This is a genomic window from Arcobacter acticola (assembly GCF_013177675.1).
Taxonomy (GTDB): Bacteria; Campylobacterota; Campylobacteria; order Campylobacterales; family Arcobacteraceae; genus Aliarcobacter; species Aliarcobacter acticola.
The window spans coordinates 1-57,671 of record NZ_CP042652.1; the positions used below are offsets into that span (position 1 = coordinate 1).

At 28.4% G+C, this 57,671-nt stretch carries 65 protein-coding genes and 1 other RNA gene (1 of these 66 running past the window's edge); 25 read left to right on the top strand and 41 right to left on the bottom strand.

Features of this window, described 5'->3' with window-relative positions:
• The 3 genes from dnaA to gyrB all read left to right on the top strand — a co-directional run bounded on the left by dnaA (position 1) and on the right by gyrB (position 4,916).
• Positions 1–1,317: a chromosomal replication initiator protein DnaA gene (gene dnaA, locus AACT_RS00005; protein WP_172123757.1), complete on the top strand. Its 1,317-nt coding sequence runs from the start codon at positions 1–3 to the stop codon at positions 1,315–1,317.
• 170 nt (positions 1,318–1,487) lie between these two features.
• A complete protein-coding gene (gene dnaN / locus AACT_RS00010; RefSeq protein WP_172123759.1) occupies positions 1,488–2,558 on the top strand; it encodes a DNA polymerase III subunit beta in 1,071 nt (356 codons plus the stop codon).
• A 36-nt stretch (positions 2,559–2,594) separates the two neighbouring features.
• A complete protein-coding gene (gene gyrB, locus AACT_RS00015; RefSeq protein ID WP_172123761.1) occupies positions 2,595–4,916 on the top strand; it encodes a DNA topoisomerase (ATP-hydrolyzing) subunit B in 2,322 nt (773 codons plus the stop codon).
• Between the two features lie 45 nt (positions 4,917–4,961).
• Here the strand turns inward: gyrB and AACT_RS00020 are convergent, their stop codons facing one another.
• A complete protein-coding gene (locus AACT_RS00020) occupies positions 4,962–5,969 on the bottom strand; it encodes an NAD(P)-binding domain-containing protein (protein WP_172123763.1) in 1,008 nt (335 codons plus the stop codon).
• A 154-nt stretch (positions 5,970–6,123) separates the two neighbouring features.
• On the opposite strand from AACT_RS00020, the gene queF reads away from it, so the two are divergent.
• Together queF and AACT_RS00030 are read left to right on the top strand one after the other, a co-directional pair.
• Complete coding sequence (queF, locus tag AACT_RS00025; protein ID WP_172128455.1) at positions 6,124–6,501, top strand: preQ(1) synthase; 378 nt, start codon at positions 6,124–6,126, stop codon at positions 6,499–6,501.
• 11 nt (positions 6,502–6,512) lie between these two features.
• The gene (locus tag AACT_RS00030) at positions 6,513–7,127 is read left to right on the top strand and encodes a DNA-binding protein (RefSeq protein WP_172123765.1); all 615 of its coding nucleotides are present in this window, start codon (positions 6,513–6,515) and stop codon (positions 7,125–7,127) included.
• 34 nt (positions 7,128–7,161) lie between these two features.
• Here AACT_RS00030 and ffs read toward each other — a convergent pair.
• An RNA gene (ffs, locus tag AACT_RS00035) (signal recognition particle sRNA small type) lies at positions 7,162–7,258 on the bottom strand.
• A 147-nt stretch (positions 7,259–7,405) separates the two neighbouring features.
• Between ffs and AACT_RS00040 the strand changes: the two genes are divergently transcribed.
• Positions 7,406–8,305, top strand: coding sequence for a DMT family transporter (locus AACT_RS00040; RefSeq protein ID WP_228720503.1), 900 nt, complete (start codon positions 7,406–7,408; stop codon positions 8,303–8,305).
• Positions 8,302–8,712: a YqaA family protein gene (locus AACT_RS00045; protein ID WP_172123767.1), complete on the top strand. Its 411-nt coding sequence runs from the start codon at positions 8,302–8,304 to the stop codon at positions 8,710–8,712. The genes AACT_RS00040 and AACT_RS00045 overlap by 4 nt, the downstream gene beginning before the upstream one ends.
• Positions 8,713–8,745: 33 nt before the next feature.
• Here the strand turns inward: AACT_RS00045 and AACT_RS00050 are convergent, their stop codons facing one another.
• From AACT_RS00050 to AACT_RS00205, 32 genes are all read right to left on the bottom strand, one after another.
• Complete coding sequence (locus AACT_RS00050; RefSeq protein WP_172123769.1) at positions 8,746–9,132, bottom strand: 4Fe-4S dicluster domain-containing protein; 387 nt, start codon at positions 9,130–9,132, stop codon at positions 8,746–8,748.
• 58 nt (positions 9,133–9,190) lie between these two features.
• A complete protein-coding gene (clpX, locus tag AACT_RS00055; RefSeq protein WP_172123771.1) occupies positions 9,191–10,444 on the bottom strand; it encodes an ATP-dependent Clp protease ATP-binding subunit ClpX in 1,254 nt (417 codons plus the stop codon).
• Positions 10,437–11,261 carry an SIR2 family protein gene (locus AACT_RS00060; RefSeq protein WP_172123773.1) on the bottom strand — a complete coding sequence of 275 codons (825 nt, stop codon included), beginning with the start codon at positions 11,259–11,261 and terminating at the stop codon, positions 10,437–10,439. The genes clpX and AACT_RS00060 overlap by 8 nt, the downstream gene beginning before the upstream one ends.
• Positions 11,254–11,778 (bottom strand): thioredoxin domain-containing protein, encoded by a 525-nt coding sequence (locus AACT_RS00065; RefSeq protein WP_172123775.1) that lies wholly within the window; start codon positions 11,776–11,778, stop codon positions 11,254–11,256. The genes AACT_RS00060 and AACT_RS00065 overlap by 8 nt, the downstream gene beginning before the upstream one ends.
• Positions 11,768–13,297 carry a sigma-54-dependent Fis family transcriptional regulator gene (locus tag AACT_RS00070; protein ID WP_172123777.1) on the bottom strand — a complete coding sequence of 510 codons (1,530 nt, stop codon included), beginning with the start codon at positions 13,295–13,297 and terminating at the stop codon, positions 11,768–11,770. The genes AACT_RS00065 and AACT_RS00070 overlap by 11 nt, the downstream gene beginning before the upstream one ends.
• 96 nt (positions 13,298–13,393) lie before the next feature.
• Entirely contained in the window at positions 13,394–13,603 is a 210-nt protein-coding gene (gene nifT / locus AACT_RS00075; RefSeq protein ID WP_172123779.1) for a putative nitrogen fixation protein NifT, read from the bottom strand.
• Between the two features lie 3 nt (positions 13,604–13,606).
• Positions 13,607–15,253 (bottom strand): L-aspartate oxidase, encoded by a 1,647-nt coding sequence (locus tag AACT_RS00080; RefSeq protein ID WP_172123781.1) that lies wholly within the window; start codon positions 15,251–15,253, stop codon positions 13,607–13,609.
• Between the two features lies 1 nt (position 15,254).
• A complete protein-coding gene (locus AACT_RS00085; RefSeq protein WP_172123783.1) occupies positions 15,255–16,364 on the bottom strand; it encodes an aldo/keto reductase in 1,110 nt (369 codons plus the stop codon).
• Between the two features lie 199 nt (positions 16,365–16,563).
• A complete protein-coding gene (locus AACT_RS00090) occupies positions 16,564–17,415 on the bottom strand; it encodes an ABC transporter ATP-binding protein (RefSeq protein ID WP_172123785.1) in 852 nt (283 codons plus the stop codon).
• 3 nt (positions 17,416–17,418) lie between these two features.
• Positions 17,419–17,970 (bottom strand): hypothetical protein, encoded by a 552-nt coding sequence (locus AACT_RS00095; RefSeq protein ID WP_172123787.1) that lies wholly within the window; start codon positions 17,968–17,970, stop codon positions 17,419–17,421.
• A gap of 1 nt (position 17,971) precedes the next feature.
• Complete coding sequence (gene modB, locus AACT_RS00100) at positions 17,972–18,667, bottom strand: molybdate ABC transporter permease subunit (RefSeq protein WP_172123789.1); 696 nt, start codon at positions 18,665–18,667, stop codon at positions 17,972–17,974.
• Positions 18,660–19,061, bottom strand: coding sequence for a TOBE domain-containing protein (locus AACT_RS00105; RefSeq protein WP_172123791.1), 402 nt, complete (start codon positions 19,059–19,061; stop codon positions 18,660–18,662). Before AACT_RS00105 ends, modB begins: the two co-directional genes overlap by 8 nt.
• Positions 19,058–19,834: a molybdate ABC transporter substrate-binding protein gene (gene modA, locus AACT_RS00110; protein ID WP_228720504.1), complete on the bottom strand. Its 777-nt coding sequence runs from the start codon at positions 19,832–19,834 to the stop codon at positions 19,058–19,060. Before modA ends, AACT_RS00105 begins: the two co-directional genes overlap by 4 nt.
• An 8-nt stretch (positions 19,835–19,842) precedes the next feature.
• A complete protein-coding gene (locus AACT_RS00115; protein WP_172123793.1) occupies positions 19,843–20,625 on the bottom strand; it encodes a TOBE domain-containing protein in 783 nt (260 codons plus the stop codon).
• 120 nt (positions 20,626–20,745) lie between these two features.
• Positions 20,746–22,290, bottom strand: a complete 1,545-nt coding sequence (nifK, locus tag AACT_RS00120; RefSeq protein ID WP_172123795.1) for a nitrogenase molybdenum-iron protein subunit beta — start codon at positions 22,288–22,290, stop codon at positions 20,746–20,748.
• A 10-nt stretch (positions 22,291–22,300) separates the two neighbouring features.
• On the bottom strand, positions 22,301–23,758 hold the full coding sequence (gene nifD, locus AACT_RS00125; RefSeq protein WP_172123797.1) for a nitrogenase molybdenum-iron protein alpha chain: 1,458 nt from the start codon (positions 23,756–23,758) through the stop codon (positions 22,301–22,303).
• Positions 23,759–23,787: 29 nt separating this feature from the next.
• Complete coding sequence (locus AACT_RS00130) at positions 23,788–24,150, bottom strand: hypothetical protein (protein WP_172123799.1); 363 nt, start codon at positions 24,148–24,150, stop codon at positions 23,788–23,790.
• 31 nt (positions 24,151–24,181) lie between these two features.
• The gene (gene nifH, locus AACT_RS00135; RefSeq protein ID WP_172123801.1) at positions 24,182–25,096 is read right to left on the bottom strand and encodes a nitrogenase iron protein; all 915 of its coding nucleotides are present in this window, start codon (positions 25,094–25,096) and stop codon (positions 24,182–24,184) included.
• A gap of 448 nt (positions 25,097–25,544) precedes the next feature.
• The gene (locus AACT_RS00140; protein ID WP_172123803.1) at positions 25,545–26,792 is read right to left on the bottom strand and encodes an RNA polymerase factor sigma-54; all 1,248 of its coding nucleotides are present in this window, start codon (positions 26,790–26,792) and stop codon (positions 25,545–25,547) included.
• 54 nt (positions 26,793–26,846) lie between these two features.
• Positions 26,847–27,143 (bottom strand): 2Fe-2S iron-sulfur cluster-binding protein, encoded by a 297-nt coding sequence (locus AACT_RS00145; RefSeq protein ID WP_172123805.1) that lies wholly within the window; start codon positions 27,141–27,143, stop codon positions 26,847–26,849.
• A 9-nt stretch (positions 27,144–27,152) separates the two neighbouring features.
• Positions 27,153–27,497, bottom strand: coding sequence for a hypothetical protein (locus tag AACT_RS00150; protein WP_172123807.1), 345 nt, complete (start codon positions 27,495–27,497; stop codon positions 27,153–27,155).
• A 97-nt stretch (positions 27,498–27,594) separates the two neighbouring features.
• Positions 27,595–27,987 (bottom strand): nitrogen fixation protein NifZ, encoded by a 393-nt coding sequence (locus tag AACT_RS00155; protein ID WP_228720505.1) that lies wholly within the window; start codon positions 27,985–27,987, stop codon positions 27,595–27,597.
• Positions 27,977–28,318, bottom strand: a complete 342-nt coding sequence (locus AACT_RS00160) for a nitrogenase-stabilizing/protective protein NifW (protein ID WP_172123811.1) — start codon at positions 28,316–28,318, stop codon at positions 27,977–27,979. The genes AACT_RS00155 and AACT_RS00160 overlap by 11 nt, the downstream gene beginning before the upstream one ends.
• Positions 28,319–28,330: 12 nt before the next feature.
• A complete protein-coding gene (locus AACT_RS00165) occupies positions 28,331–28,846 on the bottom strand; it encodes a flavodoxin domain-containing protein (RefSeq protein ID WP_172123813.1) in 516 nt (171 codons plus the stop codon).
• 12 nt (positions 28,847–28,858) lie between these two features.
• Positions 28,859–29,290, bottom strand: a complete 432-nt coding sequence (locus AACT_RS00170; RefSeq protein ID WP_172123815.1) for a NifX-associated nitrogen fixation protein — start codon at positions 29,288–29,290, stop codon at positions 28,859–28,861.
• Entirely contained in the window at positions 29,290–29,685 is a 396-nt protein-coding gene (gene nifX, locus AACT_RS00175; protein WP_172123817.1) for a nitrogen fixation protein NifX, read from the bottom strand. Before nifX ends, AACT_RS00170 begins: the two co-directional genes overlap by 1 nt.
• 63 nt (positions 29,686–29,748) lie before the next feature.
• A complete protein-coding gene (locus AACT_RS00180; protein WP_172123819.1) occupies positions 29,749–31,002 on the bottom strand; it encodes a SagB family peptide dehydrogenase in 1,254 nt (417 codons plus the stop codon).
• The gene (locus AACT_RS00185) at positions 30,986–31,429 is read right to left on the bottom strand and encodes an ankyrin repeat domain-containing protein (protein WP_172123821.1); all 444 of its coding nucleotides are present in this window, start codon (positions 31,427–31,429) and stop codon (positions 30,986–30,988) included. The genes AACT_RS00180 and AACT_RS00185 overlap by 17 nt, the downstream gene beginning before the upstream one ends.
• 2 nt (positions 31,430–31,431) lie before the next feature.
• Complete coding sequence (locus AACT_RS00190) at positions 31,432–31,953, bottom strand: thioredoxin domain-containing protein (RefSeq protein ID WP_172123823.1); 522 nt, start codon at positions 31,951–31,953, stop codon at positions 31,432–31,434.
• Positions 31,954–32,331: a hypothetical protein gene (locus AACT_RS00195; RefSeq protein WP_172123825.1), complete on the bottom strand. Its 378-nt coding sequence runs from the start codon at positions 32,329–32,331 to the stop codon at positions 31,954–31,956.
• The gene (gene nifN, locus AACT_RS00200; RefSeq protein WP_172123827.1) at positions 32,321–33,616 is read right to left on the bottom strand and encodes a nitrogenase iron-molybdenum cofactor biosynthesis protein NifN; all 1,296 of its coding nucleotides are present in this window, start codon (positions 33,614–33,616) and stop codon (positions 32,321–32,323) included. The genes AACT_RS00195 and nifN overlap by 11 nt, the downstream gene beginning before the upstream one ends.
• 106 nt (positions 33,617–33,722) lie before the next feature.
• A complete protein-coding gene (locus tag AACT_RS00205; RefSeq protein ID WP_172123829.1) occupies positions 33,723–34,544 on the bottom strand; it encodes a LysR family transcriptional regulator in 822 nt (273 codons plus the stop codon).
• Between the two features lie 86 nt (positions 34,545–34,630).
• Between AACT_RS00205 and AACT_RS00210 the strand changes: the two genes are divergently transcribed.
• The gene (locus AACT_RS00210) at positions 34,631–35,560 is read left to right on the top strand and encodes an AEC family transporter (RefSeq protein ID WP_172123831.1); all 930 of its coding nucleotides are present in this window, start codon (positions 34,631–34,633) and stop codon (positions 35,558–35,560) included.
• On the opposite strand, the gene AACT_RS00215 is transcribed toward AACT_RS00210, so the two are convergent.
• The 4 genes from AACT_RS00215 to AACT_RS00230 are packed head-to-tail and all read right to left on the bottom strand — an operon-like array spanning position 35,549 to position 39,611.
• Positions 35,549–36,127 carry a nucleotidyltransferase family protein gene (locus AACT_RS00215; RefSeq protein ID WP_172123833.1) on the bottom strand — a complete coding sequence of 193 codons (579 nt, stop codon included), beginning with the start codon at positions 36,125–36,127 and terminating at the stop codon, positions 35,549–35,551. The two genes, AACT_RS00210 and AACT_RS00215, sit on opposite strands and share 12 nt — an antisense overlap.
• A complete protein-coding gene (locus AACT_RS00220; RefSeq protein ID WP_172123835.1) occupies positions 36,114–37,004 on the bottom strand; it encodes an XdhC family protein in 891 nt (296 codons plus the stop codon). The genes AACT_RS00215 and AACT_RS00220 overlap by 14 nt, the downstream gene beginning before the upstream one ends.
• Positions 37,005–37,007: 3 nt before the next feature.
• A complete protein-coding gene (locus AACT_RS00225; protein WP_172123837.1) occupies positions 37,008–39,155 on the bottom strand; it encodes a xanthine dehydrogenase family protein molybdopterin-binding subunit in 2,148 nt (715 codons plus the stop codon).
• Between the two features lie 3 nt (positions 39,156–39,158).
• A complete protein-coding gene (locus AACT_RS00230) occupies positions 39,159–39,611 on the bottom strand; it encodes a (2Fe-2S)-binding protein (RefSeq protein ID WP_172123839.1) in 453 nt (150 codons plus the stop codon).
• Positions 39,612–39,742: 131 nt separating this feature from the next.
• On the opposite strand from AACT_RS00230, the gene AACT_RS00235 reads away from it, so the two are divergent.
• Complete coding sequence (locus tag AACT_RS00235) at positions 39,743–40,627, top strand: AraC family transcriptional regulator (protein WP_172123841.1); 885 nt, start codon at positions 39,743–39,745, stop codon at positions 40,625–40,627.
• Here the strand turns inward: AACT_RS00235 and AACT_RS00240 are convergent, their stop codons facing one another.
• Complete coding sequence (locus tag AACT_RS00240) at positions 40,628–42,007, bottom strand: nitrogenase component 1 (RefSeq protein WP_228720506.1); 1,380 nt, start codon at positions 42,005–42,007, stop codon at positions 40,628–40,630. It abuts the gene before it with no gap.
• A gap of 90 nt (positions 42,008–42,097) precedes the next feature.
• Between AACT_RS00240 and AACT_RS00245 the strand changes: the two genes are divergently transcribed.
• The 4 genes from AACT_RS00245 to AACT_RS00260 are packed head-to-tail and all read left to right on the top strand — an operon-like array spanning position 42,098 to position 45,061.
• On the top strand, positions 42,098–42,484 hold the full coding sequence (locus tag AACT_RS00245; protein ID WP_172123843.1) for a NifB/NifX family molybdenum-iron cluster-binding protein: 387 nt from the start codon (positions 42,098–42,100) through the stop codon (positions 42,482–42,484).
• 15 nt (positions 42,485–42,499) lie between these two features.
• Complete coding sequence (locus AACT_RS00250) at positions 42,500–43,471, top strand: NifU family protein (RefSeq protein WP_172123845.1); 972 nt, start codon at positions 42,500–42,502, stop codon at positions 43,469–43,471.
• Complete coding sequence (locus AACT_RS00255; RefSeq protein WP_172123847.1) at positions 43,468–43,833, top strand: NifB/NifX family molybdenum-iron cluster-binding protein; 366 nt, start codon at positions 43,468–43,470, stop codon at positions 43,831–43,833. The genes AACT_RS00250 and AACT_RS00255 overlap by 4 nt, the downstream gene beginning before the upstream one ends.
• On the top strand, positions 43,823–45,061 hold the full coding sequence (locus AACT_RS00260; protein WP_172123849.1) for an FprA family A-type flavoprotein: 1,239 nt from the start codon (positions 43,823–43,825) through the stop codon (positions 45,059–45,061). Before AACT_RS00255 ends, AACT_RS00260 begins: the two co-directional genes overlap by 11 nt.
• Positions 45,062–45,126: 65 nt before the next feature.
• Here AACT_RS00260 and AACT_RS00265 read toward each other — a convergent pair whose 3' ends face one another.
• A complete protein-coding gene (locus tag AACT_RS00265; RefSeq protein WP_172123851.1) occupies positions 45,127–45,960 on the bottom strand; it encodes a LysR family transcriptional regulator in 834 nt (277 codons plus the stop codon).
• A 98-nt stretch (positions 45,961–46,058) separates the two neighbouring features.
• Between AACT_RS00265 and AACT_RS00270 the strand changes: the two genes are divergently transcribed.
• Positions 46,059–47,237 (top strand): YbfB/YjiJ family MFS transporter, encoded by a 1,179-nt coding sequence (locus tag AACT_RS00270; protein ID WP_172123853.1) that lies wholly within the window; start codon positions 46,059–46,061, stop codon positions 47,235–47,237.
• 8 nt (positions 47,238–47,245) lie between these two features.
• Here the strand turns inward: AACT_RS00270 and AACT_RS00275 are convergent, their stop codons facing one another.
• A complete protein-coding gene (locus AACT_RS00275) occupies positions 47,246–47,431 on the bottom strand; it encodes a hypothetical protein (RefSeq protein WP_172123855.1) in 186 nt (61 codons plus the stop codon).
• 107 nt (positions 47,432–47,538) lie between these two features.
• On the opposite strand from AACT_RS00275, the gene nifB reads away from it, so the two are divergent.
• From nifB to AACT_RS00330, 11 genes are all read left to right on the top strand, one after another.
• Entirely contained in the window at positions 47,539–48,987 is a 1,449-nt protein-coding gene (gene nifB, locus AACT_RS00280; RefSeq protein ID WP_172123857.1) for a nitrogenase cofactor biosynthesis protein NifB, read from the top strand.
• Between the two features lie 169 nt (positions 48,988–49,156).
• Positions 49,157–49,378 (top strand): addiction module protein, encoded by a 222-nt coding sequence (locus AACT_RS00285; protein ID WP_172123859.1) that lies wholly within the window; start codon positions 49,157–49,159, stop codon positions 49,376–49,378.
• Between the two features lies 1 nt (position 49,379).
• Complete coding sequence (locus AACT_RS00290) at positions 49,380–49,676, top strand: type II toxin-antitoxin system RelE/ParE family toxin (RefSeq protein ID WP_172123861.1); 297 nt, start codon at positions 49,380–49,382, stop codon at positions 49,674–49,676.
• 390 nt (positions 49,677–50,066) lie between these two features.
• Positions 50,067–51,179, top strand: a complete 1,113-nt coding sequence (nifV, locus tag AACT_RS00295; protein WP_172123863.1) for a homocitrate synthase — start codon at positions 50,067–50,069, stop codon at positions 51,177–51,179.
• Positions 51,161–51,922: a hypothetical protein gene (locus AACT_RS00300; RefSeq protein WP_172123865.1), complete on the top strand. Its 762-nt coding sequence runs from the start codon at positions 51,161–51,163 to the stop codon at positions 51,920–51,922. The genes nifV and AACT_RS00300 overlap by 19 nt, the downstream gene beginning before the upstream one ends.
• A 55-nt stretch (positions 51,923–51,977) precedes the next feature.
• A complete protein-coding gene (locus AACT_RS00305) occupies positions 51,978–52,184 on the top strand; it encodes a CCE_0567 family metalloprotein (protein WP_172123867.1) in 207 nt (68 codons plus the stop codon).
• A gap of 6 nt (positions 52,185–52,190) precedes the next feature.
• A complete protein-coding gene (locus tag AACT_RS00310; RefSeq protein ID WP_172123869.1) occupies positions 52,191–52,439 on the top strand; it encodes a hypothetical protein in 249 nt (82 codons plus the stop codon).
• A gap of 11 nt (positions 52,440–52,450) precedes the next feature.
• A complete protein-coding gene (locus AACT_RS00315; protein ID WP_172123871.1) occupies positions 52,451–53,446 on the top strand; it encodes a leucine-rich repeat domain-containing protein in 996 nt (331 codons plus the stop codon).
• A 9-nt stretch (positions 53,447–53,455) separates the two neighbouring features.
• Positions 53,456–53,797 carry a nitrogen fixation protein NifQ gene (locus AACT_RS00320; protein ID WP_172123873.1) on the top strand — a complete coding sequence of 114 codons (342 nt, stop codon included), beginning with the start codon at positions 53,456–53,458 and terminating at the stop codon, positions 53,795–53,797.
• 229 nt (positions 53,798–54,026) lie between these two features.
• Entirely contained in the window at positions 54,027–56,474 is a 2,448-nt protein-coding gene (locus AACT_RS00325) for a hydrogenase small subunit (protein ID WP_172123875.1), read from the top strand.
• Positions 56,455–57,671, top strand: the 5' portion of a protein-coding gene (locus AACT_RS00330) for a nickel-dependent hydrogenase large subunit (RefSeq protein WP_172123877.1). 445 nt of this gene lie beyond the right edge of the window; the window shows 1,217 of its 1,662 coding nt (coding positions 1–1,217); it begins with the start codon at positions 56,455–56,457; its stop codon lies off the right edge, out of view. Before AACT_RS00325 ends, AACT_RS00330 begins: the two co-directional genes overlap by 20 nt.

The following is a 57,671-nucleotide window of genomic DNA, read 5'->3' on the forward strand; positions in this document are numbered from 1 at the left end:
ATGACAACCAAAGATTTCCAAACAATAATTCAAAAAGAAGCAACAAAAACCGACTTTGAAAGATACTTAAAGCAATTAGTTTATAAGAAAATATCTTCTGATGAAAAAATTGCTATTTTTGAAGTGAATAATAAATATATTGCTTCATGGATAAAAAGTAAATTCACAGGATTAATACAACATTGTTTTGAAATTTTTGATGGTTCTAAACCTTCGATTGAAATAAAACTTGCAGGTGAAAAAAAATCTAAAAAAGAGATTTTAAAAGAGCAAATTCAAAATCAAACAGCTGAAAGCACAATACTAAATCCTTCATATACTTTTGATTCATTTGTAGTGGGCCCTTCTAATCAAATGGCCTATAATGCCTCACTTGCAGTTTCAAATAAACCTGGAATTCAATATAATCCATTGTTTATTTATGGTGGAACTGGTCTTGGAAAAACTCACCTTTTACAAGCAGTTGGAAATCATGCAATTGAAAAAGGAAATACTGTTATTTATGTAACTATTGAGCAGTTTATGAATGACTTTACTTTTTCAATCAAAAATAAAAATATGGAACATTTTAGAAATAAATATAGAAAGTGTGACGTTTTATTAATCGATGATATTCAATTTTTATCTGGAAAAGAACAAACTCAAGAGGAGTTTTTCCATACATTTAATGAGCTTCATAATGCAAAAAAACAAATTGTTATGACTTCAGATAGACTTCCATCTCAAATTGCTGGACTTGTTGATAGATTGAAATCTAGATTTGAATGGGGATTAACAGCAGATGTTCAAATTCCAGGGCTTGAAACAAAAATTGCAATTATTGAAAAGAAATCTGATTTAAATGGAATCTCTTTAAGTAGAGAGATAGTGAATTTCATTGCAACAACACTTGATAATTCAATTAGAGAAATTGAAGGTGTTTTAATAAGAATAAATGCAAGTGCATCACTTTTAAATCAAGAAATTACTCTTTCAATGGTTCAAAACCTATTAAAAGAACAAATTAAAGAGACAAAAGAGAATATAAAATTACCTGATGTTATAAATATTGTTGCAAATCAGTTAAATATTAAACCAAGTGATATTAAATCTAAGAAAAGAACAGCAACAGTTGCAAATGCTAGAAGAATTGTTATTTATCTTACAAGAGAATTAACACACAACTCTATGCCAGATATTGCAAAGTTCTTAGGAATGAAAGATCATAGTTCAATTTCTCATAATATTAAAAAAGCAAATGAGTTAATTGAAAAAGACGAAAACTTTAAATTAATTATAGAAAATTTGAAGAATAAAATCATAAATAAGGAGTGGTAAAAGCTTTAGAACAAAATAAGTTTTAAAGACTTATGTGAAAAGATGTGAATACAAGTACAATTTTAATCACTATATGAACCTTCGCTTCAGCAGTGTTTTAAAAGGTATTTTCATCTTTTCACATAGACTACTACTTCCACTAAATTAAATAAAAATATAGGAGAAATAAAATGAGGTTTGTAATTACTAAAAATGTAATTGAAAATGTAATAGCTTCAATGCAACCTTTTTTAGAAAAAAAAGATTCTAGTTCAATTACATCACATATATATTTAGAAATCAATAATGCTAAATTAATCATAAAAGCTACAGATTATGAAATTGGTTTAGAATCACATATTGATAATATAACAGATATGGTAGATGGAAAAATTACTGTTAATGGTTCAAATTTATTAGGTATTATTAAAAGATTAAAAAATGAAGAAATTTTATTTGAAGTTACAAACAATAATTTAGTAATAAAACAAAATAAATCAACATTTAAATTACCAACTTATGATGCTAATGAATACCCATCATTAAATAGATCTGAAAATTTAAAAGAACTATCAATTTCAACAATTAATTTTATTAATTCAATTAGAAAAATTACACCTGCAATTGATAACAATAATCCAAAATTTGAATTAAATGGTGCATTATTAGATATCAAAAATCAAAAAATTAATTTCGTATCAACTGATACTAGAAGATTAGCAGTTTCATATTTACAAAATATTACAAATGAAGAACATCAATTTATCATTCCTAAAAAAGCTATAATTGAAATTCAAAAACTTTTCTTAGATGATGCAAAAATATATTTTGATGATACAAACTTAGTTATATCAAACAATAACAATAAATTTTTTACAAAACTAATTAATGGAAAATTTCCTGATTATGAAAGAATTATACCTGGAACATTAAAATACAATTTTCCACTTCCAAAAAATATATTAGTTGAATCAATTAAATTAGTAACTTCTTTATTTTCAAATATTAAAATTACTTTTAGTTCAACATCAATTATATTTAAATCATTAGATGAAGATACAGAATCTAAAACTCAAATTGATATTGATTTAAATATTGAAAAAGAGTTTTATTTAGCAGTAAATGCTAAATATTTATTAGATTTTTTATCTATGTCACATAATGAAAAAATCAAAATTGGATTTAACGAATCAAACTTACCATTTTATTTAGAAGATGATAAGTTTTTTACTATTGTAATGCCAATAGTTTTAGAAAAATAATATAAAAATTTAAACAATATAACAAGGAAATCTATAATGAGTGAACAAGAATACGGCGCTAGTAACATAAAAGTTTTAAAAGGTCTTGAAGCTGTAAGAAAAAGACCAGGTATGTATATTGGTGATACAAGTACAAATGGTTTGCACCACTTAGTTTATGAAGTAGTAGATAACTCTATTGATGAAGCAATGGCTGGTTATTGTAAAAATATTAAAATTACAATGTCAAAAGATCATTGGATTAAAGTAGAAGATGACGGAAGAGGAATTCCAACTGCTATTCACGAAGGTGAAGGAATAAGTGCAGCAACTGTTGTTTTAACAGTACTTCATGCAGGTGGTAAATTTGATAAAGACACATATAAAGTTTCTGGTGGATTACATGGTGTTGGGGTTTCTGTAGTAAATGCCTTATCAAAACATTTAAAAATGACAATTTATAGAGAAGGAAAAATTCATTATCAAGAGTTCAAATGTGGTATTCCTCAAGGACCTTTAGAAGTAATTGGTGATAGTCCTAGAAAAACAGGAACCACAATTGAATTTTTATCTGATGACTCTATTTTTGAAGTAAGTAAATACGAATTTGCTATTCTTGCTAAAAGATTTAAAGAAGTTGCTTATTTAAATTCATTTATTTCTATTACACTTGATAATGAAATTACAAAAACAAAAGAAGTTTACCATTTTGAAGGTGGTTTAAAACAATTTGTTGAAGATATGAATAAAGATACAGCTGTTTGTGATGCAGTTGCTTTTAATGATACTATTGATGGTGTTGAAGCTGATATCGCTGTTATGTATAACGATACTTATGTTGAAAAAACTTTATCATTTGTAAATAATATTAGAACTATTGATGGTGGAACTCATGAAGCTGGTTTTAAAGCTGGACTTACAAGATCTATTGTTAAATATTTAAATGAAAACGCAGCAGCACGTGAAAAAGATGTAAAAATTACAGGAGATGACGTAAGAGAAGGTTTAATTGCCGTTATTTCTGTAAAAGTTCCAGAACCTCAATTTGAAGGTCAAACTAAAGGTAAATTGGGATCTTCTTATGTTAAAGCGATTACTCAAAAATTAACAGGTGATGCTTTAGATAAATATTTTGAAGAAAATCCACAACAAGCAAAAGCTATTATGGAAAAATCTTTAATGGCAGCAAGAGGTAGAGAAGCAGCTAAAAAAGCTAGGGATTTAACTAGAAAAAAAGACTCTATGTCTGTGGGAACACTTCCAGGAAAACTAGCTGAATGTCAATCTAAAGACCCAGCAATTAGAGAATTATACCTGGTGGAAGGGGACTCAGCAGGAGGTTCTGCAAAACAAGGCAGAGATAGAGTTTTTCAAGCAATTTTACCACTTAAAGGTAAGATTTTAAATGTTGAAAAATCAAGACTTGATAAAATTTTAAAATCAGATGAAATTAGAAATATGATTACGGCACTAGGTTGTGGAATTGGTGAAGATTTCGATAATGAAAAAATTAGATATCACAAAGTTATAATTATGACAGATGCCGATGTTGATGGATCTCATATTCAAACACTTTTATTAACATTTTTCTTTAGATTCTTAAGACCTGTTATTGAGAATGGTTACTTATATATTGCTCAACCACCTCTTTATAGATATAAAAAAGGTAAAAATGAAATATATTTAAAAGATGATATTGCATTATCTGCATTTTTAATTGAAAATGGTTTAGAATCATTTGCTTTTGAAGGTTTAGGATATAACGATTTATTAGATTTATTTAAAATTGTTTCAAGATATAGAGGAATGTTAGCTCAATTAGGAAAAAGATATTCATTACTTGAAGTGTTAAAACACTTAATTGAAAACTCTGATTTAGTAAATCTTGATTTTACATCTTTATATGAAAAAGTTAAAGAGTTTTTAGAAGCTAAAGGTTATAACATTTTATCAAAAACTGTACTTGAAGATAAAATTCAACTATTCGTTCAAACAAAAGAGGGTCTAGAAGAGCTTATAATCGATGAGGAGCTATTTGCATCACCATATTTTAGTGAAGCTACTTATATTTATACTAGATTAGTAGAAAGAGATTTAACAGTATTTGAAGGTAGAGATTTATTAGATATTTTAGATGATATTGAAACTCTTGCAAAAAAAGGTGCTTATATTCAACGATATAAAGGTCTTGGGGAAATGAATCCTGAGCAATTATGGGAAACAACAATGATTCCTGAAAATAGAAGACTTTTAAGAGTTAAAATAGAAGATGCTGAAGTTGCATCTGATACATTTACTCTGTTTATGGGTGATGAAGTTGAACCTAGAAGAAACTATATTGAAGAACACGCAAAAGATGTTGAACACTTAGACGTTTAATAAACTCAAATAACAAAGAAATAAAATTTCTTTGTTATTTAAAAACTATTCTGACTTTGAAAATTTCTCAGTATGAGAAAATATTTTCCCTCTTTTTCTTAAAATATTATTTACAATATGGTAACCATGATTTAATGCAATTGCAATTGAACCACCTGATTTAAAGGCAATATCTCCTGCAACATAAATATCTTTTGCAGATGTTTCATGATGCTCATCAAATATTGGTTGTTCATCTTCATTTACACTTATTCCACATGATTTTAAGAAATCAACAGGTGTTGTTCCTCCAATTGCATATATTATTCTGTCAAATAATACACTATAACCATCATTGAACTCTACTTTTATTTTATCTTCTTCATTTTCTAATGATAAAATATCTGTATTCATTCTAAGTCTTAATTTTTCTTCACCATTATATTTTTTCAGTAGATTTTCATTTGTTTCATTTAGTCTTGAAAAAGTTGCTTTTCTATAAACTAAAGTAACATTATTGTTTTGATCAGCTAAATCATATGCATACTCAGCAGCAGAATTTCCACCACCAACAACTAATATTTTTTCATTTGTTGAGCATTTATCAAGATTAAAATTTACTTGTGCTTTTATTGATGGGGGAATTTTATAATCAGGTTTATTTGGTTTTCCCATTTTTCCAATAGCTACAATAGCATTTTTTGTTTGTATTAATCCAATTGAAGTATGTATTTCTAATAAATCTGTTTCTTTATTTCTTATGATTTTTTCAACTTCTGTATTAAATCTTGCATCAATCTTTTCAGTATCAAGTAAATTATTAAAATAATCAAGTGTAGTTTCTTTAGTTCCATCATAAAATTCAACATTACCCTGTAAAGTGGTAACTTGTCCTTTATAATCTTTATCTACTCTTTTATTATCTTTATAAAACTTTCTAATAGTATTAGAATGATTATCAGTTTTTTCTATTAGTAATATTTCCCCTATTTTATGTGCTGCTGCTTCGATAGCTGAACCAATTCCTCCTGGTCCTCCACCAATTATTACAATATCATATATTTTATCTTTCATAATTCTCTCTTATATTAATTAATTTTTAGTTTAAATTTTTAACAATAAATTATACTTAAATTAATGTATTTTTTCAATCACTTACACTTATAAGGGATTTTTAGATAAAATCAATAAAAATTATTATTAAAAAAAGGTTATAAAAAATATGGAAATGAAATATGGTGAAAGAGAAATTAGAGAGTTTGATATAAATAAAGAAGAAAATTTTTGGCCAAATGCTCATGATAAAAATTATATTATAGATATTGAATTACCTGAATTTATGGCCAAATGTCCAAGAAGTGGATACCCTGATTTTGCTACAATTAAAATTCAATATACCCCAAATAAAAAAGTGATTGAATTAAAAGCTTTAAAAATTTATATTAATACATTTATGTTTAGAGAAGTTTCTCATGAAAATTCTGCAAATGAAATATTTGATACTTTAAACTCTAAATTAGAACCAAAATGGTTAAAAGTTATCGCAGATTTTAAACCAAGAGGAAATGTGCATACTGTTATAGAAATAGATAGCGCAAAAATGTAAGGATTTATACCTTGGAAAGATTAGTTACAACTTCTGAAGCTGCCCAAATATTGGGATTGTCTTTACAAGGTATACATTACAGAATAAAAAAAGAACAATTAAAATCTATCAAAAAAGATGGTAAAACTTTTGTTTATGTGGATGATGAACAAAAACATGATGAAACACCTACAAAAACAAAAGCTGAACCCATAAGACAAACTATACATGATAATTCACAAGCTATTATTGATGTTAAAAATGAACAAATAGAACTTCTACAAAAATCTATGAAATGGATGAAAAAACAATATATTTCTGAAATTTTTAGGTTAGAAAAAAATCAAAAAAGAATAATAGAAGTTTTTAACTCAGAAATCAAACTTTTACAAAGTGCATTTAATGAAATGCGTTCTGTTTATAAGCCCCAAATTCAACAAGAAATAAAAACAAAAACTGAAAAACAAAGTAATGATTTTATTTTAGTTAAAGATTTTTTTATTTTAATGAAAAGATATAATAAAACTGAACAAGAAATAAGATTTATTATATTTAATGCTATAAAAAATGCAGATAAAAGATTTATTTATAATAAAGTTGAAAAGAAATTGTTGATTTTAAATTCAGATTTTCTTGATTTAATTTAAAAAATTAGGCAAAAAAAAAGAGTACTTTAAGTACTCTTCTCCAGATACCCAAACACACCACTAAGTAAGGTGCCTTGCTATGTTCCCATCCTGGGGCGTTGTCTCAAATAATAATTGTAAGGGTCTAAAGAAGAGCATTCAAAATATCTAGATATTCTCAATGTTCCTCTTTTGAGATTGGAATTATACTATAAAAATCTTTAATTTATTATAAATTAATTTCCTTTTGAAAACTAATCTGTATAATACGTTTTTAATAGAAAGTTGAGAATAGAAAATTGACAAAAAAATTTAGTTATATTGGTATATTATCATTAATATTCGCCATGTTTATATGGGCAAGTTCGTTTATTGCTTTAAAAGCTGCTATGGAAGATTTAGGACCATTTACAGTTATATTTTTAAGAATGCTCATTGCATCTTTGTGTTTTGTTTATTTTATAAAATCTTTTTTAAAATATGATTTTTCAAAAAAAGATATAAAATTTATACTTTTATTGGCTTTATTTGAGCCATGTTTATATTTTATATTTGAATCAAAAGCCTTACAATTAACAAGTGCATCACAAGCTGGAATGATTACTTCCCTAATGCCAATAATCACAGCTATGGCAGCAGGATATTTTTTAAAAGAAATTATCACAAAACAATTAATATTTGGTTCCTTAATAGCAATGTCTGGAGCTATATGGTTAAGTTTACAAGGAACAACATCAATTAGTTCTCCAAATCCTCTTTTGGGAAATTTCTTAGAGTTTCTTGCTATGGCTTGTGGTGCTGGTTACACAATAACAGCTAGATATTTAAGTGATAAGTATTCTGCTTTGTTTATTACAGCCATTCAGGCCTTTATAGGTGCTATATTTTTCGCACCACTATTTTTATATGAATATTTTACTATTCCTTTAAATATTACAATGAATTCTTTTCTTTGGGTTCTTTATTTAGGTGTAGTGGTAACTTTGGCTGGTTATGGTTTATATAATTATGCTTTAACAAAGATTCAAGCTTCAAAGGCTGCTGTTTTTGTATATTTGATTCCTGTATTTACTTTGATTTTGGCATATTTTGTATTAAATGAAAAATTATCTATTATTGAATTCATAGCTTGTCTTGTGATTTTAGTTGGTGTATTTATATCAGAAGTATCAAGTTCTTGGTTTAAGAAAAGAATATGATTTATTTAATCCTTTTTCTTAGTGCATTTATATCTGCAACTTTATTTCCTTTAGGAAGTGAGGCTTTGCTTATTTATGATATTAAAGAGGGTTATAATATTTATTTTTTAGTAATAGTGGCAACTATAGGAAATAGTTTAGGTTCACTTTTAAACTATTTTTTGGGCTTAAAAGGTGAAGAATACTTAGTAGAGAAAAAACTAATAAATGAAAAAGTGATATTAAAATCAAAATCTTATTTTGATAAATATGGCTCTATTTCTTTACTTTTTTCTTGGCTTCCAATAATTGGAGATCCCATAACATTTGTAGCTGGAATTTTAAAATATGATTTAAAAAAATTTATAGTTTTGGTTGTTATTGCAAAATTATCTAGATATCTTTTTATAGCTTATTTAGTAGTTTAATGTAAATACACCAAAGTGTATTTACATTTTAAATTAGAAGTTAGAAACATTCCCGTAAGCTTCCCTTGTACTCATAGGAATCTCAGGTCTAAATTTTTGAGATTTAATTTCAGGAAGCATTAAACCTTTTGATTTGTGCTCTCTAATTTTATATTCACCACTTTCGTGTCCAGATGAATAATATGTACTAAAATCTGTAGTATAAGGCATATCCCATACAATTGCACCAGCAGTAGGACAGGCTTCTGCACATCTTGGTGCATCTGCATGGTCAACACACTCTACACATGATTCAGGTTTTACATATAAAATTCCATCTTTTGGATTTTTTTCATTTCCATCTGCTAATATTGCTGCAACTGGACACTCAGATTCACAAGCTTCACAAGCTATACATTCATCTGTAATTTTAACTGCCATCTTCTATCCTTTTTATAAAATATAAAAAATAATATGCAATTTTTGTTCCCTTATAAAATTAGTTTACAATTTTTTTATAAAGAATTTCTTTTGTTGATTCTTCTGCAATATTATCATTATAGATTAATTCAACATCTTTTTCTTTGTTGATATACTCTTTTGTAATAATACATTTTTCAAGATTTTCTTCAGATGGAGTAATATATTGTAAGGGAAGCATAATACTTTCAATAATACCTCTAAGACCTCTTGCTCCAACATCTTTTTCAACTGCAATTTCTGCTATTTTATCAAGGGCTGGTTCTGTAAATTCTAGTTCAACCCCATCAAGTTCAAATAGTATTTCATACTGTTTAGTAATGGCATTTTTTGGCTCTTTTAAAACTCTAATTAAATCCTCTTTTGAAAGTTTGTTAAGCTCTGCAATAATAGGAATTCTTCCTATAAATTCTGGAATTAAACCAAATGAAATCAACTCTTTGGCTTCAATAGGTTTCTTATTGGCTTCTTCATCTTCTTTTTTCAAAAATCCCATCTTAGGAGCTTTTTTAGTTTTTTTAACACTATCATCTTCCCTTAATCCAACAAATGCACCACCACAAATAAATAAAACATGAGTGGTATCAAAAATCACAGTTTCAGCAGATGAGTTTTTTCTGCTTCCTTTTACAGGAACATAAACATCAGCACCTTCTAAAATCTTTAGTAATCCTTGTTGAACACCTTCTCCACTCACATCTCTACCACTTGTCTCACTTTCACTTTTATTGGCAATTTTATCTATTTCATCAATATAAACTATTCCTCTTTTTGCTTTTTCTAAATCATAATCAGCGCTTGCAAGTAGTCTTGATAAAATAGATTCAACATCTTCTCCCACATAACCAGCTTCTGTTAATGCTGTAGCATCAGCAACAGCAAAAGGAACATCCATAATTCGTGCAAGAGATTTTGCAAGAAGTGTTTTACCACTTCCTGTGGGACCTATTAGCATAATATTTGATTTTTCTATTTCTATATTTTTTACTATTGGTTTATCAATTCTTTTATAGTGATTATATAAAGCAACGGCTAAAATTTTTTTAGCTTCATCTTGGCCAATTACATAATCATCTAAATGCTCTTTTATTTTAATAGGAACACTAAGGCCTTTTTGGAACTCTTTTTTACTATCTTTAATAAGCTCTTTTTCAAGAACTTTAGAACACATACTTATACATTCATCACAGATATGAGAAACTTCACTTGAGAATATTTTTTTTACTTCTGTTATCTCTTTTCCACAGAAATCACAAGTAGCTGTACTATTCATTGCTATTTATAAAATTATTAATACTCATATTTAAAACCTCTAAGTTATGAGTTTTAATAAATTTATCCTCTTTTTTTGTTAATTCTTCTTTATCAAATAAAGAAAGACCAGCATTTAAATCAATAGTTATTTCATTTGTAACCATTCTAAAAGTATCCCTTGAAAAATCTACTCCTAAAAATAGATAATCTTTACCTTTTCTATACTCTTTTAGTATATTAGGCATTGCATAACCACCCATAGCTTCTGTTAACCAATCAACAAAATCAGCATCTGATATAATGAAATTCATTTCAGGTTTAGTAGAACCCATTGGTTTAAAAAGTATTGGTAAGTCTAAGTTTAGATTTTCTTTTTCAATTCTTGTATATTTTTGCTCTTTTACATCAAATAAATAGATTAAATATCTATCCCAATCTGCTGTTATTCTTGAAACACCTGTGATTAAAAAATGCTCTACATCATTGTATATCTTTTGTAAACTATCATCCATATTAGTATCAATAATATATTTTGGTTTTAGTTCTTTTAACCACTTATAAATATCTGGTATTTCATACTCTTTTGATGAATAGATATGATTTGTCATTTGAATAATAAATTCTCTACCTTTTCTTTGCTCTAAGCTCATAGCAGCTCGACTGTATTCATACATAAGCCTATCACTCATAGCTCTTCCATTGTTTAAAGCTAGAATCATTGAATCACTATCATAAGGAAGAGTAGAACCATCCTTTGTTTTCGTATTTTCAAACACTCCCATTCCTAAAAAAGGAATAAGTTGACCAGTTTTTATCTTCTGTTTTATATCATCCATGACATCCAGCTCCTGTGTATGAGTGATATGCTTTGTTTAGTGCCAATCGGATTTTTTCTAAATCTAAAGGCTTCTCTAAATTCTCAGGCATATCTATATGATAGATGGCACCATCTTTACCTATTAAAAAAAGTGCTTTTGTTAATCTATTTTCTAGAGTACCACTTACAATTTTCGTTCCGTACATATTTGCAAACTCTTCATTTATATCAAATATAGGAATTAATTTTTTAAACTTGTATGATAAAGTGGTCTTTTCACTAAATATTACATATGTAAAAATATCTATTTTTGCAGCACTAATAAACTCATCAAAAGTAATTATTTCTTCAGAAAAATCATCAAAGAAGGGAAAAGATAAAAATAATTGAATATTTCTATTTGGACTTGCTTTTTTGATAGTTACTTCATTATTGTTTATATCAACAGCATCGAAATTATCTGCCATATAACCAATATCCACAAAATCATCAATTAATTCTAGTTCTTCATTTTTGTATGTTATTTTAGATTTCATATTTTTTTATTTTATAACCTATTTGTCTAAGAGTTATTCCTAACTCTAATGCTGCACTTGAATGATTGAAATCATTATTCTCAAGAGCCTCAATAATCGCATCTTTTTCTAATTCTTCTAAATTTAGAGTTTTTTTAGATATTGGTTTAAAATCACTTTTTAATTTATGATCAAAAAGTGCAGGAAGTAAAAGTAACATATCTGATTTATTTATTCCTTCTTCATTTCCCATTAATACAATACGTTCTAGTGTATTTTCAAGTTCTCTTACATTTCCTGGCCAAGGATAATCACATAATGCATCCATAGCTTCATCTGTTATAGTTACCATCTTTTTATGGTTTCTAATAGATCTTTCTAAAAAGAAATTTACTAGTTGTTTTATATCTTCACCTCGTTCTCTTAGTGGTGGTAAATCAATAGGAATTACATTTAATCTATAATATAAATCTTCTCTAAATTTTCCATCTTTTACCATTTGTTCAAGATTTCTATTTGTTGCTGCTACTAATCTTACATTTACTTTTATGGTTTTACTTCCACCTACTCTCTCAAATTCTCTTTCTTGTAAAACCCTAAGTAGTTTTACTTGCGCTGATGCACTTATATCTCCTATTTCATCTAAAAACAATGTACCACCATCTGCTAGTTCAAATCTACCTTTTCTTGTTTCTCTTGCATCTGTAAAGGCACCTTTCTCATGACCAAAAAGTTCACTTTCAAGTAGGGTATCTGTAATTGCTGCACAGTTTAGTTTTATAAATGGTTCATCTTTTCTTTTACTTCTTTTATGAATAGCAGCAGCCACAAGCTCTTTTCCTGTACCTGTTTCTCCTCGAACTAATACTGTAACATCTGATTGGGCAATTCTTTGTATTACTTTGAAAACTTGTTGCATTTTTGGACTATCACCTATGATATCCCCAAAGTTATGAACCTTTGAGTCCCACTCCATTTTATAATAAAGCTTTAGTTCTTGAAGTCTTTCTTTCTCTTTTTGATTAAGTTGATATGAGTGTATAGTTTGTGCAAATATAGAAGCTACAATTGCCAAAATTCTAACAGTATCATCCAAGTCTATTTCGGCTGTTTTTGTAATAACAGCACCTAAAACACCTATACTTTCATTATCTATCATTAAGGGAACAGCAACGTAAGATTTTCCATTAAAATCTCTTTTTCCTGATTTATTTAAAAATAAAGAGTTATTATGAATATTCTCTACAACCACAGGCTCATTAGATTCAGCAGCCATTCCCGTTGCACCTTCACCTATTTTATATGAAGCCAAATTTTTTTGGATTTTTGATAACTCAACAGCAGCAAAAACATTTAAAATATCATCCTCAATAATATGAACAACACAATTATCTAGATTTAGAGTATTCTTCAATATTTTCATTGATTTTTCCAATGAAGTTTGTAAATCATAATGATTAGAAATAATTGAAGATATTTCATGAAGTGTCATCAGCTCTTTTATTGTAAGGCACCCCATACAGGCAGATTTATCAAACATTTTTACTCCTTTTGTGTACATTTAATATTTATTCAAATTATATCTATAATCAATGCTATAAATAAGCATTCATTTATATAATAAACATACAATTTCTTAATCTGAAATTTTTTTGCAAACTTCTTCTTTAGGAAGCTTTTTAATACCTGGTTGTATCCACCAAATTTCACCATTTGATAAGCTTGCATTTCCACCCCATTTTTCATCACTATCAAACTCTATTTCTTCTATTGTTTCTTCCATATCTTTTTTTGCAAAATAAAAAGATACAACTCCATCTACTTCTCTTAACATTACTTTTGCCATAATTTACTCCTTGTTTATAAATAAATTTTTGATTTTTTTTATTAAGTCATTTTCTTTAAATGAGATTTTAAAAAACCCTTTTTTTAACTCTTTAACCACAAAACTTTTATCAAATTTTTTTAAAGTCTCAGGATAATCATCTCTATAATGAGCTCCCCTACTTTCACATCTTTTTTGAGCACTTAAAATAATTGCTTCTGAAATCTCAAGAGCATTTCTAAGTTCTAAAATTGCTGTTAATTCAACATTATTATTTTTTTCTTTATTGATACAATGTAATGTATAAGAGATTTGTCTTAGGTATTTTATATAATCAAATGCAAGGGTTAAATTTTTTTCATTTTTAATAATTCCAGCTTTTTCAAATAAGCATTTCCCAAGACTTATTCTTATTGCATTAAAGTTTTTACTTGTATCTGATGAAAAAATAAAATCAATCATTTCAATATCTTTTATTACGGTGTTATAGTCTATTGGTGCATACTCAAACTCTTTGGAAAACTCTTTTGCTTTATTACCTGCAAGTTTCCCAAATACACATCCTTCAAGTAAAGAATTACCACCCAATCTATTTGCACCATGAACTCCATTTGAAGCCATTTCTCCACAAATAAATAAACCTTTTAAATCAGATTCAGTCATATTTACATCAACTCCACCCATTGTATAGTGTGCAACAGGTTTGATTTCTAATAATTCTTTAGATAACTCAACTCCACTTTGCATAAGTGCAGCATTATATAAAGATGGAAGCTTTTGCTGTATTTTTTCAAGACCTAAATGTCGTAAATCAATAAATACTTTTTTACCTTCAAGTTGTTCTTTTAAAATAGCTCGTGCTACTTTATCTCTAGTTTCAAGCTCATTTATAAATCGATCACCTTCACTATTTACTAAGTAACCACCCTCTCCTCGAGCTGCTTCTGTTACTAAATAATTTGTTTTTACAAAACCAGTTGGATGAAATTGAACAAACTCCATATCTTTTAAATAAAGCCCGGCTCTTAAAGCAACAGCTAATAAATCCCCTGTATAATCAGGTGCATTTGTTGAGTAACCTCTATAAATGCCAGCATATCCTCCACCTGCAAGAACAACAGATTTTGATGAATAAATAATAACTTGTGAAGTTTCTTTATTTAATGAAACTACGCCACTTACTCTATCTTGGTATTTTGCAAGATTTAAAATGAAATTATTTGGTAAAAAAGTTATACCCATAGTTTTTGCTTTTTTTATAAGACTCAAGGTTATAGCACTTCCTGTTTTATCTCCTACATAACAAGTTCTATTTGAACTTCCTCCTCCAAAAGGCCTTTGAAGTATTTTATTATTTTCATCCCTATCAAAATCTACACCATATTCAATTAATTTTTCAATAATAGTTGATGCTTGTTTGCACATATAAGTTATTGCTTTTTTATTTCCAAGCCCTTTTGCTGAATTAAATGTATCTTGAATATGTTTATTGATTTCATCTGTATTATTTATATCAAGAACAGCATTTATTCCACCACTTGCCATTGAAGAATTTGATTTAAAGACATTAGACTTTGAAATAAGTGCAACCTTATTGTTTTCATCTTTTGCTTCAATAGCTGCCATTAAGCCAGCTATTCCAGAACCTACAACTATTACATCGTAAATCATTTTATACTCTATACATCAAGTCGTATTTCGCTTTTGATGTTGCTGGTATTTTTGTTATTTCTAAGTTCTTTTTTATATGTACTGGAACTTTTGATGCAAATAGTGATGAGATAAGTCCTGGTGTTGAACGAACAAATTGAAGTGCTAATTGAATATCATTTTCTAAAATCATTTTAGAATCAAGAAGGTAACCAACTTGTGTATTAAATGATTTTTTAAATAGATTCATTTGTAATAATGATGAGCTTGAAATTACACCAATTTTTAATCTATGAGCTGCTTGAAGTAATGTACAATCTTGCCCTTTCACTTTTTGAGTGGGCATTGTATATATAGAAGTTTTTGCCATATTAAAAGGTGTTTGAATATATTTGAAGTTGTGATTAGGCCCTGCTACTTTTATGGCAATATCAACTAAATCTTCTAAATTTATATGTTCATTTGACTCTTTTTGATTTATAAATCCATTCCAAACAGCTACCCCATAAGATTTTATTAAACCATTAGTAACCATATTTTCAAATCTTTTAAAAATAGATTCAATTTTTTTTAGAAATATTTTATATCCTAGTTTACCAATTTGTATTTCAGGATTATGTAAAAAATAAATATCAAGTGTTTTTACACCAAGATTTTTCAAAGATTGTTTACATGACCACTCTAAATAATCAGGAGTCATACAATGTTGATCTAATTCAATATCTTCAAGTTTTGCCAATGAGGTGTTAATTATATTTTCTTCAATCCAAGTATAGGGATTTTTGGGGAAAGGAAATTCAAGTTGAATAAAACCACCCTTTGAACATATAATTAATTCCTCTCTTTTTACACTATTTTCTTGAAATAATTCTTCTAAAGCAATACCAATCTCTTTCTCACTTTGTCCATATCTATAATTACTTGCTGTATCTATTAGGTTTATTCCACTTTTTATAGCTTCTTTAACACCTTCTATATAATGAAAAACATAGTTCTCTTCTTTGTAAGGTTCTTTATTAAAAGTTCCAAGCCCTAGTTTTGAGAAAACTAAATCATTGTGTTTAATATAAAAATCTTTATAGTGTGGGAATTTTTTTGCAAAACTATAAGTTGCTTCAAGAGTTGCTATCATGGCTTTAATTCTTTTCTATATTCATAAAAAATTATCGCACTTATATAAAGTATCAAAATAATAGGTAAAACAAATTTTTCCATAGATTTTCTCCTTGTAATAAGGGAACAAAATAAATTGTTCCCAAACTTTCTAAGTATTAAGGTGTACTAATCTATATGCAATAAGTGTTCCATAGCTTTGTGTAGAATTATATATTTTACTGCTTCACCATAGGTGCAAATGCTTTTGTACTTACATTTATTATGTCACCTATTTTTAAATTTTTTGCTTCTTCATTACCAATTACAACTTCAACTAATTGTTGTCCTATTGTTATAATAGCAACATAAATTACATCAACTTTAATGATATCTAGAAGTTCTCCTTCAAATGAAAATTTAGCACTTCCATTTGTTTTTAATAGGGCCTCTTTAGGAGTGGTATCTTTTATTATTTGTCCATTATTTAAAACTACCATTCGATTTGAAAGTCTATATATCTCACTTGGATCGTGACTTACCATTATGGTAGTAGTGTTAAACTCTTTATGTAATGTTAGAATTTCATTTTGAAGTTTTGTTCTCATAGATGGATCTAAAGCTGATAGTGGTTCATCCATAAGTAGAATTTTAGGTCTATTCATTAATGCTCGACATAAGCTAATTCTTTGTTTTTGACCGCCACTTAGAGTTTGTGGAAGTCTATTTTTTAGTTCACTTAGTTCGGTGATTTTTAATAAATGATTCGCAAGTTCTATATCTTTGTTTACATATAAAAGATTTTCAAGAACAGTATAGTTTGGGAAAAGTGCATAATCTTGGAATACAAAACCAATCTCTCTTTTTTGAGGACTTAAAGAAAATTTCTCATCAAGCCAAATAGAATTATTTATTTTTATTATTCCACTTGCTTCTTCAAGACCTGCTAGAATTCTTAGAAGTGTAGTTTTTCCACTACCGCTAAGACCTGCAAGAGCTACAAACTCACCTTGTTTTATTTCTAGATTTACATTTAAATTCATTAAACCATTTGATCCATGAAGTTGTTTTTGTATATTTATTTTTATCATCTTTTATTCTTTCAAATCAAATTCAATTTTAGAAAAACTAATTTTTTTAAAGATTTTTAACTTCTTTCTCAAAGGCAACCATTTAATAAGTATTGTAGCCATTGCCTCCCACATAGAAACCCATCCTGCTATCATTAATCCCTCTGATATTATTCTATATGTTAACTCTTCATTTGTTTCTGTTAAAATTGATAAGGTTATAAAAAATACTCCAATAAGCATAAATATAAGCGAATTTTTCACCTGCTCTTTCATTTTCTTTTTTTCAAGTTCTTCCAGGTAGCTAAAATAGTTATCAAAGCTTTCTTCTATTTGTAAAATATTTTCTTCTTCTATTCTTTCTTCTAAATAAAACTTTATTATGAACTTTTCATTTGATATTTCACTTACACTTTCGATTATATAATCAACTAACTGTTTAGATAAATCTTTTTTTAGAAATGTTGAACTTCTATCAAAATGCTCATAAAGATTTTCAAATTTATTAGTAGAAATTTTTATAATAATTTCATTATTTGCAGTTTTATCATATCTATCTAGTATATTTTTTTTCATTTTATATTCCTACTACACTCTTTTTTTGTTTACCATTAAAAATATAAACACCAAGAAGAGTTAAGAAACTAAGTATCACCATAATTACACTATAAATATGGGCATTTGTATAATCCATAATTTCTACAAATTCATAAATAGCAACAGAAGCCACTTTTGTTTGATCAGGAATACTTCCTCCAACCATTAAAACAACACCAAACTCTCCAACTGTATGGGCAAAGGTTACAATTATAGCTGTCATTAGTGCTGGTTTTATATTTGGTAGAGCTATTTTAAAAAGAGTTTCTATTTTACTTTTTCCGCAAATATAACTAGCTTCAAGCATATTTTTATTTAAACTTTCAAAGCCACTTTGTAGTGGTTGAATCATAAAAGGTAAGCTATAAAAACAACTAGCAATTACAAGTCCTGTAAAGTTAAATACAAGTTTAATTCCAAAATACTCTTCAAAAAATGCACCAATAGGTGAATTAAAAGATAAAAACCAAAGTATATAAAAACCTAAAACAGAAGGTGGCAAAACTATTGGTAGAGTTGTTATTGCTTCAAGTATTGGTTTAAATTTTGATTTTGTTTGTGATAAATACCAAGCAAGTGGTAGGCTTATAAAAAACAAAATCAAAGTTGTAATTGCAGCTAATTTAAAAGAGATTATAAAAGGAGAAAACTCAATAGTTTTTAATAACTCAATCATTTAACACCTCCATGATAGATAAATCACTAGCTTTTATCAAAATAGTTACCTGTTCATTTTTTTGCAGATTCATCCTTTTTGATGAATCTGCTGTTATTATACTTTCAAAAATTGTATCATTTACTTCTAAAATTATACTACTTAATAATTGACCATTTTCTATACTTTTAATATTTACAACAAGTTGATTTGATAAGCTAATTTCTCCAAATAAATTTTTTGCAATAGAAATATTTGTAGGTTTCACCGCAAGTTTTACTTTTTTACCAATCTGAACATTTTTATTTAAATCTAAACTCATCATTTTCAAAGTTTTTCCAAAAAAGTCAAACTCTACTATGTTTAAATTATCTATATTATGTATCTTTTTTATTGTTGCAATTATTTGGCTCATTCTACAATGTATCCATAATCAATAAATATTTTTTTAGCTTTTGCACTTAAGATAAAATCGTAAAATGCTTTAACTTCCATGTTATCTTTTGCATTATTAATTATAACTATACCTTGTTCTATAGCTTTATATAGTTTTGTATCAACACTTATCCAGTTTTTATTTTCTTTATATTGTGCTAAATTTTCATCAAAAAGTGAAGATTTTGGTATGAAACCTATATCTGCGGCTGTTGTAGCATAATTTACGGTAGAAGATGCCGACTCTGCGTAAACAAATTTACCTTTAGTCACTTCTTCTAATCCAGCATTTTTAATAGCTTCCATAGTTGCTGCCCCATATGGAGCTGTTTTTGGGTTTGCAATTGCAATTTTTTCTATTGAACTCTCTTTTATAATATCTATTCCTTTTGAAAAATCAAGCTCTTTGGAACTTATCATTGCAAGTGCTCCTTGAGCATAAACTACAGGTTTTGTAATTGCAATTTGATCATCATATAAAGATTGTGGGAAACCCATATTTGCTGCCATAAATATATTATATGGCGCACCATTTTTAATTTGAGCCACTAGTTTTCCACTACTTCCAAGTGTTACTTGAATTTTTGTATTAGGATTTGTTTTATTAAATTCTATAATTAATTTATCCATTGCATAACTAACATTAGCAGCAACTGCAACATTTATTTGACCTGCAAATACACTTGAAGATAAAAGTAATAATACTAAAAATATTTTTTTACCTGTAAACAGGATTCCACTTTGTTTCATCATTTTTTTCCTTATTTACCTATCATTACATCAGAGGCTTTTATAATAGCACTTACTTGTGCACCCTCTTTTATCTTTAAATTATCAATTGAATTTGATGTAATTATTGAAGCTACTTTATCACCATTTCCAATATCTATAATTAATTCAGAATTAATCTCACCTTTATTTATTGAATCTACTTTTCCTTGAAGTTTATTTCTAGCACTTATATTTAAACTTATATCAGTTGTTATTAAAACTGTATTTGATTTAAAAATAGCTACTACTTCATCCCCTAGTTTTAAATTCAAGTTAGAAACGGCTGTATTTGTAATCACAGAAACTATTGTATATCCACTTTTTAGCTTTATATAAACTTCTGCATTTACTGTTCCATTTGTTATTAACTCTACAATACCACTTATCTGATTTCTAGCACTAATTTGCATTGATAATCTCCTTATATCTTTTAATGTTCCTGTATTTATATCCGTTCTTTGACTTAAGTTTTCAAGAAATTTTTTTTGTTCACTTCTTAAAATCTCATAGGTATTTATAAGGTTTTCTCCATAGGGTGTAAGTTTCGTTCCACCACCTCCAACTCCTCCTGTTTCTCTTTGTACAATAGGAGTTGTAGAAAGATTGTTCATAGCTTCAATGGCTTCCCATGCAGCTTTATAACTCATAGGAACCTCAATTGCAGCTTTACTAATTGAACCGGTTCTTTTAACTGCTATTAATAAATCAATTCTTTTTTCTAGTAAAAAAGGTTGATTAAATATCTCTAAAGTTAAATTTGATGAAATTTCCACATAAATCCTTTTGGTTATATCTTTTTGTATATAACGATTATTAAAAAATATTACCATTATGTAACTTAATACATAACGGTAATTTAAAAAAAACTAGAAGAAAATCTTCTAGTTTTTGAATTATCTAACTGAATCGAAGAAATAATCAGTTTCTGCGATATTTTTAGTCTCTTCATCTAATTGATCTAAAATAGAGTTTGTAATCCATGTTAATAGATTTAATCCACCTTCATAACCACTTATAGAGTATCTATGTAAGTGGTGTCTATCAAAAATTGGGAATCCAATTCTGATTAAAGGTATTTTTGTATCTCTGTATAATTCTTTTCCGTAAACATTCCCAATCATAAAATCAACTGGTTCTGTGAATAATAAAGATCTAAGGTGCCATAAATCTTTTCCAGGCCAAATATTACATTCAGCAGTTCTTGCAGATTTAGAAAGAATAGCTTTCATATCCTCTTCCCAACCTTTTCTTGGTGCATTGTTACATACAATATGAGTTGGAATTGAACCCATTTCAACTAAGAATGAAACCATTCCTAATAAGAAGTCAGGATCTCCCCAAATTGCAATTTTTTTACCATGCATATATGGATAAGAATCTTGCATTGCATCAACAAATCTAGCTCTTTGTTGTTTTAATTCTTCAGGAACTTCTTTCCCTGTTAATTCTGCTAATTTCATAACAAAAGCATCTGTACCACTTAATCCAATTGGATTACAAGTTTCGAACTTTTGTTTCCATTTATTTTTAATAGTTTTAGCTGTTAAAATTGAAGAATATTTTTGTAAACTGATTGTTGCGCTTGCATTAATTGCAGTTTTTGCATCTTCTAATTTTGTTCCACCAGCGTATAATTTATATTCACCAGCCCCAGTATCCCATTGTTCTTCATGGTCACCAATCATAATGATTTTATCACCAAACATTTTAGAGATTTTTTTAATTTCTTTTAATGATCCTAAGTAAGGTTCAAATCCAGGAATTATGTTTATTCTTTCTGCATCAACAGATTTTTCAACACCTTCGCTTAATTGCTCTAAAGTTGATTTCATCATATTATCATAACCTGTAATATGAGAACCAACAAATGAAGGAGTATGCGCACTTGGGATTAAAACATTGTCTAATTCACCTTCTGCTTCTTCTCTTGCACCTATAATAAATGCATTTAAGTCATCACCAATAACTTCTGCCATACAAGTTGTACTAACAGCAATCATTTCAGGTTTATAAAGTGCATTACAGTTTCTTAAACCATCTTTCATATTTGCTAAACCACCAAATACCGCTGCTGATTCTGACATTGAATCAGATACACAAGGAGTTGGTTCTTTAAAGTGTCTAGTAAAATATGTTCTAAAATATGCAACACATCCATGAGATCCATGAACATAAGGCATTGTATTTTCAAAACCAAGAGCTACCATAACAGCACCCAATGGTTGACAAGCTTTTGCAGGGTTAATGGTAATTGCTTCTCTTGCTAGATTTTTTTCTCTATAATCCCAAGACTCAGTCCATTTTTGGATTTCTGCAACTTTTTCAGGAGCTACAGCACCTGCTGCACTCTCGAACTCTTTTTTTCTTTTTAAAACTTCTTGATATTCAGGTTTTAAAAAAAGTTTTTGTCCATTTACTATATTATCTACATCTTGCATACTGTTCTCCTTACGCTTCTTTTTCCCATGGAGCTTTTGTGTGGTTCCATACAGGTGAATTGATTGCTAAATCCATATCTTTTGCAAAAATGGCAAAAGCGTCATACCCATGATAAGGACCACTATAATCCCATGAGTGCATTTGTCTAAATGGTAATCCCATTTTTTGGAATACATATTTTTCTTTAACACCAGCTGCAACTAAGTCAGGTCTTAATTTTTTAACAAAAGCTTCTAATTCATACTCATTTGCATCATCGTAAATAAGTGTTGATCTTTCAATTTCATCTTTTGTTCTTTTATAATCATCTCCGTGACCAAATTCATAACCAGTTCCAATTACTTCCATTCCTAAATCTTCATAAGCACCAATAACGTGTCTTGGTCTTAATCCACCAACATAAAGCATAACTTTTTTACCCTCTAACATTGGTTTATATTTAGCAATTACAGCATCAGTCATTGCAGTATATTTTGCAATTACAGCTTCTGTTTTTTCTTGAATTGTTTCATCAAAAAATGAAGCAATTTTTCTTAAACTTTCAGTTGTTTTTGTAGGTCCAAAGAAGTTATATTCCATCCAAGGAACATTAAACTCTTGTTCCATATGTCTTGCTATATAGTTCATAGATCTATAGCAATGTAATAGATTTAATTTTGATTTTGGAGCAATTGCTAACTCTTTATAAGTTGCATCTCCTGACCATTGAGCAATAACTCTTAAACCCATTTCTTCTAAAATAATTCTTGTTGACCACGCATCTCCACCGATGTTGTAATCTCCAATAATTGATACATCATAAGGAGTTGATTCGAAATCTTTTTTGTAAGAGTGATCAGGCATAATATAATCTCTAATCATATCGTTTGCAATATGGTGACCAAGTGATTGTGAAACCCCTCTAAACCCCTCACATGAAACGGCGATTGCTTGATGACCTGTCTCTTTTTTATGCATTTTAGCAACGGCGTGAATATCATCCCCAATTAATCCAATTGGACACTCTGATTGAATTGAAATACCATTATTTAATGGAAATAATTCATCAATTTCACTCAATGCTTTTTTAAGTTTTTTATCCCCACCAAATACGATATCTTTTTCATTAAAATCAGTAGAAAAATTCATAGTTACAAATGTATCAACACCTGTTGTTCCTATGTAATAGTTTCTTCTACCACCTCTTGAATATTGTCCACATCCAATAGGTCCATGAGAAATATGAATCATATCTTTAATAGGTCCCCAAACAACCCCTTTAGAACCTGCATAGGCACATCCCCTTTGAGACATAACTCCTGGAACTGTTTGTTTATTACTTTTTGTTGTATCACAAGAACCTTTTCCTGTTTCTGGTGAATCAATACCTAAATGTTTTGCTCTACTTTTTTTTACTTTGTCTGAATAAGAATCAAGTACTTCAGCAAGAGCTTCTTTTTGTAGACTTTCTAATGTTTCTGGTCCCATAGTTTTCTCCTTTGAAGAGTAAAAGTAGCTTAAGCTACTTTTACTCTATATAGATTCATGTCATCTAATTTTTTACAAATTTCTTTAGTTACATCACCATCAACAGATTTTGAGATTTCAGAAATTTGGTATTTATTAGTGTAATAAACCATTTTGAAACCATTTTTTTCTGCACACTCAGTTTGAGTGTAATAATCAATAAACGCAGTGTGAGCGAAAGTTCCAGCAGGAACAGTTAGTGTTTCTAAAATAGTTCCTTCTTTTGTTTCATTTGTTAATGAAACAGTTTTTCCAGAAACATCACCAGCACCTTTTTCAACTTTTTCAATAACCTTATCAAAACTTACATCGTTACCCATATCAGCTGGGAAGTGGTATCCACATACAAACATAATTATCTCCTTCTTTTTATTTTTTTAAATATTAAGCTTCTTCAGCTCTTTTACCAACATTTTCAATGTCAGCTTCTTCTTCTAACCCAAATTCCATTAATAAGTTTTCTAAATCATCCATTTCAAGAGGTGTTGGAATAACTTTTAAGTCATTAGCAATGATTTTTCTTGCTAATTCTTTATATTCCATAGCTTGATCATGATTTGGTGAATATTCAACAACTGTCATTCTTCTTAACTCAGCTCTTTGAACGTGGTTAGATCTTGGAACAAAGTGAATCATTTGAGTACCAATTTGTTTAGCTAAGTGTTTAGCTAAGTCATACTCTTTATCTGTCATCCTAGCGTTACAAATAAGACCTGCAAGTCTTACCCCACCTGTATTTGCATATTTTAAAATACCTTTTGAAATGTTATTAGCTGCATACATAGCCATCATTTCACCAGACATTACGATATAGATTTCTTGTGCTTTACCTTCTCTAATAGGCATAGCAAATCCACCACAAACAACATCTCCAAGAACGTCATAAGAAACGAAATCTAGTTCGTCTGTATAAGCACCCTCTTCTTCTAAGAAGTTGATAGCTGTAATAACTCCTCTACCTGCACAACCAACACCTGGCTCAGGACCACCTGATTCAGTACAATTTATATAACCTTCTGTTATGTCATTATTATCAGGGTGAAATTCTCCAGCACCTGGTTTACATACATCTTCTAATTCTAAATCTTCAACTGTTCCAGCCTCAGATGCTAATTGCATAATTGTACATTGAGCTTTCTCATGTAAAATTAATCTTGTTGAATCTGCTTTTGGATCACAACCAACAATTAATATTTTTTGACCATAGTAGTGGCACATTGCCGCTAATGTATTTTGAGAAGTAGTTGATTTACCAATTCCACCTTTTCCATAAAACGCTATTTGTCTTAATGCTGACATTTTATCTCCTTTGATTTATCTGTTTACAAAATAGATAATTGCACTTAGCGTTCCACAGAAAGATTTTTTTTTGGAATTTGTATTTAATTTTTTAGAAAGCCTATAAAATAGGCTTTCTAAGAGATAAATTTTTTTGAGAATTTATTTTAGGAGAGAAAATGTCTTATTTTACTTCATTAATTTAGAGGTAAATTTTTGTAAACTTTTTTGTAAATCACAAACAAATTTGATTTTTCCCTCTTTTTTTTGCTTCGTAAAGTTTGTGATCTACTTCTTTGATTAAGTTTTCTGCTGTGATATTTTTACTCTTTTTTTCTTGTCTTTGATGTTTTGTTGTAAGTGTATTGTAGCAATAAAAAGAAATTTGTTATAAATGTTTTTTTATTATAAATTTTCTACTTTGTAGAGTTTTTTTCTCAATCTAAAGCTTTCGCTTGAAATTCTTTTCTTATAAATTTTCTACTTTGTAGAGTTTCTTTCTCTCTTTAGAAGATGGGATATCTAACATCTTTCTATATTTTGTTATGGTTCTTCTCACCATTTTAAGACTGAATTTTGTTTCAATAAATTCTAAAATAGATTCATCAGTTAATGGAATCTCTTTGTCTTCATATTCTACTAAACTTTTTATATAACTTTTTATTTGAGATGAAGATAAATCTTTATCAACTGCATTTGAAAAGAAATATTTTAAAGGAAATATTCCTAAATTGCATTCTACATATTTATTTGCAACGGCTCTACTAATAGTTGATTCAGCAAAACCAAGCTCGCTTGCAATTTCTTGCATGGAAAAAGGTCTTAGTTCCCCTCCAACAAAAAATGATATTTGTTTTTCTACAATTATTAATACAATTTTATAAAGGGTAGATTTTCGTAAATTTAGTAAATTTACTAAATCTTTTGCTTCTTTTAGTTTTTCTTTTATATTTTCATTTTTAGTATTAAATGGGTTTTTAACTTTTATATCTGGGTAATATGCATTATTGATTTTTATATCAATATCTTCACCTATTTCAATAAAAAAATCAGGAATAACTTGAACATTATCATTAATATATTCAATAGCTGGTGGATTATTAAAATATTTTATAATATCTTTTGCATCATTAAATCTATGATGAGATGCATATTTATCAATATGTGATATATCTTTTATGATTTTTTTGGTGAAATTATATAATTCATCATCAATTTTTCTATCAAAGGCATCAAGTTGAAATAAAAATGATTCTTCTAAATCTAAGGCTCCCACTCCACTGGGTTCCAATCTTGAAAATCTTTGTCTTATTGATTCTACATACTCTTTATATACATTACAAGTTTGGGCAATCTTTTCTATATCCCCATCAAAATATCCATTTTCATTTATATCACACAATATTTCAAGTGCAACTTTTTTTGAGTTTGGTGTTGGAAATAAAGTTTCATCTTCGATTTGATCGCTAAGCTTATCATTTAATGATGTTGCATATAAAGCTAAAGACTCTACAAATTCTCCACTTATTCCATTTGATGTAAAGTTAGTAAAAAAATCTTTTGATTTTTTTACCTCTAAAAATGGATTTTCATAAGATAAATTTGTTAGGTACGATTCTAAATCTTGGATTGATGTCTGTAGCATTGGAAGCCACAATTTTAATGATAAATTTAAGTTCTGCTTTTGAGCAGTTGATATTGAAAATGATTGTGCCATAATTTTATTTTGCCCAAATTCTTAAAGAATTTGGACTTTCCTTTAGTATGTTTTTTAATACTTTATTCTAATTACACCGTTAGGTTTAACTATTTTCATTTGGCATGATAATCTTGATTTCTCAGTATTCATACCAGCTCCCGCTTCTGCGATTACTTTTTTTTCTTTATCATTGATATCTGAAATAAATTCCATACCTTGTTCGATTGATACAAGGCAAGTTCCACATTGACCATCTCTACAACCAAATGGAAGTGCTGAACCTGATGCTTCAACTACATCTTGAATTGTACTACTTGGTTTTACATTGATTGCTAAAAAGTCATTTATGATTTCTACTCTAGTTGTCATTTTTTTTCCTTATTTTAAATTAAATGGTTTTACTAAAATATCACCTTTGATTAACATCATTGGAGCTATTCTAATCTTTGGACTAATTGTAAATTGTTGACATTGTTCAGCTTCTTTAGCACTAATAGCGCCAATTTTTACTAAAATATCTAACTCCTCATCTTCCATATAACTAGTTGGTTCTTCATTACTTAAGTTCTCAACACTAATTAAGCACTTAGAATAATCACCTTCATTAGAAAATGGAATTGGAACCATTTTTTCTTTAGCTAATCGAACAATAGGTTCTCCTATTTTTGCATCATAAACACCATCTGTTTGCGTGTCGAAATGCATAAAAATCACTTTTGCCATATTTTCCTCCTACTTTTTTATAGACTTGTTTTAACAAAATTACCAAGCCAAGTGAAAAGATTCTGTAAATTCTTTCATTTGACTTGAGTAATCAATACTATTTTGAATAGTATTTCTCCCTATGTTTTCTCATAAATTCTAATTCTTCTTTTACTTCATCCCTATAATCTTCCATTGCTAATAGTTCATGTTCCCTGCAACCAACTACTTCAATAAGGGCATTTAAGTCCAAGAAATGAACCTCATAAACTCTTATAACTTGTAAAAACTCACCAATTGATTTTATATAACCAATTGCATCTTTTTGAACCATTATTGTGACAACAGGTGCATGGGGATATGTTCCATCATTTTTTATATCTTCTAAAAGTTTTACTTTTTGGCCTATTCCAAATTTTGGCTCATCCTCATCTTTACCTGAACGTGATGCAGTTACACTATCATGTAGAAATGTATTTGCATCTACTATGTCTTTATGATTAACACCCACAGCTTCCTCCTTGCGTACTTCCAGAAGTTGTAGTATCACATGAAGAGCAACCATCTAGTTTTCCTGTTTCATACATATTCCAAACATCAGCAGCGCTTGGAGAGTGACCTGTTTTATAGTCACCATAAACTCTAAGAAGTGAGAATTTTAGAAATTCTAAAAGTTTATTTTCATCTGCTATTGAATCAAGACCTTTTTTAATCAAAGTTCCATACTCTTTCATCATATGAAATCTTTTTATATTTATTAGTTTTTGGTCAAATTCAAGACCAAAAAAGTCAAAGAAATCTTCTGTATCTCTTAATTTATAAAAATCATTTACAGTTTGCATTTTTTCTCCTTTTTATAGATTTAGTTCATCTTTTAATATATCAATCCATTTTTCAATTCGTTCATCTGTTTTTGCTTTTTCATTGTGTTGATCTATTACTAGTCCACAAAATTTATCCCCATGTTGTGCAAGTGAAAAATCATATTTGTACCCTTCAATAGGGAAAAAACCAACAACTTTTGCATTTACATCTGTAAAAGTTTTATAAAGTTTTCCCAAGGCAGAACCAAAGTGTTCTCCATGTTTTACACAATCTCCAGCTCCAAATAAAGCAATTGTTTTTCCTGAAAAATCTATGTCATCTGATTCTATCTCCAAAACAACATCAACCCAAGAGTGATGAACATCGCCCTGACCCCAAGTTGAACTTCCCAAAAAAAGAATGTCATAACTTAGTAGTTGATCAATATCATCAAAATCTTCTTCCATATTTATAACTTCGTCAACACCAAACTCATTAGCTAATGCATCTGCAATAATCATAGAAGTTCCACCTGCTGTTCCACAAAATATTCCAATTTTTGCCATAACCTATTCCTCTTATACGTTTTTATATTTATTATAAGTTTCTTGAGCATTTAGAAGAAATTTTTCACCCTCTTCTTCCAATTTTGAATACTCTCTAAATGAGTATCTATGAGCATCTTTGAAGAATTTTTCGCAAAGTACAATTTTTCCTGCAAATACAACAACTCTTCCAAATCCTTCGTGGCTCATTTCCATTACAACAGAAGCCATAACACCTGTAATTTTTTCAAAAGCAAGTGCTACTGCTTGAAAGATAAGTCTAATATCTTTGATTTGCATTTCATCAATATCAGCAATAATAGGAATATTTTTTAAATCCTCTTTAGTTCTGATATATTTTTCTTGAAGTAAATCAGCATCACTTTTACCAGTCCACGTTCCAAATTGATCAAGTGCTCTTACTTGGCCAATTAGGGTTTTTATAAATAGCTCTTTAGCTTCCATTATGCGGCCTTTTTTTCAATGATTTTTTTAATAAATGGAGGTGGATTTGTATTTAACATATCAGTTAGTTTTTTGATTTCTTCTTCTATTGAAACTGTTTCTTTATATTTAATAGGAAAAATTCCATTGTTTATAATTTTTGCAGCTGCAATTGCTCCAATATTTGTAAAATAAACTATGTCAATACCTTTTAATAATTCAACAGTTAAATCTGTATCTTTTGTATCTATTTTAATGATTTCGCAAACAGTTGTAGACTCCTTACTAATCTCATAAACAGCAAATTGTTTAGCACTTCCAAAATGTGAATCGATATTTTCTAAATCACTTGTGGCAAAGGCAACTCTTATATTTCCCGATGTAGAACCATTTGATTTTATTTTTATACTTTTCATTTTTTATCCTAAAAGTTTATATATATTGTCTATATGCAATTAGTGTTCCACAATATAAAAAAACTATTTTCCTATTGCAAAAACATAAAAAATATTATTGGAAGTTTCAAAAAATTCTTTTGTTATATCATCAAAATATGCGCCTATACCGCTAGAAGATAGGTTTATTGAAGTAGTTCTTAAATATAAAATTTGTGAGATAAATCCACTTAAAATATATAAATAAAAATAGTTTTTAATATTTGAAGATGTGAAAAAAAGAGTAAAAGCACTTTGTCCTGCAAGTTTTTGATTAAGTGCTAGTTTTATTGCTGTTTCTTTGAAATCACCCTCTTTTTGTAGTTTTACATTTTTGTAAATACCTTTTTTCATATTGCTAATATTGTTATTAATAAAATATATTTCCAAATCATATTTGCTAGCAAATTCAAAGATATTTTTTGTGATAAATAAAAAATCTTCTTTAGTTATTCCTTTATTTCTAAATGCTCTAATTGAACGTCTTTTGTTTATAGCTTCATAAAGTATTTTTTTATTTATATCTTTTAGTAAATCTATATTTGAAATTATTGGAAAATCATCTTTGAAACTATTTTTATAAAATTCTTCAATAAATGTATCTTTTATTTGATAATCACAAGCACATACATTTACTATGGGAGTTCTTAGTTTTTTTACTTCGATTTTTTTGTAATCACCACAAGAAACAGCCACATAAAAACTCTCATAATTATCAAAAGAAAAGTCACTATTTAAGGCCTCTTTATCAAAATTAAAATCAATATCAAAAGGTATATTTTCAAGTTCCAATGCTGCAAAAATAGAACCCAAGATATGACCTGTATCCAAAAGAAGATATCTTATGGCTCTTTGTTCATATTTCCAAGAACTTCTGAAATAAGCATTTGATAATAAAAATATAAATTTCTTTTGGTTTTTTTCTTTGAAATAATATTCAAGACCATCATTACTTAATTCATGTATTAAAGTGATTTTATTTTCAAGGGGCATATAGTGATAAACTCCAGATACTAAGCCTTTTATACCTCTTAATTGGATATAAACTTCATTTGGATATAAACCTCCAGCACTAGGATTTACTCTTAGTTGTATTGACTCATTCCCATAAGTTTTAGTATCTGTAATTTTTCCTATATTATTAAGAAATCCCAATTCCTCATAATCATTTATATTAAAAGATAAAAAGAAGTGGGGATATTTTTTGTATGTTCTTGGTTGGGTTCTATAATCTATAAAACTCGAACCCGTTAAATTTTTTTTTGCATTGATATTTGTTTTATCATGAAACTTTTGCATTTTTTAAAAGCTTCACAATTTTTGGTGTTACTGCTAAATCTATTGCTTTAAAATCATCTAAACTCATTAATTCTGTATTTGCTTTGTGTTTTATAAGAAGCTCAACAAATATATCTTTTCCTGCACTTGCACAATACATTAATGAAGTTACATTATTTACATTTTGTGAATCTATATTTATTCCTGCACTTACAAGTGCTTCAAAACAAGCATAAGAGTCTCCAAAACATGCATTCCATAAAGCAGAATTTCCATCTATGTTTTTTACATTTAAATCGACATTTAAAGATATTAGTTCATCAACAATAGAAAGATTAGCTTCTCTACTAGCTTTCATTATTGCAGAATTACCATATTTACCAACACTATTTAAATTATCTTGAGAATACCCATTTAGAGCTAACCACTCTTTTAAATTTGAAGTCATAATTAAACTCCCATCCAATTTTCATGGCTATGACCTTTTGCTTTGAAGTTAAGCACTTCATTTAAACTAAGATCAAACTGTTCAATATTAAAATCATCATCCAAATCACTTGGGATTTCTTTATATTTTATTAGGCCTTCTTTATCTATAATAAAAATAGAATTAGCAATCATAGTATCATCAATATTTACGCCAAATTTAAGAGAAAAGTCTTTGAACTCATTTGAAATAAAACTTTTATCTATTGCAAATTTTTCAACAGCATCTTCTATTTGTTCCATTTGACTGCAAGTAACTATATAAGCATAAACTTTTCTTTTAGTTGAGTTTATTATCTTATCTATTTTGCTTGAGTATTTACTAATATCATTTAGACTAATCATAACTTGAACAGCAGGTGCCATTAATCCTATTACTTTTGTTTCATTATTTATCATATTCATTCTAATAGCAGGTGCTTCACTTTCTATAAATCGATCTTTTTTCCCTAAAGGATAAGTGTTGTTTTTATATGTAACTTGCATTTATAAAATTTCCTTGTGTATTATTTGACAATCTTTATTTATCATTATTAGTGATTTTATTAAATTGTTTTTTTCATCTCTTAAATCAAATATCTTTGAAAATGATTTAAAATCATTTGAAATGAAAGATTTATTTAGATTATATTTTTCTATAAGTATTTCAATATCATTTTGAGTGCTTGAAGTTATAATAAAACACTCAATATCATTTTTTGAGAAATTAATACTCTCTTTTAATTTATCATTAAACTCTAGAATATTTGGAAGAGTTATTATTACTTGACCTTTTAGTTTTGGTAAACCTATTAATTTTGTAGATTCATTTAACATCTTAATTGTAGAAAAGGTTACCGTTTGAAGAGATGGATTAATGCTCATGACTAACTCCTAATTTATGATGATTTATCAAATTTGCTAACTCAAACAATAAATAAGAGCTACCTTCATATAAAAGGTCATTTTTAAGTTGATTTCCTAATCCTTCAAAATCAGGAAAACCTCTTACTAATAAGGCCTTTTTATGATTAATAGCAATTCTTTCTGCATGAAAATTTGATATTACTATATCACTCTCATGCAAGAATGATTCCACATCTTCAAAATCACCAATTAAAAGATTTTCACAAGGAATTGAATCTAGTAAATCATTTCTATGGGTTGTTACTATTGCTTTTATTGTGGCACCTGCTTCCATTATTGTATTTGCTACACTTAAGGCTTGATCTGGTTCTAAGGCAATAACAACCTTGGCACTTCCAATTGTAAAATGAGTATCAAGAAGTGCATCTTGTAATCTTTTTCTCCATCGTACAATTGAAGGATGTGGTTGTGAAATATTTTTTAAAGAACATAATCGTTTAAAAAACTTATCACTATCTTCCAATCCTCCTAAACTATCAAAGTGAAAAAGATTTATATTTGCATTTTTTTCAAGTATTTTTTCTCCACATTTTTGAACACTTTTACCAATAGTAATAACAAGTGAAGAGTTAGCTAATTTTCTTATATCTTCAACACTAATTCCTCCACTACTTAAAGCTCCTTGTTTTAAACCTAAGTGACCATCAAGTGATTCACTAATATCAGGAAGTGAAAAAACCTCATAAGCAAAAAGTGCAATGGTATCTTTGATTTTTTCTACTTCTATTGGTTTTAGATTTACATTTGGAATTATTAAGGCTTTATTTGAATCAAGCTCATTTGCTCTTTCTACTAATTGCTCAATTATTGCTTCAATTGATTTTGCAAATCCACTTTCAATTGAACCTTCAAAATCAGGAGTATTTACATAAACCATTTGTTGAATATCTTTTACTAAAGAGCTAGCCCCTTTGATATCATCTCCTTTTGTTTCAGTTAGTCCTGTTGTAAAAAGTCCTACTAAATCAGGTTTTACTTTTGCAGTAATATTTTTGATACTCTCAGAAATAGCATAATCACCACCATCAATAACAGCTGTAATATTATTTACAGCTGTAGTTTGAACAGCAATTGGGTCATTGAAATGTCGGGTGAAAAATACTTTTGTAAAAGAAGCACAGCCTTGAGCCCCGTGCATAAGTGGCATACAGTTTTTTATTCCTAAAAAACAAAGCATCGCTCCCATTGGTTGAGATAATTTTATAGGGTTTAATTGTAAAGGTTTTTTGCTTATTGCTTCCATGGTACTTCCTAAGAGAGTTTTAGGAAGTTATGCAAGAAGTATTCCTTATAAAAATTAGTAGTTAAATAGTTTTTATTTTTACAAGAGAAGATTATTTATAGTATTTTTAATTTAACTTTACTTTTTTTAAATAATCACTAATCATAGGAATATAATCTTTTCTGCATATTAGATGAGTTTGGGGTTCTTTTGGTATTTTAGTTAGAATTAAATCATCTGTATAAGCATATTTATCAATAATTTGTTTGGAAACATAGGCTTTTCCCATACCTGCTTTTACACAACCTAAAATAAGTTCATAATTTTCTATAAATATTGTTTTAAAATCCAAATTTCCTTTTTGTTTTGTATACTCTTCAAGAAATTTATAATGGGAACTATCTTTTTTGTAGCCAATTAAGCAGTTCTTTGCTTCATTTATTTTTGATTCAACTAAATATAAATCATCATAAAATTTGTTTAAAACTAATAGATCTTTATGATTTGGATTTCCAGTAATAAAAGCAATATCTAATTTATAATCTAATATTTGCTCTAAAATTTGTGGATTGGCATTGGTATATAATTCTAGTTCCATATTTGGATATTTTTTGTTTAGTTTATTTATGAATTGAAGTAGTCTAATAGCTACATTTGCCTGCCCAGAACCAATACGAAGTATTGTTTGATGGGAAACATTTTTCATTTGAAGTCTAGCTTCTTCTGTTTTTTTTACAATATCAACAGCAAATGGATAGAGTCTTTCACCCTCTTTTGTCAGTATTACACCCTTTGGAATTCTATGAAATAAATTATATCCAACTACTTTTTCTAATTGTTTAATTCTAAGGCTTACATTTGATTGAGTAAAGCCTAAATCTTCGGCACCCAATGAGATTGATTTTCTATTTGCAACTGATACAAATACTTTTAATAAAGATGAATCCATATTGCTATCCATTATGTAGTGTATTATTTTATATTATTTGACATAATACAATAAAGAATTTATAATTCAAAAAATCAAGGATAAATATGACACTTTTTTTAACACTACTTGGTAAAATACTACCCTTATATTTTAGTATTATATTAGGAATTTTCTCAACGGCTTTTTTAAATTGTAATAAAGATACTATTGCAAAGATTTTACTTTTTATTTTGGCTCCAATTATAGTTTTTACAGCAACCATTAGTGTAAAATTAGATGCTTCAGTAGTATTCTTACCTATTTTCTTTTTCCTTTTAAGTACAATTATTGCATTTTCTACACTTGCATATTTTAAAAAAGTTTATAGTGATAATACTGCTAATTTATTAGCTTTTAGTACAGCAACAGGGAACACTGGAAACATAGGTATTCCACTTGCTATTTTATTTTTAGATTCCCATATAGTTGATGTATTCATTTTTACAGTCTTAGCTTCACTTTTATATCAAAATTCTGTTGGGTACTATATAACGGCAAAGGGGAATTTTACAGCAAAACAAAGTGTTTTAAAAGTTTTAAAACTCCCCGTACTCCATGCTTTTTTATTAGGATTATTATGTAATTTATTGGGTTTTAGAATACCTGAAATGTTTATGGATTACAATAATTATCTAAAAGGAGCTTATGCAATATTAGGAATGATGCTTCTTGGAATGGGAATGGAGAAAGTAAGAACAAATAACTCTTTTGATAAAAAGTTTATCTTTTATACTTTATTTATCAAATTTATCATTTGGCCAGTTCTTATCATATTATTTATATATTTAGACAATACCTTTATACATTTCTTAAATAAAGAGTTTTATTTGCTTATGTTTATATTCTGTATTGTACCACTTGCAGGGAATACGGTAACAGTTGCAACCTTACTAGATGTTAAACCTGAAAAAATGTCATTGGCAGTTTTTATATCTACTTTGGTATCTTTGTTTTATATTCCATTGATGATATATTTATACAATTTAAATATGTAAATATAAATCAACATCTCTTAAAGTATCAATATCAATTGAATAGTTTTCTTCTAAAACTACTTTGATACAATACTCTTTTTTTAATAGCTCTTTTGCTCCAAAATCTGCTTTTAATTTGGAGATTTCATTATAAAATTTTTTAGGAAATATTGCGGGAACTTTTGGTTTTTCTCCATATAAAGAAGCGATAATATTCTCATTTAAAATACTTCTTTTTAAAGATTGATAATGTGATAATGGAATAAAAGGCTGGTCACAAAGCATTACCATTGTATAGTCAAAATCTTTTGTGTGATTTACTCCTAAAGCAAGGCTTGAACCCATACCTTGCTGATAATTTTCATTATAAATTATATTTATATCTAAATCTTTTAGTTCATTTTCACACTCTTCTTTTTTATGACCTAGAACTACAAAAACATTATTAGATATTTGAATAGCTTTTTTAACACTATTTCTTAAAAGGGTTTCTTTCTTATATATTAATAGTTGTTTTGATTTGCCTTCTAATCTTGAAGATGTTCCAGCAGCTAAAATTATAATAGCTAAGTTATTATATTTTTCCATTTTTTTTAGCCTCAATTTGAGCACAAATAGAAAGTGCTATTGATTGATGTGTATTTCCACCAATATCTAAACCAACTGGTGCAAAAAATCTTTCATCATTACCTAAATTAAAGTGTTCTTTTGTTTTTTGCATATTCTTTTTATTACCCATTAATCCAATATATTCTATATTTGAGTTTATTAATGCTTTTAAATAAGTAGAATCAGTTTTTGGACTATGACTTAATATCACGGAAGCATTATATGTACTTAAATCCATAGTTAGTATATCCTCTAAGTTTTCTAGTTCTATTAAGGTATCCGCTTGGTTTACAAAAGATTCTTTTATATTTATATCTATAACTGTAGTTTCCCAAGCCATTAAATTTGCCATAGAAATTAGTGAACTCACATGAGCTCCTGAACCAAAAATCAAAAGAGAATAAGGTTTTTTAATAGTTTGATAAAATTTATCATTCTCAAATTTTATAAAACTTACCTCATCAATAATTTCAAAACTATTATCTTTTATAGATCTAAGTAATGTTTTATTTTCACTTTTTAATGCAAGACCTAAAGCACCATAGTTATCTTCAAAAAAGAAAGCTTGAGAGAAATACTTACTTGTTCCATGTCCTGAAGATTCATCTATTGGGATTGATTCAAAGTATTGAGGTTTTTTAGTTTGTAAAGCTTCTTTTGAATTTTCCAGTACTTTATTTTGTAAAAAGTTACTTCCTAAAACACCTGTAAATTCACCTTTAGAATTTACAAGCATCATATTTCCAGCTTTTGCATAAGTAGAACCTAGTGTTTCAATAACACTAGTTACTACTATATCAAGTTTTTTGTTTTTACAATCTTCTATAAATTTTAAGGATTGTTTATTTTGAAACATTGCTTATCCTAGTTTGATAGGGAATTTCGTATATCTTTTTCCTGTTGCATCTGCTAAGGCATTTATTACTGCTGCAAACATAGGTGGAACACCAATTTCTCCCACTCCTCCAATTTTTTCACCTGAATTTATAATTTCAACTTTGATACTTTCAGGTGCATCAGTTATTCTATTTACTTCATAATCATAGAAATTGTTTTGGTCAACTGCCCCATTTGTTAGTGTTATTTGTGCTGATTTTATATATCCAATTGTAAAGTTGATTGAACCTTCTATTTGATTTTCAATTCCAAGTGGATTAATTGCCATTCCACAATCAACTGCTGCCCATACATTTTGAACTTTATAATCATTGTTTTCAACTTTTACTTTTACAACGTAAGCCACAATACTTCCAAAAGATTCTGCAATTGCTACACCATAACCGCTGTTTTTCTCTCTTTTATACCAGTTTGATTGCTTTGCTACATTTTCAAGTAATTTATTGTATCTAGGCTCTTTCATATTTTTGATTCTAAAATCAATTGGGTCAATACCAGCAGCAATTGCAGCTTGGTCTACGATATTTTCAACAACAGGTGCTGATGTTGTATGACCGACTGATCTAAGCCATAAAACTGTAACAGGAGACTGGGGACAAAATGCTTTTAAATCATGATTTGCAATATTATACGGGTGTGATTCTAAACCTTCTCTTTGTGTAGCATCAATTCCATCTTTGAACATAAAACCTTCAAACATTGTTCCTTTGATTAGTGATTGATTGATAACATCAGCTTTAAATGCAGTTATTTTCCCATCTTTATCTACAGACATTTTTGCTTTATTTACAGTCATAGGTCTATAGTAACCCATTTTGATATCATCTTCTCTTGTCCATAAAGTCTGAATAGGCCAAGCTTCATTTTGTGCCACATAAACAGCATCAACGACAAAGTCACTAGAAGGATTTGCACGTCTTCCAAAACTACTTCCTAAATAGTTGTTGTAATATTCCACCTCTTCAGGTTTTATTCCTAAAATTTTTGCACAAGTTCCTCTATAAAGTGTTTGAAATTGTCCACCAACACTCATATATGCTTTATCGCCTTTATGGTGAACTGTACAGTTTAGTGGCTCCATTGCGGCATGTGCTAAAAATGGAAAAGAGTACTCAGCTTCAACAACTTTAAATGCCTCTTTAAAAGCTTTAGAACTATCTCCATCTTTTTTCATAAGAGGTAAATCTTCTTTATCTAAATAGCTTCTATACTCTTTTTCTAAATCAGCACTAGAGATTTTTTCAAATTCTCCATTATCCCAAATTACATCAATCTTTTCCATTGCCATTTTTGCTTGGTACCAATGGTTTGCAATTACAGCTATTTTTTCATTTGGAAGTTGTTTGATTTTTAAAACCCCTGACATATTTTTAGCTTTTGAATCGTCATAACTTTTAATTTTAGCCCCAAATACTCTAGGTTGAACAAGTGCTGCGTATTTCATATCTGGAAGTCTAACATCTATACCAAATTTAGCTTGTCCCGTGATTTTCTCATTTACTTCTATTGGATGTCTTTTTGTTCTTTTTCCTATTAAATTATGCTCTTTAACATCTTTTAATTTTACATCTTTTGGTATTTCTATATTTTTGATATCATCTATTAATGAACCATAAGATAGTTTTTCTTTTGTTCTATTATTTATAACATACGAGTCTTTTGTAGAAACATCATACATTCTTACTTTCCATTTTTTAGCAGCTGCGCTTTTTAGCATATATCTTAGCGTTGCACCTACAAGTCTAACTCTTTGTTGTTGAGTTTTAATACTCATTGAACCACCTGTTAACATCATAGGCATTCCAGGGATATTATATACATCAGCTACTGGTGCTGGTTCAAATATAATCTTTTCCCACTCAGCATCTAATTCATCAGCAATACATATAGCAATACCTGTATATGCACCTTGTCCCATTTCTACTTGACCTAAAATAAATGTAATGGTATTGTCTTTATCTATTTTAATAAAAGCATTTGGTTGAATGATTTCCTCTTTTTTTTCTTCAACTTTTGCAGCCATACCTTTAATTGGAAGATTAAATCCAATGATAAAAGCTGAACTAACTAGTGTACTGTTTTTTATAAATTCTCTTCTATTTAAATTCATTTTTTATCCTTTTGCCACAGTTGAAACTGCTTTAAGTATTTTATTGTATGTCCCACATCTACAGATATTACCTTGCATTACACTTTTTATCTCATCTTTTGATGGATTTTTATTTGATTTTAAAAGTGCACTTGCATTCATAATTTGTCCAGGTTGACAATATCCACACTGAGCCACATCAAAGTCTCTCCAAACTTGTTGAAGTTTTTGTATTTCTATATCTTGGGTATTTTCTATTGTTGTAATTTTTTTATCCATTACTTGACTCAATGGTGTTGAACAACTTCTAATAGCAACTCCATCAAGTAAAACAGTACATGCTCCACATTGCCCTACACCACAGCCAAATTTTGTTCCAGTTAGGTTTAAATGATCTCTTAAAACCCATAAAATTGGTGTCTCTTCTGATATATCGCTTAGTTTGTAAGTTTTATTATTTATAATAATATTATTCATATCTTTTCCTCTATTGTGAAAGTTTTGTCTATTTTTATTATATTTGAAAGTAAAGATATATGATAGAATGATTTTCCAGAACTATTGCCTATTTCTCTAAATTATGTGATAATCCAAGTTTAGGAGTTAACATGAATTATAGAAATGAGCTAATATCATTAATAAAAGAAAATAGTAGTACAGAAGGATTGATATTAACAAATATCTCTTCTTTAAAGTTTTACACAACAACTCAAATCTCTGAGTTTGTAAGTATAATTTATGAACCATCATTATGTATAGCTATTCAAGGTTCAAAGGCTGTTGGCTTTGGTGATGAGATGTATAGTTATTCTTCTGAAAAATATTTAATTGTATCGACCCATATCCCAGCAAATGTTAGAATTGAAGAAGCATCAAAAGAAAAGCCATATTATTCAATAATTATAAATTTTACATTAGAACAAATTTATGATGTAATTAAAGAATTAAATGATGATTTACAAGAAAGTAAACATAAGATACTTCAAAAAAGTCTTTGTTTTGATGTTTTAGATGATTTTTTATTAGAACCATTATTCAGGCTTTTAAAGCTTTCACAGAGAAAAGACAATGTGGAGTTTTTGTCAAATCTTATATTGAAAGAAATTATCTATATTTTACTTCAAAGAAATAGTGATTTTTTTAAACAATATGTTTTAGAAGGAAATATAGCTAATCAAATTGTAAAAGCAATAACTGAAATAAAAGATAATTTTTCTCAAAGTATAAATATGAAAAATTTATCAAAAAATATTGGAATGAGTGAATCTTCTTTGTATAATAACTTTAAAAAAATCACCACTATGAGCCCATTACAATTTCAAAAAAAGATTAGACTTGAAGAAGCAAAACAAATGTTAATAAATCAAAATTTAGATGCTGCTCAAGTAGCTTTTGAAGTTGGTTATGAAAGTCCTTCTCAATTTAGTAGAGAATATTCAAGGATGTTTGGAATGTCACCTAAAGCTCACGTTAATTTATTAAAAGATAATTAATTAACCCCAAGGTTCAGGATTTCCCACAACTTTAAATACTCTGTTATTAACTGCATTACATACATCAATCGCAAGATTTACAAGTCCAGCATATGCACCATATGATACTTTTTTTTCTTGATTTACATCTACAAAGGCTACTTTTTTCTTAATAGCTGTATATAAACTTCTTCCCCCTGCAAGCAAAATATCAATATTGTGTTCATCTATTAATTGAGCTTGTTGAGTTCCTGGGTCTGTCATTAATATTTTTACATATTGAGCACAAATCTCTTTGTCTTCTAATGTTGCTTTTTGAACACTAGTGGCAACCACATCAATTCCTATATCTTGCAAAGCAGATGCTATTGACCAAGTTTTATTTCCACCTGTATTTAATATTGCTTTTTTACCGGCTAATACTTTTTTATAAGGAGTCAGTGCTAGTTCGAGTTTTGCTTCTTCTTCTTCAATCAAAGCTTCTGCACGGGCGCTTAATTCTTCATTTCCAAAAGCATTTACAATTGATCTTATTGCATTTGAGGTATCTCTTCTTCCATAAAATGAAATAGAAATATAAGGTATTTCATACTCTTCTTGCATTTTTCTAGTTAAGCTTATAAGTGATTTTGCACAAACAATTACATTTAGTTTTGCTGTGTGTGCCATTTGGATATTTTCAATTCTTCCATCACCTGCAAGTGTTGAGATTATTTTTATACCAATTTTTTCTAAAAGCGGTGTGTATTGCCACATATCACCTGTCACATTATATTCACCAATTAAATTTATTCCAAAAGGATGTATAAATTCAGGTTCACGAGTTCCAATTAATTGGTGTAAAACTGATTCTCCTCCAAGACGCGAACCTAGATTTTTACCACCTACGAAACCAGGAGAATGAATAATTACAATTGGAATTTTATGTTTTTCTTGCATTCTTGAACAAACACTATCCATATCATCCCCAATCATTGCCGTTACACAAGTTTCATATACAAATATTCCTTTTGGATTTTTATGTTTTATTATATATTCAATTGATTCTTCAAGTTTTTTATCTCCACCAAAAATCACATCATTTGTATTAACATCTGTGGTATATCCCATAACTGTGTTATTAACACCTTCATGGGAAGTTCGTGTTTGCCTTGTTTCCCATGAAGCTCCTATACAAGTAGCAGGTGAATGAACTAAATGGATAACATCAGCAAATGGAAAAAGTGCAATTTGCGCTCCTTCAAATGCACATCCACCACTTGTAGCTCCTGGTTTTGGTTTATCGCAAGATGATTTTTTTGTTTTATTATGGGAACAATCACTTTCACTTAATAGTTCACGAATTAGTTTTTTATTTACCATGACAAACTCTTTCTTTTGGATTTTAAATATAACTTGCAATTTATGTTCCATAAACTTCTATGGAATAGTTTTTGCATAACATTTTCATAATAATTTATAGTTCTTTATGAACCATTTAAGGAGTTTAAAGTGATAGCAATACCTTTAGAAAAGAATGAGTCAACTGTAATTTCAAGTTTATATGGAAATTCTCCATATTTTGCATTATTAAATGAAGAAACAGGAACTTTCAAAGTTGTTGTTAACAAGGGCTGTGGTGATGGAATTGAAACTGCAAAGTTTATTTCAGAACAAAAAGTTGATAGTACATTTTTTTATCATATGGGAGAAGGTGTTTATAATTTCCTTCAAAGTAATGGACTAAAAGTTTATAGTTCTTTTAAAAACTATTTGAGTATTGATGAAATTTATTTTCAATTTTTAGACAATAGATGCAAAGAAGTTACAAAATCTAATAGTTCAGTACTTTTGGATTCAGGTATTACAAGTTGTACTTGTTCTTATGACACAAAATAAATTTAGGTAAAAAATATGAAAAAAGATTTGGATTATTATCTTGGTTTACCTTATCCTATTGAGAGTTACTTTGGGGAGCATGAAGTAGGAGATGCTTATTTGGTGCAATATATTGATTTTGATATAAAAGCATCTAGTGAAGATTATGATGAAGCTTTATTATTAGCTAAAGAGTATCTAAAAGAGCATATAAAAAAACAGCTAGAATTAAATAATCCACTTCCAAATCCAAAAGAAGGTATAAGATTTATGGAACATAGAATGGCCCTTGAGGCGTATAAAAATAAAGATTTTAAAAAAGCACATGATATTTGGATTGAAGAATCTAAAAGTAAGAATGACCAAGCAATGGCAAATTTAGGTTTAATGTACCTAAAAGGTGAAGGTGTAGAAAAGGATTATTCAAAGGCAAAAGAATGGTTTGAAAAAGCTAGTATATATGATAATGACTCAGCAAATTTCAATTTAGCTTTGATGTACCAAACTAAAATTGGTGTAGAAGAAGATATTGAAAAAGCTATTGATTATTATAGACGAGCTGTGCATAAAAATCATATTCAAGCAGCTTTTAGATTAGCTTTGCTTCTATTAAAAGATAGAACAAATATTGATGGGGTAAAAGAAGGTTTCTCTTGTATGTTAAAAGCTGCAAAGGCTGGCCATGTAATGGCAACTGTTCAATTAACAGGAGTGAATAAAGATTTAGTAGAAGATGCACAGTTAAATAAATCTTTTAGACAAAAGAGTTTTGAAGATCAACTTGAAATTATAAATGATGCCCTTGAAAGATTTATAAGACCTATTTTGAAAAAAGATGGTGGAAATTTACTTTTAATAGATTATACAAATGAACCTGATATAGAATTAAAACTTGCATATCAAGGTGCTTGTGTTGGTTGTTCTATTGCTTCAACTGGAACTTATGAAATGATTAGAAATACTATTGAGCAAATCATAGATAAAAAAGTGAGGATTTATGTATTATGAAAATTGCATTTGCTTCAAAAGATAACATATATGTAAATCAGCATTTTGGTTGGTGTAAAGAGTTTTATATTTATGAGATTTTAGAAAATGATTACAATTTTATAAAGTCTGTTGATTCTTCACTTGAAATTGATGATGAAATAGAAAAACTAACTTACAAAATTGAATGCCTAGAAGATAGCGATATATTATATGTTCAACAAATTGGTCCAAAAGCTTCACGAATGGTGCAATCTTGTAAGATTTTTCCAATGCAATCAAGTCGTGAAAATGAAAAGATAGAAGATATTTTAAATCAATTAATTAAAATGAAATCTAATCCTCCTATTTGGATGAGAAGGTTACTAGAAAATGAATCATAATAAACCTATTGAAATAGTAGATAATATCTTTTTTATTGGGGCATTTGATCCTGATATTAGAACCTTTGATATCATAATGAAAACAGCAAATGGCTCTTCTTATAATGCTTATTTAATTAAAACCGAGGAAGGTGTAATTATTGTTGATACTGTAAAACTAGAATATCAAAATGAATTTTTTGCAAAAATAGAACAACTTTGCAGCTATGATGAAATTAAATATGTAATTTCCCATCATTTAGAACCAGATCACGCAGGTGCAATTCCTGAACTAATAAAAAGAGCATCCCAAGCAAAAGTTTTAATCTCTCCCCAAGCAACACCTATGTTAAAAGCAATTACGGATAAAGATGATATTGATTTTGAATCAGTTTGGACAAATAAAACTTTGACCTTAGGAAGTAAAACAATTAAATTTTTAACAACCCCCTATTTACACTGGCCTGAAACTATGAGCTCCTATGTTGTAGAAGATAGATTACTTTTTTCAGGGGATGTATTTGGTAGCCACTATTATGATAAAAGGTTATTTGATGATTTGGTAGGCGATTTCTCTTATTCATTTAAATATTATTATGACCATATTATGAGACCTTTTAAAACATATGTTTTAAATGCTTTAAAATTGTATGATAAGCTTGATATTAATATAATTGCAACTTTACATGGACCAATCATAAGAGAAAAGCCATATAAATACATTGAGCTTTATAGAAAATGGAGTTTAGATAGACCTGATAATATAAGTTCAAACAATAAAATCATCTCTATTTTTTATCTAACTAGTTATAAAAATACAAGAGATATGGCAGAATCTATTTTTGATGGAGCTGAAAGTGTAAAAACAATAAGAGCTAGTCTTTATGATTTAGCTTCAATTGAAGAGCAAAATATGATAAATATTCTTGAAGAGAGTGATGGAATACTAATAGGAACGCCAACAATTAACGCAGATGCCCCAAAACCTGTATGGGATTTACTCTCTTGTATGATGTATTTAGAAAAAAAAGGTAAAACAGGACACTCTTTTGGATCTTATGGATGGAGTGGAGAAGCACCAAAAATGATACTTGATAGGATGAAATCGTTACATTTTAGGGTACCTCCAATGGAATCTATGAAAATAAGACTCATTCCAACCAAGGATGAATTAAAAAACTGCTATAATTTTGGTAGAGAATTTGCAGAGATTGTAAATGGAAAAATGATAGAAATAGATATGAACTAAAAAATTAATTACCGATGAGTATAAAACTTTTACAGGGGTTTGACTAAAACAGTACTCATCGCTTATTAATTTTCTAAGTCTAGTTTCTTTAAATACTCAGAAATAGAAGGAATATAATCCTTTCTACAAACTAAGCAAGTTGGAATATTTGCTTCTTTTTTATCTAACACAGTTATTTTTATATCTTTATCATAACCCATTTTTTTAACAATACTCATAGGAAGCAAAGTTTTTCCCATCCCTACTTTTACACATGATAAAATAGTTTCTAAACTTCCAAAGGATAAACTCTTTTCTACAAAAATATTTTTTTCTTCATAATAGTTTTTTAAAAATTCATCATAAACACAACCCTCTTTAAAAGTTAGAGTTACATTTGGAACATTTGAAGAGTTTGGTTCTAGTATTGCTATTTCTTCTTCAATTTTTCTCAAAACCATTAATTTATCACTTTTAGGTTCACCACTAATAAAAGCAATATCAACTTGATAATCTAAAATCTGCTCAGTTACACTTTTTGTAGTACCCGTAAAAAGTTCAAGTTGCATTTGAGGAAAATCTTCATGTAGTTTAATTAAAAAAGGAGATATTCTAACAACCGCATTACACTCTGTTGAACCTACTTTTAACTGCCCTATTTTTTCATTATCTTTTAGTGAAAATAAAGCATCTTCCATTTTATGAATGATTTCTAATGCTTTTGGATAAAATCTTTCTCCATGTTCTGTTAAAATAACACCCTTTGGAACCCTATGAAATAGAGTTAAATCCATAGTTTTTTCCAGTTGTTTTATTCTTGAAGTTACGTTTGATTGGGCACACTTTAGTTCATTTGACGCAAGTGAGATACTTTTTTTATTTGCAACACTTACAAAAACTCTTAATAAATTTAAATCCATATCATCATTCCTTATATCATATATCATTATTGGTTATTTGACACTAGATAACTATTAGTGATATGATAACGTAAATTAATTATAAAATAGGCTTTAAAATGAATAGATTACTTGATAGAAATGACAATTTAAGTATTATCATCGCAGGAATATTCGCAATAATTATTGGACTAGGAGTTGCTAGATTTGCATTTACTTCACTGATTCCAAGTATGTTAGTAAATCACTTAGATATTACCTTTGCAGGTATTTTAGCATCATTAAATTTTGCAGGTTACTTAAGTGGCTCACTTTTATCTATATTCATAAAAGATATAAATCAAAAAGTACTTTTATTTAGATTTGGTGTTGTTTTAGCAATAACTTCAACACTTGCCTTAGCTTTAAATTCAAATGACACTGTTTGGATAGTAGCTCGAATTTTAGCAGGATTTGCAGGTGCCATGACTTTTGTGGTTGGATCTGCAATTGTTATGACAAAATTACAAATGGAAAGTAAAACAAAAGCTATGGGTATCCACTTCTCTGGTATTGGTTTTTCTATTTTAACAACTGATTTAATAAATAGATATGTTTTAAGTTCAGGTGGATCATGGCAGGATTCATGGTTGGTTTTAGCTATTTTTGCCTTTGTAATATCAATTTATTCTGTTTACATATTGTCTTTTGATAAAAAAGTAAAACAAAATGTCGTAAAACATGGCTTTGATAAATCAATATTTACATTTTTTGTAGTATTACTTATTATAGTATATTTTGCAGAGGGTGTTGGATTTGTTGTTCAAGGAACATTTTTACCTGATATTATTAATAATCTTCCAGGACTAGAAGGTTATGGAAATATTACATGGACGATAGTTGGTCTTGCTGGAATTCCTTCTTGTATTATTTGGATGAGATTAGCTCATAAATATGGAAGTGTAAATATCATAATTATTGCATTACTTATTCAAACCCTTGGTATTTTAATTCCTACAATGACAAGTAACTTGTATTTAAACCTTTTAAGTGGTGTTTTCTTTGGGGGAACCTTTGTGGGACTTGTTGCACTTTTTATGAATCTTGGTGGGCAACTAGCAAAATCAAATCCTGTTGTTTTAATGGGAGCACTTACAACTTCATATGGAATAGGACAAGTTATAGCTCCACTTTATAGTGTATATCTAATTGATAAATTTGGTAATTATGATTATGCATTATATTTAACAGCATTTATTGTTTTAGGTGGAGTGGTTTTACTTTTATTTGCTAAAAAATTTGAAACACATAAAATATAAGAATATTTTTAGGCCAAATCACTAAGATTTGTTATTTTATATATAACATCTTTTAACTCATTTAACTTTTTTATAATACCATCGTTGCAGGGTTTATCTAGTTTATACCTTGCATCTATGAAATCATAGATATTGTCAATATTTCCATAAACTTCTTTTAGAAGCTCTTTTTTTATCTCTTCTTGCACGTTCATTTTTTATCCTTTTTTTATATAAAGTTTATTATGCATTTTTCATTCCTAGGTTTTCTAAGGAACACATTGTGCATTGCTATTTTGAAATAATAAATAAGGAGTTATCTATGAGTTGTTCGTGTACTTCAAGTAGTTCTCAAGAATCAATCCAAGAAGAGGTAATGGCAAAGATTAATAATCACCCTTGTTATAGTGAAGGTGCTCACCAACACTATGCGAGAATCCATGTGGCCGTTGCACCTGCTTGTAATATTCAATGTAACTACTGTAATAGAAAATATGATTGTTCAAATGAAAGCAGACCAGGAGTAACATCTTCTAAATTACAACCTGAGGAAGCAGTTAAGAAGATTTTATTTGTAGGTGGAGAAATTCAACAATTGTCAGTTGTAGGAATTGCTGGACCTGGTGACGCGTTAGCAAATCCTGAAAAAACTTTTAAAACTTTTAAAATGCTATATGAAAAAGCACCGGATTTAAAAATGTGTTTATCTACAAATGGACTTATGCTTCCTGATTATGTTGATAAAATCCAACAATATAATGTTGACCACGTTACTGTTACAATTAATTCAGTTGATGAAACAGGTGAAGTTGGTTCTAGAATTTATCCTTGGATTTTATGGAATCATAAAAAAGTATTTGGAAAAGAAGCAGCAAAAATTCTTCTACAAAGACAACTTGAGGGAATCAAGATGTTAACAGACAGAGGAATTTTAGTTAAAGCAAACTCTGTTTTAATTCCAGGTGTAAATGATCAAGAATTACCAAATGTTGCTAAAAAACTAAAAGAGTTAGGTGTATTTCTACATAATATCATGCCACTATTATCAAAAGAAGAGTATGGGACTTATTATGGATTAAATGGACAATCAAGTGCTACTGATCAAGAAGTTATGGCAGCACAAGAAGCTTGTGGAATGGATATGAAACTTATGTCTCACTGTAGACAGTGTCGAGCTGATGCTGTTGGATTAATTGGCGAAGATAGAGGTGAAGAGTTTACAAATGATACTTTTGTAAATATGGACTGGGAAGATTTAACTAAAAAATATGATATTAATGCACGTGCACAAAAACATCAAGTTATTGAAAACTGGAGAGCAGCTTTAGAAGTTGCAAATGAAAAAGTAAAAATTGCACAAGCTTCTAAAGAACAATTGAGTTCAACAGGTGAAACAAAACTTGTAGCTGTTACAACAGCTGGTGAGGGAACTATCAATTTACACTTTGGTAATGCAAAAGAGTTCTTAATCTATGAAGCTGGTGATAAAGCAATAAAATTTGTAATGCACAGAAAAGTAGAAAATCCATATTGTAAAGGACCCGAAGATTGTGATGGTTCTTATCCAATTGAAGAGATTAAAAACACTCTAAAAGATGTGGATTTATTATTAACAGAAAAAATTGGTGGATGCCCACAAGATGAGTTAGCTAGTATTAATTTAATTAGTGATGATTCTTATGCTCTTCAACCAATTGAAAAATCAGTTTTCGCAGCTGTTCAAAAATATTTTTATTCAAATAAAGAAAAATCTGAAAAAGAGTTAGGGTAATCCCTAGCTTTTGAAAACTAAACCTAGAGTAATACTATTTATTAGAATCAAAAGATTTAGTGTTTATTAAGACTGATTAGTTAGAAATTTTAGAATAATTTTGAATTTTTTTATAGCAAATTTTGCTCCAAAATGTTAGAATAATCTAACTTTCTATAAGGATTTCTAAATGACTAAAATCATGAATAGAGTTTTACAAGATATACAAATATTATCTTCAAATGAAAAAAATGATTTAATGAAAATTCTTATTGCATCTATGGATGAAAATCATGATAATGATTCCGATAAATTTTGGGCAGATATAGCTAAAAATAGATTTGAAGAAATAGAATCAAAAAAAGTTCAAACTCTAAATTGGAATCAAATAAAACAACAAGTTTTATCTTAAAATGAAACCATTATCTTTTCACCCTGAAATTGCAATAGATATTAAAGGCTCATATAATTGGTATGAAAAGCAACTTGAGGGATTAGGAAAAGAGTTCTTATATGAGCTAGAAAATGGTTTTGAAGCTATTCAAAACTTTCCAAATGCATGGGCTAATTACCAATATGATTTTAAAAGATATATCCTAAATAAATTCCCTTTCTCCATAATATACAAAGAATCAAATGAAGAAATATTTATAATTGTAGTTATGCATAACAGTAGAAAACCAAATTATTGGGCTGATAGAATAATTTAAATAGAAAATCAAATTACTTATTTTTAATGGACTCGAAAAAAATGCCTTTTCGTTTTTATTCTTAAATTAAGCTTGAAAGCCAACTATTAACTCTTTTTCTAATATCAACGCATTCATAATCTTTTTTAAATATTGAGTATTTAACAATTCCAAATATAAAATATAGTATATAAAAACAAAACATTATTGCACTTATAACTATAGAAATGAAAGTATATTGAAATAATATCCCTACAATATTCAATAAGCTAATCCCTAATATTAACAAAAGAATAAACTTTAATCCAAAAAAACTATGAAATAAAAAACCTATATTCTAATATTTCCTTAAATCCTCACTTCGGAACACTATTTGCATAACTTTTTATATCGAAATTAAAGGTTAGTACAATGTCAATTATTAATGATACAACTTTAAGAGATGGTGAACAAACGCCATACGTAGCTTTTAACACTAAAGAGAAACTTAAAATAGCAAGGCTTTTATATGAAGCTGGTGCTGATGAATTAGAAGTTGGAATTCCTGCAATGGGGAAAAAAGAGCAAGATGATTTAAAAGAGATTCTTGCCCTTAATTTACCTATCCCAATTATGAGTTGGAACCGAGCTACTATGGGTGATTTAGACGCTTCTTTAAAGTGTGGATTAAAAGCGGTTGACTTATCTATACCTGTTTCTGATATTTTGATTGATATTAAATTTGGTGGAGATAAAACAAGATTATTAAAACAACTTGAAGAGGTAATTTTACAAGCCAAAAAAGAAAATTTATTTGTTTGTATTGGTGGTGAAGATTCAAGTCGCGCGAACAACTCTTTTTTAAAAGAGATTATGACATTAGGAGCTGAACTTGGTGCAAATAGATTTAGATATTGTGACACGGTTGGTATTTTAACACCTCATAAAACTTATGAGAATATCAAAGATTTAAGTTCTTCGAATCTTTTAGATATAGAAATGCATACTCACAATGACTTTGGAATGGCAACTGCAAATGCAATTGCAGGATATGAAGCAGGAGCATACAGCTCTAATACTACGGTTATTGGTATTGGTGAGAGAGCTGGAAATGCTAGTTTTGAGCAAGTATTAATGTCTTTGAGACTTTTGGGAAAAGAGATTAATATCAATTCAAAAGCTTTAAAATCTCTTATTAAAACTGTAAGTAGTGCTTCTCATAGAAGAGTTGATACTAACTTACCAATTGTCGGTAAAAACATATTTTCACATGAATCTGGAATTCATGTAAATGGCATGATGAAATCAAAAAATGCTTATGAGCCTTTTAATCCTGAAGAGTTAGGTCTTAAAAGAAGTTTTCCAATAGGAAAACACTCAGGTAGCTCAACTTTGATTTATCATCTTAAATCTATTGGGATAGAACCCAATATTCAAATCGTACAAAAACTACTTCCAAAAATTAGAGAAATAGTAACTAATAGAAAAAAAGTATTAAGTACAAATGAATTAAAAGAGTTATACCTATGTTCCTTGGATATTTAAAAAACGGATTCGAAGATTGTTTGGATCAAATAGAAAAAAGTAATGTTCTATTTGATCTTGAACTTCTTAAAAAAACTTATCAGGCATATCCTCAGTATTGTTTTGCAGCTTATCAAAACTCTCAAATTATTGGAGTTATAAGTGCATATGCTTTTGATACACATTTGTATATAAATGTTTTAAATGTTGTAGATGATGGAAAAGATATATTAAAAAGATTAGTTGCTCTTTTATTAAAAAATATCTCAGGTGAAAATGTTTTGATTTTGATTGAAGAAAAATTTGCAAAAGAGTTAGAAGAGTTATCTTTTGTTACTTACTGTGATATGTATAGATTTATGCACTCAGGTCAAGCGGTTGCTTTTAATTTTTCAAATTCAACAGCAAAGCATGTAAGTGGTGAGCACTATGATGAAGTTTCAAGAAAACTTGATAAAAAAGCTTTTTATTCAAATAGAGAAACATATTTGAAACAAGATTGTGTTTTTTCTAATTCATTAAAACTATCTACAGATTATGGTTTTTTACACTCATATGTAGTAAATAAAAGATATATAAAAATATCTCCTTGGATTATGGCAAATGAAGCATTTTTAGATGCAGAGAAACTTTTGCGAGGTGTTTTATATTATAGAGGATTAAAAAAGATTTTTGGTTTTGCGCCAAAAAATGAAAAAGAAATAGTAGATCTTTATCAAAGCTATAAGTTTGAAATCACTGGGATTTTAAACTTATGTACTTGAATGAAAAACCTAATATTAGGCTTGAAAACTTATATGGAATATAAAGGAGTTAAAGATGGTATCGCACGAAGAAGAAAAAGAGTTAAAAAAAGAATTGGCAAAATATAAAAGAAAAGTTGTGGAAATTGCAGGTGTTGTTCATGATATTGTAGAAGACACTATTTGGACTGATTATGTGAAATTGCCAAAATTAAGTGAAGACATAAATACTGCTATGAAAGAAGTTATTTCATTTCAAGAAAAACATCCATATTTAAAGTAGTTTATTATGAAAAATTTAAAAGAAAAACAGATTTGCGAATGTGGCGAAATCACTGTTTCCCAAGCTATTGAAATATTTAAAAAAACTGATTTACCATATAAAAAAGCAAAAAAATTAGTTACAGGTTGCAATCAAACATGTTGTAGAAGACCTTTGATGGCTTTGTTTAATATGGTTGATTTTGGTGAAATTGATTATCAAGAAATAGCATTTTTAATAGATGCTAAGAATGATAGATTAAATGAAAATGATTAAAAGGGTTTGTTATGAAAGCAGATATTGACAATTTTGTAAAATGGATTAGAGCAAATGGTTTAACACCAATAATGTCAGTTTTTGAAGATGATTTAGAACTATTAACTCATTTGGATTTATCAAAAAGAAACTTAAAAGATTTACCTGAGTCAATTGGAGTTTTAAAAAATCTTAGTGTTTTAAAACTTTCAAATAATAGAATCAGAAGATTGCCAAAGGCCATTGGAGAGTTAAAGAAATTAAGAAATTTACAATGTGAAAACAACTTAATTGAAGAGTTGCCTTCAACAATAGGAAATTTATCTAATTTAATGATTTTAAATTTGAATGTAAATAGAATAAAAAAATTGCCAAAAGAGTTTTATAATCTAACTTCACTTACTAGATTAACACTTGCTGCAAATAGAATTGAATATTTGGATGAAGATTTCTCAAAGTTATCAAAACTTTTATATTTATCTTTAGAAACCAATGAATTAGATGAGTTACCTGATGTTTTTGCACAGATGAAACAGCTTTATTACTTAGATTTATCATTTAATCATTTAACTGAACTGCCCTCTTCTTTATCAAGTATTAAAGAGTTAGAAACTCTAATTTTAGAAGGTAATAGCTTAAGAAAACTACCTTCATTGGAGTCTCATGATATGCTTATAAAACTTGATTTGAGTGATAATTTATTAAAATCTTTAGATTTTGACCTTAGTAAATTAGAGGATTTAAAAATCCTATTTTTAGATAACAATCTTTTGATTGAGTTACCTTCTAAAATTTGTGATTTAAAAAATCTAACAGATTTATCTGTTAGCTCTAATCACTTAGAATATTTACCTGAATTAATTGGAAAATTAGACAAATTACAAGAGTTGGATGTTGAAGATAATCAATTAGATTCTTTACCAGATTCAATAGATAATTTAAAGAATTTGAGAAATCTTTTTATAGCAAACAATAATGGTTTAAAAAGACCAACTTCTCTTTGCCTTGAATTTTGCGATATTAGATAGGAGCTTATAATGAGAGATTTATCTGTAATGGAAAAGCAAGTTTTAAAATTGCTTCAAGAACATGCAAATAGTGATTATTCAAAAAATGACCTAGCTCCTTGGATTGCTAAAACTTCTTTACAACTAGGACATTTGTATTCAGACCTAGGTTTATCAAGTAGAAAAGAGATGGGAGAGTTAATGACTAAACACTTTAGCTCTTTGGCTAAATTAAAACCAGAAGATAAAAGATGGAAAAAGTATCTTTATGATTGTATAGGAAAAACAGCACCTGCTTGTGCTACTTGTTTAGATATTTCTAATTGTTTTAATTGTTCTTTGAATCCAGAAAAAATGGAGAAATCATGTTAAAAAGAAAAAAAGACCTAATTATCTTACTGTCTTTCGAAGCATTTATTGTTTTATGTTCATTTGTCTTGATAACTTTTAATTATTAACTTATATTAAATTTATTATCTAAGAAGAATTTACTTATTTAGCATAAATTAAACAATATTGTCGCCTAATTATTTTTTTTCTGTTATATAATAAATACAAGGTAATTTTATTTATTATATAACTTAAAAGAAAGAGATTTATCATGAAACTAGTCATAATAGGTGGAGGAATTGCAGCTGTTTATTTTGCAAATAGTATATTAGATAAAGATGAAACTTGCGAAATTGTGATGCTTAGTGATGAAAAGTATCCACCCTACGATAGAGTATATTTATGTAACTTAATTGATGGAAAAGATGATTCTAATTCAATTGGTTTACAATTAAATGCTAAAGTACAACTACAACTAAGCCAAACAATACAATCCATTGATAAAACGAAAAAAATAGTTTACTCAAATAATGAATCTTACAATTATGACAAATTAGTAATCGCTACAGGCTCAACTCCTGTAAGTTTTTTAGATACAAATATAAAAAATGTAGCAGTATTTAGAAGTATAAGTGATTGTGAAAAGATAAAAGAATATTATCAAACAAATGAAGTTGTAATAGTAGGAAGTGGCCCAATAGCCTTAGAGTTACTAGAAACTTTAAATGAAATTGATTGTATAAAGTCAATCACTCTATTAGTTAGAAATAAATATCTATATAGTAAATATCTATCTCAAAATGCAGTTAATATAATACAAAACACTCTTTTAAAAAATAAAAAATTAAATATCTCATATGAAGATGAAATAGATACTGACAATTGTCTAATTGAAGATAATGAAATAAAACTATTAAAAACAAAAAAATTAAATATAGAAAATCCTTTTGTTATATTTGGAATAGGAATAAAACCAAATGTAAAACCCTTTGAAGAATTTATAGATATTGATAAGGGAATATTAGTAAATGAATATATGCAAAGTAGTGATGAAAATATCTATGCAATTGGAGAGTGTGCACAAGTTGAGAAACTTGATTTTATTGCTGGACATGTAAAAGAGTGTACAACTCAAAGTAATGTTGCAATTTCACATATATTACAAGATGATATTAAAAAATACGATTTAGAAGTTACCGTTGATATGTTAAAGGTAAAAGGTTTTGAATTAGTAGAAATATCATCCCCCTCTTTTTCTAAAAAGTATGAAAAGATAGTGATTGAATCTATTATTAATAATAGAATAGATGAGTATTTTATAAAAGATAATATCTTAGTAAAGTTTTTAGGACTTAATTCAAATATTGATACTGAATATATAGAAGAGTTAGTATTAAATAAAGAAAATGTAGATATAAAATACTTATATGAAAATAGAGAATTAGGAAAAAAAGGAAGACTAATATGTCCTTGTGAACATGTTTATAATCAAGATTTAGTTGATTTAGTTGTTTCATGTCAGATTAATTCATTTGCTCAATTAAAAGATTTTTCAAAAGCCGGTAGAGTTTGTGGAAGATGTAAAAATGATGTGGTAAAAGTAATAGAATCTTCACAACATTTAATAAATAATTCAATCCCTAAAAAAACACCTGAAGAAGTAAATAGAGAAAAAGAGATAGCACTAGCTAGAAAAAGAATTGATAAGTTTAAAAGATTGCATCCTAAAAATAAGTTAGATGAGAGTAATTTAGAAGCTGCTTTAAAAATGGTAGATATTGCAAAGAGCGAAGTTAATAGCTGGATATCAATGGTCACAGCAGATATGAAACTTCATCCTGCTTTTCAAGAGGTAGTTGAAGATGGAGTTAAAAACTTAAATAAAATACCAATTATCTGGCTTGAACTAAGTGATTGTAGTGGAAATAGTGAAGCTTTTATCAAATCAGCAAATCCAGCAATAGAAGACTTGATATTTGATTATATTTCACTTGATTATCATGAGTTACTAATGAGTGCAAGTGGAGATTTTAGTGAAACTATTTTAGAAGATATTATTAAAAACAATAAAAATGAATATATTCTAATAGTTGAAGGTGCCGTACCTTTAGCAATGGATGGAAAATTTCTTAGAATTGGACCAAAAGGACAAACGGGACTTGAACTTCTTCAAAGTTGTGCAAAAGACGCAGCCTTGGTTCTTGCCGTTGGGAGTTGTGCTTTTGATGGTGGTGTTGTTGCCGCAATTCCAAATCCAACAGGAGCAGTTGGAGTTGCCCAAGCTTTAAATAGAAATGATATTATAAATCTTCCTGGTTGTCCTACAAATCCTGTAAATATTGTTGGTACCTTACTTTCTTATATGATGTTTGAAGAGTTGCCATTACTTGATAAATCTAATCGTCCATTATGGGCTTATGAGCAAAGAGTTCATGATAATTGTGAAAGAAGAGGACATTATGAACTTGGGGAGTTTGTAGAACAATGGGGAGATGAAGGAGCTAAACATGGCTGGTGTTTATTCCAAATGGGCTGTAAAGGACCATTTGCAAATGTAAACTGTCCGACCATGAAATTTAATCAAGGAACTTCTTGGCCTGTTCAAGCAGGACATGGTTGTATGGGATGTACAGAGGCTAAATTTTTCGATAAGTTTGCAAATGAAAGAGTTTATGTTCAAGAAAAAGAGGAAAATGTTGATGAAAAAATTAGTAATTGATCCAGTTACAAGAATAGAAGGGCATTTACGAGCTGAAGTTGAAATTGATGATAATGGAATTGTACAAGAGGCTTATGTAAGTGGGCAACTTTTTCGTGGTATTGAAATAATTTTACAAAATAGAGATCCAAGAGATGCAGGTTTACTTGCTGGAAGAATTTGTGGAGTTTGTACAAATTCACATTTTAGAGCATCTATTCAAGCAGTTGAAAATGCATATAATATTGTTGTTCCTAAAAATGCACAAATTATTAGAGATTTAATGTCAATGGCTTTATTTATTCAAGATCATGTGGTACATTTTTATCAGTTACATTTACTTGATTTTGTAGATGTTACTAAAGCATTAGTTGCAAATGCTCAAGAAACTACTATAGAAGCCCATAAGTATTGTGATAAACCATTTCGTAACTCGACTAGTCATTATGAAAGTACTTTAGAAAAATTGAAAAACTTTGTAGATGCTGGAAGATTAGGCCCTTTTAATAGTAATTTTTTTGGACATAGTGAATATAAATTAAGTGCTGAACAAAATCTGATTTTACTTTCTCATTATTTTGAAGCATTAACTTTTCAAACAAAAATATCAAAGGCAATTGCTATTTTTGGAGGTAAAACTCCCCATCCTCAATCAATAGTGGTAGGAGGAGTTACAAGTGTTATGGATATGTTAAATCCCCAAAGATTAAATGACTTTTTATTTGAAATAAAAGAAGCTAATGATTTTATAAACAGAGCTTATATTCCAGATATGAAACTTTTGGCAAGTGCATATAAAGATGAAATAAAAAGTAAAAGTGGTAAAACTCTTGGAAATTATTTATGTGTTGGTGGATATGAAATAAATGAAAGTATGAAACTTTTTTCAAGTGGAGTTATCTATGATGGAAATTTTTTGGATATTAAAGAGTTTGATAGCAGTAAAATCACAGAAGAAGTTCAAAGAGCTTGGTATAGTGATGATGAAAAACAAGAGCCATTTTATACAGATATAAATGAAGATGGAACTTTAAGAACTGTAAAAAATGATGATAAATATTCTTGGATAAAAGCTCCTAGATATGGGAATAAAACCATGGAAACAGGGCCAATAGCAAGAATTTTGATAAGTTATTCAAAAAATGATACAGCTATAAATAGTTTTGTGGATAACTTTTTAAAGGATAGCTCTTTAAGTCTTGAAGATTTAAATTGTAC

Excerpts from the sequence above, each read along its gene's own strand:
- AACT_RS00275 (WP_172123855.1), bottom strand. The coding sequence starts at position 47,431 with ATGAACGTGCAAGAAGAGATAAAAAAAGAGCTTCTAAAAGAAGTTTAT.
- AACT_RS00150 (WP_172123807.1), bottom strand. The coding sequence starts at position 27,497 with ATGGCAAAAGTGATTTTTATGCATTTCGACACGCAAACAGATGGTGTT.
- AACT_RS00325 (WP_172123875.1), top strand. The coding sequence starts at position 54,027 with ATGAAACTAGTCATAATAGGTGGAGGAATTGCAGCTGTTTATTTTGCA.
- AACT_RS00310 (WP_172123869.1), top strand. The coding sequence starts at position 52,191 with ATGAAAAATTTAAAAGAAAAACAGATTTGCGAATGTGGCGAAATCACT.
- modA (WP_228720504.1), bottom strand. The coding sequence starts at position 19,834 with ATGATGAAACAAAGTGGAATCCTGTTTACAGGTAAAAAAATATTTTTA.
- nifX (WP_172123817.1), bottom strand. The coding sequence starts at position 29,685 with ATGAAAAGTATAAAAATAAAATCAAATGGTTCTACATCGGGAAATATA.
- AACT_RS00230 (WP_172123839.1), bottom strand. The coding sequence starts at position 39,611 with ATGAATAATATTATTATAAATAATAAAACTTACAAACTAAGCGATATA.
- nifT (WP_172123779.1), bottom strand. The coding sequence starts at position 13,603 with ATGGCAAAAGTAATGTTAAGAGAAGTAGATGGAGTTGTATCTTTTTAT.
- AACT_RS00265 (WP_172123851.1), bottom strand. The coding sequence starts at position 45,960 with ATGGATTTAAATTTATTAAGAGTTTTTGTAAGTGTTGCAAATAAAAAA.
- queF (WP_172128455.1), top strand. The coding sequence starts at position 6,124 with ATGAAATATGGTGAAAGAGAAATTAGAGAGTTTGATATAAATAAAGAA.
- AACT_RS00180 (WP_172123819.1), bottom strand. The coding sequence starts at position 31,002 with ATGCAAAAGTTTCATGATAAAACAAATATCAATGCAAAAAAAAATTTA.
- AACT_RS00260 (WP_172123849.1), top strand. The coding sequence starts at position 43,823 with ATGAATCATAATAAACCTATTGAAATAGTAGATAATATCTTTTTTATT.
- gyrB (WP_172123761.1), top strand. The coding sequence starts at position 2,595 with ATGAGTGAACAAGAATACGGCGCTAGTAACATAAAAGTTTTAAAAGGT.
- AACT_RS00220 (WP_172123835.1), bottom strand. The coding sequence starts at position 37,004 with ATGTTTCAAAATAAACAATCCTTAAAATTTATAGAAGATTGTAAAAAC.
- AACT_RS00190 (WP_172123823.1), bottom strand. The coding sequence starts at position 31,953 with ATGCAAGTTACATATAAAAACAACACTTATCCTTTAGGGAAAAAAGAT.
- AACT_RS00085 (WP_172123783.1), bottom strand. The coding sequence starts at position 16,364 with ATGATAGCAACTCTTGAAGCAACTTATAGTTTTGCAAAAAAATTCCCA.
- AACT_RS00050 (WP_172123769.1), bottom strand. The coding sequence starts at position 9,132 with ATGGCAGTTAAAATTACAGATGAATGTATAGCTTGTGAAGCTTGTGAA.
- modB (WP_172123789.1), bottom strand. The coding sequence starts at position 18,667 with ATGATTGAGTTATTAAAAACTATTGAGTTTTCTCCTTTTATAATCTCT.
- AACT_RS00020 (WP_172123763.1), bottom strand. The coding sequence starts at position 5,969 with ATGAAAGATAAAATATATGATATTGTAATAATTGGTGGAGGACCAGGA.
- AACT_RS00065 (WP_172123775.1), bottom strand. The coding sequence starts at position 11,778 with ATGAAATCTAAAATAACATACAAAAATGAAGAACTAGAATTAATTGAT.
- AACT_RS00250 (WP_172123845.1), top strand. The coding sequence starts at position 42,500 with ATGAAAAAAGATTTGGATTATTATCTTGGTTTACCTTATCCTATTGAG.
- nifD (WP_172123797.1), bottom strand. The coding sequence starts at position 23,758 with ATGGGACCAGAAACATTAGAAAGTCTACAAAAAGAAGCTCTTGCTGAA.
- AACT_RS00210 (WP_172123831.1), top strand. The coding sequence starts at position 34,631 with ATGACACTTTTTTTAACACTACTTGGTAAAATACTACCCTTATATTTT.
- AACT_RS00070 (WP_172123777.1), bottom strand. The coding sequence starts at position 13,297 with ATGTTTGATAAATCTGCCTGTATGGGGTGCCTTACAATAAAAGAGCTG.
- AACT_RS00095 (WP_172123787.1), bottom strand. The coding sequence starts at position 17,970 with ATGAAAAAAAATATACTAGATAGATATGATAAAACTGCAAATAATGAA.
- nifV (WP_172123863.1), top strand. The coding sequence starts at position 50,067 with ATGTCAATTATTAATGATACAACTTTAAGAGATGGTGAACAAACGCCA.
- AACT_RS00080 (WP_172123781.1), bottom strand. The coding sequence starts at position 15,253 with ATGATTTACGATGTAATAGTTGTAGGTTCTGGAATAGCTGGCTTAATG.
- AACT_RS00270 (WP_172123853.1), top strand. The coding sequence starts at position 46,059 with ATGAATAGATTACTTGATAGAAATGACAATTTAAGTATTATCATCGCA.
- AACT_RS00290 (WP_172123861.1), top strand. The coding sequence starts at position 49,380 with ATGAAACCATTATCTTTTCACCCTGAAATTGCAATAGATATTAAAGGC.
- AACT_RS00185 (WP_172123821.1), bottom strand. The coding sequence starts at position 31,429 with ATGACTTCAAATTTAAAAGAGTGGTTAGCTCTAAATGGGTATTCTCAA.
- AACT_RS00285 (WP_172123859.1), top strand. The coding sequence starts at position 49,157 with ATGACTAAAATCATGAATAGAGTTTTACAAGATATACAAATATTATCT.
- AACT_RS00090 (WP_172123785.1), bottom strand. The coding sequence starts at position 17,415 with ATGATAAAAATAAATATACAAAAACAACTTCATGGATCAAATGGTTTA.
- AACT_RS00315 (WP_172123871.1), top strand. The coding sequence starts at position 52,451 with ATGAAAGCAGATATTGACAATTTTGTAAAATGGATTAGAGCAAATGGT.
- AACT_RS00170 (WP_172123815.1), bottom strand. The coding sequence starts at position 29,290 with ATGGAAGCTAAAGAGCTATTTATAAAAACCCTAATTGGCCAAGTAAGA.
- AACT_RS00320 (WP_172123873.1), top strand. The coding sequence starts at position 53,456 with ATGAGAGATTTATCTGTAATGGAAAAGCAAGTTTTAAAATTGCTTCAA.
- AACT_RS00140 (WP_172123803.1), bottom strand. The coding sequence starts at position 26,792 with ATGGCACAATCATTTTCAATATCAACTGCTCAAAAGCAGAACTTAAAT.
- AACT_RS00235 (WP_172123841.1), top strand. The coding sequence starts at position 39,743 with ATGAATTATAGAAATGAGCTAATATCATTAATAAAAGAAAATAGTAGT.
- AACT_RS00255 (WP_172123847.1), top strand. The coding sequence starts at position 43,468 with ATGAAAATTGCATTTGCTTCAAAAGATAACATATATGTAAATCAGCAT.
- AACT_RS00060 (WP_172123773.1), bottom strand. The coding sequence starts at position 11,261 with ATGGATGATATAAAACAGAAGATAAAAACTGGTCAACTTATTCCTTTT.
- nifB (WP_172123857.1), top strand. The coding sequence starts at position 47,539 with ATGAGTTGTTCGTGTACTTCAAGTAGTTCTCAAGAATCAATCCAAGAA.
- AACT_RS00205 (WP_172123829.1), bottom strand. The coding sequence starts at position 34,544 with ATGGATTCATCTTTATTAAAAGTATTTGTATCAGTTGCAAATAGAAAA.
- AACT_RS00300 (WP_172123865.1), top strand. The coding sequence starts at position 51,161 with ATGTTCCTTGGATATTTAAAAAACGGATTCGAAGATTGTTTGGATCAA.
- AACT_RS00305 (WP_172123867.1), top strand. The coding sequence starts at position 51,978 with ATGGTATCGCACGAAGAAGAAAAAGAGTTAAAAAAAGAATTGGCAAAA.
- AACT_RS00225 (WP_172123837.1), bottom strand. The coding sequence starts at position 39,155 with ATGAATTTAAATAGAAGAGAATTTATAAAAAACAGTACACTAGTTAGT.
- nifK (WP_172123795.1), bottom strand. The coding sequence starts at position 22,290 with ATGCAAGATGTAGATAATATAGTAAATGGACAAAAACTTTTTTTAAAA.
- clpX (WP_172123771.1), bottom strand. The coding sequence starts at position 10,444 with ATGAATAGTACAGCTACTTGTGATTTCTGTGGAAAAGAGATAACAGAA.
- AACT_RS00165 (WP_172123813.1), bottom strand. The coding sequence starts at position 28,846 with ATGGCAAAAATTGGAATATTTTGTGGAACAGCAGGTGGAACTTCTATG.
- nifN (WP_172123827.1), bottom strand. The coding sequence starts at position 33,616 with ATGGAAGCAATAAGCAAAAAACCTTTACAATTAAACCCTATAAAATTA.
- AACT_RS00160 (WP_172123811.1), bottom strand. The coding sequence starts at position 28,318 with ATGCAAACTGTAAATGATTTTTATAAATTAAGAGATACAGAAGATTTC.
- AACT_RS00145 (WP_172123805.1), bottom strand. The coding sequence starts at position 27,143 with ATGACAACTAGAGTAGAAATCATAAATGACTTTTTAGCAATCAATGTA.
- AACT_RS00130 (WP_172123799.1), bottom strand. The coding sequence starts at position 24,150 with ATGTTTGTATGTGGATACCACTTCCCAGCTGATATGGGTAACGATGTA.
- dnaN (WP_172123759.1), top strand. The coding sequence starts at position 1,488 with ATGAGGTTTGTAATTACTAAAAATGTAATTGAAAATGTAATAGCTTCA.
- AACT_RS00195 (WP_172123825.1), bottom strand. The coding sequence starts at position 32,331 with ATGAGCATTAATCCATCTCTTCAAACGGTAACCTTTTCTACAATTAAG.
- dnaA (WP_172123757.1), top strand. The coding sequence starts at position 1 with ATGACAACCAAAGATTTCCAAACAATAATTCAAAAAGAAGCAACAAAA.
- AACT_RS00215 (WP_172123833.1), bottom strand. The coding sequence starts at position 36,127 with ATGGAAAAATATAATAACTTAGCTATTATAATTTTAGCTGCTGGAACA.
- AACT_RS00105 (WP_172123791.1), bottom strand. The coding sequence starts at position 19,061 with ATGAGCCAAATAATTGCAACAATAAAAAAGATACATAATATAGATAAT.
- nifH (WP_172123801.1), bottom strand. The coding sequence starts at position 25,096 with ATGTCAGCATTAAGACAAATAGCGTTTTATGGAAAAGGTGGAATTGGT.
- AACT_RS00045 (WP_172123767.1), top strand. The coding sequence starts at position 8,302 with ATGATTTATTTAATCCTTTTTCTTAGTGCATTTATATCTGCAACTTTA.